General features: G+C 66.1%; 55 protein-coding genes (2 of these 55 running past the window's edge). 25 read left to right on the top strand and 30 right to left on the bottom strand.

Annotated elements, in window-relative coordinates; genetic code table 11:
• Positions 1-876 carry the 3' portion of an HWE histidine kinase domain-containing protein gene (locus tag ACQR1F_RS27540; RefSeq protein ID WP_434914197.1) on the top strand. It extends 642 nt beyond the left edge of the window, so 876 of the gene's 1,518 nt are visible here — the last part of the coding sequence; its start codon lies off the left edge, out of view; its stop codon occupies positions 874-876.
• Between the two features lie 6 nt (positions 877-882).
• On the opposite strand, the gene ACQR1F_RS27535 is transcribed toward ACQR1F_RS27540, so the two are convergent.
• Positions 883-1,617, bottom strand: a complete 735-nt coding sequence (locus ACQR1F_RS27535) for a cytochrome c biogenesis CcdA family protein (protein WP_315802516.1) — start codon at positions 1,615-1,617, stop codon at positions 883-885.
• Between the two features lie 302 nt (positions 1,618-1,919).
• Positions 1,920-2,165, bottom strand: a complete 246-nt coding sequence (locus tag ACQR1F_RS27530; RefSeq protein WP_315802553.1) for a hypothetical protein — start codon at positions 2,163-2,165, stop codon at positions 1,920-1,922.
• A 512-nt stretch (positions 2,166-2,677) separates the two neighbouring features.
• On the opposite strand from ACQR1F_RS27530, the gene ACQR1F_RS27525 reads away from it, so the two are divergent.
• The 3 genes from ACQR1F_RS27525 (at position 2,678) to ACQR1F_RS27515 (ending at position 5,562) form a co-directional block, all read left to right on the top strand.
• Entirely contained in the window at positions 2,678-3,898 is a 1,221-nt protein-coding gene (locus ACQR1F_RS27525; protein WP_315802515.1) for a LysR family transcriptional regulator, read from the top strand.
• 7 nt (positions 3,899-3,905) lie between these two features.
• A complete protein-coding gene (locus ACQR1F_RS27520) occupies positions 3,906-4,301 on the top strand; it encodes a helix-turn-helix domain-containing protein (protein ID WP_015668220.1) in 396 nt (131 codons plus the stop codon).
• Positions 4,302-4,740: 439 nt separating this feature from the next.
• A complete protein-coding gene (locus ACQR1F_RS27515) occupies positions 4,741-5,562 on the top strand; it encodes an enoyl-CoA hydratase (protein WP_434914196.1) in 822 nt (273 codons plus the stop codon).
• Here ACQR1F_RS27515 and ACQR1F_RS27510 read toward each other — a convergent pair.
• The 3 genes from ACQR1F_RS27510 to ACQR1F_RS27500 all read right to left on the bottom strand — a co-directional run bounded on the left by ACQR1F_RS27510 (position 5,559) and on the right by ACQR1F_RS27500 (position 9,145).
• The gene (locus ACQR1F_RS27510; RefSeq protein ID WP_316218375.1) at positions 5,559-6,638 is read right to left on the bottom strand and encodes an isocitrate/isopropylmalate dehydrogenase family protein; all 1,080 of its coding nucleotides are present in this window, start codon (positions 6,636-6,638) and stop codon (positions 5,559-5,561) included. The two genes, ACQR1F_RS27515 and ACQR1F_RS27510, sit on opposite strands and share 4 nt — an antisense overlap.
• A gap of 140 nt (positions 6,639-6,778) precedes the next feature.
• Positions 6,779-7,846 carry an alcohol dehydrogenase gene (locus ACQR1F_RS27505; protein WP_434873673.1) on the bottom strand — a complete coding sequence of 356 codons (1,068 nt, stop codon included), beginning with the start codon at positions 7,844-7,846 and terminating at the stop codon, positions 6,779-6,781.
• Positions 7,847-8,068: 222 nt separating this feature from the next.
• Positions 8,069-9,145, bottom strand: a complete 1,077-nt coding sequence (locus ACQR1F_RS27500) for a CaiB/BaiF CoA transferase family protein (protein WP_434914205.1) — start codon at positions 9,143-9,145, stop codon at positions 8,069-8,071.
• Positions 9,146-9,484: 339 nt separating this feature from the next.
• Here ACQR1F_RS27500 and glgA point away from each other — a divergent pair, with 339 nt between their 5' ends.
• Positions 9,485-10,900, top strand: a complete 1,416-nt coding sequence (gene glgA / locus ACQR1F_RS27495) for a glycogen synthase GlgA (protein WP_434884491.1) — start codon at positions 9,485-9,487, stop codon at positions 10,898-10,900.
• 164 nt (positions 10,901-11,064) lie between these two features.
• On the opposite strand, the gene ACQR1F_RS27490 is transcribed toward glgA, so the two are convergent.
• The 3 genes from ACQR1F_RS27490 to ACQR1F_RS27480 all read right to left on the bottom strand — a co-directional run bounded on the left by ACQR1F_RS27490 (position 11,065) and on the right by ACQR1F_RS27480 (position 15,462).
• Complete coding sequence (locus ACQR1F_RS27490; RefSeq protein ID WP_434914195.1) at positions 11,065-13,188, bottom strand: methyl-accepting chemotaxis protein; 2,124 nt, start codon at positions 13,186-13,188, stop codon at positions 11,065-11,067.
• A 236-nt stretch (positions 13,189-13,424) separates the two neighbouring features.
• Positions 13,425-14,579, bottom strand: coding sequence for a patatin-like phospholipase family protein (locus ACQR1F_RS27485; protein WP_434914194.1), 1,155 nt, complete (start codon positions 14,577-14,579; stop codon positions 13,425-13,427).
• A gap of 61 nt (positions 14,580-14,640) precedes the next feature.
• Positions 14,641-15,462 carry a 3-hydroxybutyrate dehydrogenase gene (locus ACQR1F_RS27480; RefSeq protein ID WP_434896009.1) on the bottom strand — a complete coding sequence of 274 codons (822 nt, stop codon included), beginning with the start codon at positions 15,460-15,462 and terminating at the stop codon, positions 14,641-14,643.
• Positions 15,463-15,652: 190 nt separating this feature from the next.
• Between ACQR1F_RS27480 and ACQR1F_RS27475 the strand changes: the two genes are divergently transcribed.
• Positions 15,653-16,543, top strand: coding sequence for a LysR substrate-binding domain-containing protein (locus ACQR1F_RS27475; RefSeq protein ID WP_434914204.1), 891 nt, complete (start codon positions 15,653-15,655; stop codon positions 16,541-16,543).
• On the opposite strand, the gene ACQR1F_RS27470 is transcribed toward ACQR1F_RS27475, so the two are convergent.
• Positions 16,531-17,250: a peroxiredoxin-like family protein gene (locus tag ACQR1F_RS27470; RefSeq protein ID WP_315802506.1), complete on the bottom strand. Its 720-nt coding sequence runs from the start codon at positions 17,248-17,250 to the stop codon at positions 16,531-16,533. The two genes, ACQR1F_RS27475 and ACQR1F_RS27470, sit on opposite strands and share 13 nt — an antisense overlap.
• A gap of 85 nt (positions 17,251-17,335) precedes the next feature.
• A complete protein-coding gene (locus tag ACQR1F_RS27465) occupies positions 17,336-17,617 on the bottom strand; it encodes a hypothetical protein (protein ID WP_434873666.1) in 282 nt (93 codons plus the stop codon).
• Positions 17,618-17,855: 238 nt separating this feature from the next.
• Between ACQR1F_RS27465 and ACQR1F_RS27460 the strand changes: the two genes are divergently transcribed.
• Together ACQR1F_RS27460 and ACQR1F_RS27455 are read left to right on the top strand one after the other, a co-directional pair.
• Positions 17,856-18,347: a cupin domain-containing protein gene (locus tag ACQR1F_RS27460; protein WP_434914193.1), complete on the top strand. Its 492-nt coding sequence runs from the start codon at positions 17,856-17,858 to the stop codon at positions 18,345-18,347.
• Positions 18,348-18,439: 92 nt separating this feature from the next.
• Positions 18,440-19,669, top strand: coding sequence for an MFS transporter (locus tag ACQR1F_RS27455; RefSeq protein ID WP_434914192.1), 1,230 nt, complete (start codon positions 18,440-18,442; stop codon positions 19,667-19,669).
• Here ACQR1F_RS27455 and ccoS read toward each other — a convergent pair.
• From ccoS to ACQR1F_RS27405, 10 genes are all read right to left on the bottom strand, one after another.
• Entirely contained in the window at positions 19,639-19,824 is a 186-nt protein-coding gene (ccoS, locus tag ACQR1F_RS27450) for a cbb3-type cytochrome oxidase assembly protein CcoS (protein ID WP_315802502.1), read from the bottom strand. The genes ACQR1F_RS27455 and ccoS overlap by 31 nt on opposite strands.
• Positions 19,815-22,016, bottom strand: coding sequence for a cation-translocating P-type ATPase (locus ACQR1F_RS27445; RefSeq protein WP_434914191.1), 2,202 nt, complete (start codon positions 22,014-22,016; stop codon positions 19,815-19,817). Before ACQR1F_RS27445 ends, ccoS begins: the two co-directional genes overlap by 10 nt.
• Positions 22,017-22,029: 13 nt before the next feature.
• Positions 22,030-22,530, bottom strand: a complete 501-nt coding sequence (locus ACQR1F_RS27440) for a FixH family protein (RefSeq protein ID WP_434914190.1) — start codon at positions 22,528-22,530, stop codon at positions 22,030-22,032.
• Positions 22,531-22,547: 17 nt separating this feature from the next.
• Complete coding sequence (gene ccoG / locus ACQR1F_RS27435; RefSeq protein WP_316183543.1) at positions 22,548-24,029, bottom strand: cytochrome c oxidase accessory protein CcoG; 1,482 nt, start codon at positions 24,027-24,029, stop codon at positions 22,548-22,550.
• Between the two features lie 111 nt (positions 24,030-24,140).
• The gene (ccoP, locus tag ACQR1F_RS27430; protein ID WP_434914189.1) at positions 24,141-25,013 is read right to left on the bottom strand and encodes a cytochrome-c oxidase, cbb3-type subunit III; all 873 of its coding nucleotides are present in this window, start codon (positions 25,011-25,013) and stop codon (positions 24,141-24,143) included.
• A 6-nt stretch (positions 25,014-25,019) separates the two neighbouring features.
• Complete coding sequence (locus ACQR1F_RS27425; protein WP_315802497.1) at positions 25,020-25,184, bottom strand: cbb3-type cytochrome oxidase subunit 3; 165 nt, start codon at positions 25,182-25,184, stop codon at positions 25,020-25,022.
• An 18-nt stretch (positions 25,185-25,202) separates the two neighbouring features.
• Positions 25,203-25,937 carry a cytochrome-c oxidase, cbb3-type subunit II gene (gene ccoO / locus ACQR1F_RS27420; RefSeq protein WP_315802496.1) on the bottom strand — a complete coding sequence of 245 codons (735 nt, stop codon included), beginning with the start codon at positions 25,935-25,937 and terminating at the stop codon, positions 25,203-25,205.
• A gap of 11 nt (positions 25,938-25,948) precedes the next feature.
• Positions 25,949-27,595, bottom strand: a complete 1,647-nt coding sequence (ccoN, locus tag ACQR1F_RS27415) for a cytochrome-c oxidase, cbb3-type subunit I (RefSeq protein WP_315802495.1) — start codon at positions 27,593-27,595, stop codon at positions 25,949-25,951.
• Between the two features lie 271 nt (positions 27,596-27,866).
• Entirely contained in the window at positions 27,867-28,292 is a 426-nt protein-coding gene (locus ACQR1F_RS27410) for a CBS domain-containing protein (protein WP_315802494.1), read from the bottom strand.
• 37 nt (positions 28,293-28,329) lie between these two features.
• On the bottom strand, positions 28,330-29,163 hold the full coding sequence (locus tag ACQR1F_RS27405) for a universal stress protein (RefSeq protein WP_434914188.1): 834 nt from the start codon (positions 29,161-29,163) through the stop codon (positions 28,330-28,332).
• Between the two features lie 271 nt (positions 29,164-29,434).
• Between ACQR1F_RS27405 and fixL the strand changes: the two genes are divergently transcribed.
• From fixL to ACQR1F_RS27385, 4 genes are all read left to right on the top strand, one after another.
• A complete protein-coding gene (gene fixL / locus ACQR1F_RS27400; protein WP_434914187.1) occupies positions 29,435-30,958 on the top strand; it encodes a sensor protein FixL in 1,524 nt (507 codons plus the stop codon).
• The gene (gene fixJ, locus ACQR1F_RS27395) at positions 30,951-31,568 is read left to right on the top strand and encodes a response regulator FixJ (RefSeq protein ID WP_315802492.1); all 618 of its coding nucleotides are present in this window, start codon (positions 30,951-30,953) and stop codon (positions 31,566-31,568) included. The genes fixL and fixJ overlap by 8 nt, the downstream gene beginning before the upstream one ends.
• 77 nt (positions 31,569-31,645) lie before the next feature.
• Positions 31,646-32,050, top strand: a complete 405-nt coding sequence (locus ACQR1F_RS27390) for a response regulator (protein WP_316183541.1) — start codon at positions 31,646-31,648, stop codon at positions 32,048-32,050.
• Between the two features lie 112 nt (positions 32,051-32,162).
• Positions 32,163-32,870, top strand: a complete 708-nt coding sequence (locus ACQR1F_RS27385; RefSeq protein ID WP_315802551.1) for a helix-turn-helix domain-containing protein — start codon at positions 32,163-32,165, stop codon at positions 32,868-32,870.
• A gap of 14 nt (positions 32,871-32,884) precedes the next feature.
• Here the strand turns inward: ACQR1F_RS27385 and ACQR1F_RS27380 are convergent, their stop codons facing one another.
• From ACQR1F_RS27380 to ACQR1F_RS27365, 4 genes are all read right to left on the bottom strand, one after another.
• On the bottom strand, positions 32,885-34,210 hold the full coding sequence (locus ACQR1F_RS27380) for an MFS transporter (RefSeq protein ID WP_434846982.1): 1,326 nt from the start codon (positions 34,208-34,210) through the stop codon (positions 32,885-32,887).
• A gap of 97 nt (positions 34,211-34,307) precedes the next feature.
• On the bottom strand, positions 34,308-34,766 hold the full coding sequence (locus ACQR1F_RS27375) for a PRC-barrel domain-containing protein (RefSeq protein ID WP_434914186.1): 459 nt from the start codon (positions 34,764-34,766) through the stop codon (positions 34,308-34,310).
• Positions 34,767-34,813: 47 nt separating this feature from the next.
• Positions 34,814-37,015 carry an amylo-alpha-1,6-glucosidase gene (locus tag ACQR1F_RS27370; protein ID WP_316183538.1) on the bottom strand — a complete coding sequence of 734 codons (2,202 nt, stop codon included), beginning with the start codon at positions 37,013-37,015 and terminating at the stop codon, positions 34,814-34,816.
• A gap of 72 nt (positions 37,016-37,087) precedes the next feature.
• On the bottom strand, positions 37,088-38,851 hold the full coding sequence (locus ACQR1F_RS27365) for an ABC transporter ATP-binding protein (RefSeq protein ID WP_434896004.1): 1,764 nt from the start codon (positions 38,849-38,851) through the stop codon (positions 37,088-37,090).
• A 292-nt stretch (positions 38,852-39,143) separates the two neighbouring features.
• Here ACQR1F_RS27365 and ACQR1F_RS27360 point away from each other — a divergent pair, with 292 nt between their 5' ends.
• The gene (locus ACQR1F_RS27360) at positions 39,144-40,214 is read left to right on the top strand and encodes a glycosyltransferase family 4 protein (RefSeq protein WP_434914185.1); all 1,071 of its coding nucleotides are present in this window, start codon (positions 39,144-39,146) and stop codon (positions 40,212-40,214) included.
• A 107-nt stretch (positions 40,215-40,321) separates the two neighbouring features.
• Here ACQR1F_RS27360 and ACQR1F_RS27355 read toward each other — a convergent pair whose 3' ends face one another.
• From ACQR1F_RS27355 to bioB, 4 genes are all read right to left on the bottom strand, one after another.
• Positions 40,322-41,587, bottom strand: a complete 1,266-nt coding sequence (locus tag ACQR1F_RS27355) for an adenosylmethionine--8-amino-7-oxononanoate transaminase (protein WP_434914184.1) — start codon at positions 41,585-41,587, stop codon at positions 40,322-40,324.
• Positions 41,584-42,216 (bottom strand): dethiobiotin synthase, encoded by a 633-nt coding sequence (bioD, locus tag ACQR1F_RS27350; protein WP_316183534.1) that lies wholly within the window; start codon positions 42,214-42,216, stop codon positions 41,584-41,586. The genes ACQR1F_RS27355 and bioD overlap by 4 nt, the downstream gene beginning before the upstream one ends.
• Entirely contained in the window at positions 42,213-43,358 is a 1,146-nt protein-coding gene (locus tag ACQR1F_RS27345; protein WP_434887010.1) for an 8-amino-7-oxononanoate synthase, read from the bottom strand. The genes bioD and ACQR1F_RS27345 overlap by 4 nt, the downstream gene beginning before the upstream one ends.
• Before the next feature lie 100 nt (positions 43,359-43,458).
• Positions 43,459-44,508 carry a biotin synthase BioB gene (gene bioB / locus ACQR1F_RS27340; protein ID WP_434914183.1) on the bottom strand — a complete coding sequence of 350 codons (1,050 nt, stop codon included), beginning with the start codon at positions 44,506-44,508 and terminating at the stop codon, positions 43,459-43,461.
• Between the two features lie 120 nt (positions 44,509-44,628).
• On the opposite strand from bioB, the gene ACQR1F_RS27335 reads away from it, so the two are divergent.
• The 9 genes from ACQR1F_RS27335 to soxA all read left to right on the top strand — a co-directional run bounded on the left by ACQR1F_RS27335 (position 44,629) and on the right by soxA (position 52,925).
• A complete protein-coding gene (locus ACQR1F_RS27335) occupies positions 44,629-45,261 on the top strand; it encodes a GntR family transcriptional regulator (protein WP_315802482.1) in 633 nt (210 codons plus the stop codon).
• A 129-nt stretch (positions 45,262-45,390) separates the two neighbouring features.
• Positions 45,391-46,791, top strand: coding sequence for an MFS transporter (locus ACQR1F_RS27330; protein ID WP_434914182.1), 1,401 nt, complete (start codon positions 45,391-45,393; stop codon positions 46,789-46,791).
• Between the two features lie 136 nt (positions 46,792-46,927).
• Entirely contained in the window at positions 46,928-47,377 is a 450-nt protein-coding gene (locus ACQR1F_RS27325) for a (2Fe-2S)-binding protein (protein ID WP_315802480.1), read from the top strand.
• Positions 47,378-47,387: 10 nt separating this feature from the next.
• Positions 47,388-49,571 carry a molybdopterin cofactor-binding domain-containing protein gene (locus ACQR1F_RS27320; RefSeq protein WP_434914181.1) on the top strand — a complete coding sequence of 728 codons (2,184 nt, stop codon included), beginning with the start codon at positions 47,388-47,390 and terminating at the stop codon, positions 49,569-49,571.
• Between the two features lie 55 nt (positions 49,572-49,626).
• Positions 49,627-50,904 (top strand): FCSD flavin-binding domain-containing protein, encoded by a 1,278-nt coding sequence (locus ACQR1F_RS27315; RefSeq protein WP_434914180.1) that lies wholly within the window; start codon positions 49,627-49,629, stop codon positions 50,902-50,904.
• Entirely contained in the window at positions 50,888-51,334 is a 447-nt protein-coding gene (gene soxX / locus ACQR1F_RS27310; RefSeq protein ID WP_316218351.1) for a sulfur oxidation c-type cytochrome SoxX, read from the top strand. The genes ACQR1F_RS27315 and soxX overlap by 17 nt, the downstream gene beginning before the upstream one ends.
• 6 nt (positions 51,335-51,340) lie before the next feature.
• Complete coding sequence (locus ACQR1F_RS27305) at positions 51,341-51,829, top strand: SoxY-related AACIE arm protein (RefSeq protein WP_316239015.1); 489 nt, start codon at positions 51,341-51,343, stop codon at positions 51,827-51,829.
• Positions 51,829-52,149: a thiosulfate oxidation carrier complex protein SoxZ gene (gene soxZ / locus ACQR1F_RS27300; protein WP_434864237.1), complete on the top strand. Its 321-nt coding sequence runs from the start codon at positions 51,829-51,831 to the stop codon at positions 52,147-52,149. The genes ACQR1F_RS27305 and soxZ overlap by 1 nt, the downstream gene beginning before the upstream one ends.
• 23 nt (positions 52,150-52,172) lie before the next feature.
• A complete protein-coding gene (soxA, locus tag ACQR1F_RS27295) occupies positions 52,173-52,925 on the top strand; it encodes a sulfur oxidation c-type cytochrome SoxA (protein WP_410051458.1) in 753 nt (250 codons plus the stop codon).
• Positions 52,926-53,257: 332 nt separating this feature from the next.
• Here the strand turns inward: soxA and ACQR1F_RS27290 are convergent, their stop codons facing one another.
• A complete protein-coding gene (locus ACQR1F_RS27290; RefSeq protein ID WP_315802473.1) occupies positions 53,258-54,217 on the bottom strand; it encodes a LysR family transcriptional regulator in 960 nt (319 codons plus the stop codon).
• Between the two features lie 109 nt (positions 54,218-54,326).
• Here ACQR1F_RS27290 and ACQR1F_RS27285 point away from each other — a divergent pair, with 109 nt between their 5' ends.
• From ACQR1F_RS27285 to ACQR1F_RS27275, 3 genes are all read left to right on the top strand, one after another.
• Entirely contained in the window at positions 54,327-54,764 is a 438-nt protein-coding gene (locus ACQR1F_RS27285; RefSeq protein ID WP_434914203.1) for a DoxX family protein, read from the top strand.
• 64 nt (positions 54,765-54,828) lie between these two features.
• Complete coding sequence (locus ACQR1F_RS27280; RefSeq protein WP_315802472.1) at positions 54,829-55,293, top strand: DsrE family protein; 465 nt, start codon at positions 54,829-54,831, stop codon at positions 55,291-55,293.
• A gap of 112 nt (positions 55,294-55,405) precedes the next feature.
• Positions 55,406-55,897, top strand: coding sequence for a TlpA family protein disulfide reductase (locus tag ACQR1F_RS27275; protein WP_316183546.1), 492 nt, complete (start codon positions 55,406-55,408; stop codon positions 55,895-55,897).
• 244 nt (positions 55,898-56,141) lie between these two features.
• On the opposite strand, the gene ACQR1F_RS27270 is transcribed toward ACQR1F_RS27275, so the two are convergent.
• Positions 56,142-56,291, bottom strand: partial view of a regulator gene (locus ACQR1F_RS27270; RefSeq protein ID WP_315802471.1) — the final stretch only. Its footprint extends 1,506 nt past the window's final position; 150 of the gene's 1,656 nt are visible here — the last part of the coding sequence; the start codon falls outside the window, past its right edge; the stop codon is at positions 56,142-56,144.

The raw sequence follows: 56,291 nt of genomic DNA, 5'->3' as shown, positions 1-56,291 counted from the left end.
ATCGGCAAGCAGGCCTCGCCCTCGGTCTTCGATCGCATGCGCAGCGAGCAGGAGGCGACGCTGTCGAGCGTATCGCTCGAGGGTGTGCCGCTGCTGTCGAGCTTCACCCATTCCACCCTGACCGGATGGACCATCGGCGCCGGCATCGCCGAGGATTCGCTGGTGGCGCCGCTGTGGCGCAACCTCGCCGTTGCCAGCCTGCTCGGCGGCATCATGCTGGCGATCGGCCTGGCCTTCGCGGTGCGGATGGCGACGACGATCGCGCGCGCAGAGATGCTGCACGATCTGCTGATCGAGGAGCTCAATCACCGGGTCAAGAACACGCTGGCGATCCTGCAGGCGATCGCGGTGCAGACCTTCCGCAGCGCCAGCCGCCATGAGCGCGAGAAGTTCGAGGGCCGGCTCGGCGCGCTCGCCGAGGCGCATAATCTGCTCAGCAAGGAGAAATGGCAGGGCTCCGAGCTGCAGGACGTGATCGAGCGCGTGCTCAAGCCCTATCGCCTCAACACGCCCGACCGCATCAGGATCTCCGGCCCGAAGGTGGCGCTGTCGCCGCGGCTCGCGGTCGTGCTGTCGATGATCGTGCACGAGATCGCAACCAACGCCGCCAAATATGGCGCGCTCTCGAACGACACCGGCACGGTCGATCTGTCCTGGGAGCTGACGAGCGCGGCCGACGCCGCGAAGAAGCTGCCGGCACGGCTGCGGCTGGTGTGGCAGGAGACCGGCGGCCCGGTGGTCTCGGCGCCGATCCAGCGCGGCTTCGGCTCCCGCCTGATCGAGCGCAGCGCGCGCGATCAGCTCGGCGGCGAGGCCACGGTCGACTTCCTGCCGCCGGGTGTGGTCTACACCATCACCTGCAAGCTCGACGATTGAGCCGCGTCAGCCGAACCTCTGCAGCGCCGGGAACGTCTCGAGCAGCCAGATGCTGAAGGTCGAGACCGCGCCGGTAAGAAAGCCGATGCCGGTGGCGATCATCAGCACGCCCATCGCGCGCTCGATGTTCACGAGATGGCCACGCATGCGCATGAACAGCGCCGAGAACTGCTCGATCATGAACGCCGCGACCAGGAACGGAATGCCGAGGCCGGCGGAATAGACGGCAAGGAGCCCGGCGCCCTTGGCGACCGTCGTCTCCGCGGCTGCGATCGAGAGGATTGCAGCCAGGATCGGCCCGATGCACGGGGTCCAGCCGAAGGCGAAGGCGAGCCCCATGACATAGGCGCCCCACAGGCCGACCGGCTTGGGGATCGGCAGCCGCCCTTCGCGCATCAGGAACGCGATCCGGGTCAGGCCGAGGAAGTGCAGGCCCATCACGATGATGACGATGCCGGCGAGAATGGACAACTGCTCCGACCAGGCCCGGATCAGGCCGCCGATCAGCGAGGCGCTCGCCCCCAGCATGACGAACACGGTGGAGAAGCCCAGCACGAACAGTGCGGCCGAGATCATCACCGCGCGGCGCGACGCGGCCGGAGGCTCCTCGCTCTCGATGTGCTCGATCGTGGCGCCGGTGAGATAGACCAGATACGGAGGAACCAGCGGCAGCACGCAGGGCGAAAGAAAACTGACCAGGCCAGCAATGAACGCGGCCGGAATCGATACGTTCTGGATCATGCGAGTCCCGCGATACGCCCCTCCAGGCGCAAGCCGGGGCACGACGCTTCTTGCCGCCGATACGGGGAATACGCAACAGACGTGCCGAAGTTACGGCGCTCAACGATGATCACCGCCTGCAGGCCTTCGCGAGGATTGAGCCCGACGTCCCCGGATCGGAGCCTCGTCGGCAAAGTCCCGCCCGGATGCGGCACGTCCACCCGTTCCAACCGGCTCGTCCGCGAGCCGCTGCGCGCATCACCGCGGGATCACGACATATCACAAATGCGCTAAATGCACCTTTGTGCACACATCGAACTGTGCTATTTCACCACTCGAAGCAAAGGCTGCCTGCGCTGACCCGGCTGCAGCTTCGGATCGCGCAGCTTGTCGGGATTGTCAGCTTGAACCATCTCATCGCAGAGCGATCTCAGATCGTCCTCGCTCAGACGGTTCAGCTTCATACGCAGGTCGAGGATGGCAACCGAGACCAAATGTGCCGATTCGCGATTGCCCGTCGCCGCGAGCGTGGCGCGGCACTGCTCCAGGGATGCAAGCACTGCAAGCATTTGTTCGTCTGAATTGGCCACAGGCGTCGTTTCCGTTCTAGCGTGCGACGAGATGGAGCCGAGCAACTCCCGACTCGCGGATGGCTTCCAAATACGTCATGTCGTTGCTCCCCTGCGCTTTGCCCATGCGGCTCATCCGAGCCGCGCGCCCACCCCCTGGGACGGCACGACGACGTCCTGGCATGGCGCATGGTGAAGACACATCACCGCTCCCCGGCATTCGATGAGTTAGCGCCACGATCCGTTCATCAAGATAGCATGACAACGGACCATCTTCGAATACCATTTCATTGCAGTCGAGGCAAAAACCGTCGATCTTAGGTTCGACTCGCGCTAAGCGTGTCTCTGTCCTACATGATGTGTCAGACCGCGCGTCTGCTGGCGGTAAGACCATGCTGCAGAGAACTGAACGTGGCAGACTCATCGACCCTCGATCGCTCAACCAAATCATGGCACGAACGTGCCCTGCCCGTAATTTATCGGAATCACTCTAGCAGGCGGAGAGAGCTTGTATGCGCGTTGCGGCGGAACGGGGCGTTCCTCAGAAGGAACGCCAGGACCTAGCCGAGACCCCTGCGACGCTGGCGCCAGGGGAGCACGGCGACTCGTCTGCTGCGGCAGGATCGAGCATTGAACTGAGCCGAGAGAGTGGCGGCGCCAAGGGCGCAACGGCGAGCAAGCCGGCAAAAACTGCGACGGGCCGGGCCGCCCCGGCCAAGTCGACCGTGAGCAAATCGGCGCTGGCAAGCCTCACCGACTGGGATGCAGCGCGGATCTTCCTCGAGGTTGTCAGGGCCGGCAGCTTCCGCTCCGCGGCAGAGCGGCTGACGCTCTCGATCAATGCCGTACGGCGACGCATCGATGATTTCGAGCGGCAGATCGGCGCGACGCTGTTCACACGCGACGTCCACGGCGCTCGGCTGACCGACGAAGGCGCACTGGTGGTCTCTGCCGTCGAACGCATGGAGGCCGCGTCATTCGAGCTGCTGCGCGCGGGCGATGGTCTCGCCGGCGCTGCGTCGGGCGAGGTCCGGGTCGCGGTGACCGAGGGGCTCGGCACGTTCTGGCTGGCGCCGCGGCTGGTCGAATTTCAGCAGAGCTTTCCCAACGTCATGGTCGACCTCTATTGCGCGATGCGCTCGGCCGACGTGTCACGCCACGAGGCCGACGTGGCCATCCATCTCTCCCGGCCGGCGGCGCTCGACGTCAAGCTGGTCCGGCTCGGCCGCATGCACCTGATGTGCTTTGCGAGCGAGAAATATTTGGAGATATTTGGCATCCCAAAGACGATTGACGATCTCGTCAAACATCGCTTGGTTCTGCAGGTGGCGGACGAAGCCGCCGCCAACGCCGCCTTCGCCACCATCTTTCCCGGTTTCGAGCAGCGGGACCTGATCGCGATGACCACCAATGTCTCGAGCGCCAATTACTGGGCCGTGGCGCACGGCGCCGGCATCGGGGTCTTCCCAACCTATGCGAGTGCCCTGGGCGGGAAGATCATACCACTTGAGGTTGACCTCAAGTGGTCCTACGACATCTGGCTGTCCTACCATGCCACCACCGGACGCATCCCTAGGGTGCGTCACATGATCGACTGGCTGGTCGAGGCCTTTAACCCTGGCAAATACCCGTGGTTTAAAGACGAATTCATTCATCCACAGCAACTTAAAACAGTATATATGGGTGAACCCCTGACCCATCTATTCGGGGGCTTTCCGATGGAAGGACGGTAAAATCAGTATGAACAAATCAGCGGCAAAGAAAATGAAGCAGCGCAGTGCGGGCAAGCCCGACATCGAGCTCGGCAAGCGGATTCGCCTCCGGCGTGTAGAGCAGAAGATCTCGCAGGCTGAACTCGGCGAGAAGCTCGGCGTGAGCTTCCAGCAGGTCCAGAAGTACGAGAAGGGCGTCAACCGGGTCGGCGCTGCGCGTCTGCAGCAGATCGCCACCGCGCTCGACGTGCCCGTGACGTTCTTCTACGACGGCGACAGCAAGGCGCGCGAGGTCGAGAGCCTCCTGTTCCTGGACTCAGCCTTCAGCCTGCGGTTGCTGCGCGCCTACAGCAAGATCAAGGACCAGACCGTACAACGTCAGCTGGTATCCTTGATGGAATCGATCGCAGCGAACGAAGAATAGGCAAGGCTGTCTGATCCGTCAGACAGATCTGCCCGTGATGGATATGGACCATCTTCGCTCGAGGGCGCAACTTGGGGGCGCCAGGCTTTGCCAGCTCGGGCGAGTTCACTGCCTCGGCTCGAGGCCGAGTGATCGGCGCGGCCGGCACACCGGCCCTTCTCGTCCGCCCAGCGATCGCTGCGCGGTCTGAGGCTCCGTCGCCCTTGTATTCTCGTGCTCTCTGCCGTCATAGGAAGTGGCGGCATGGCGGCGTTTCGGTCCCGTCGGCCGACGCTGATCATGAACGCTGCGCGTCCTCTCCTGGGCCACCCGTGCACAGGTCGAGAGCATCGGCTCCGACGTCCTCTTGCCTGCCCATCGTGGCCTGAACTCACATTGACGCCGTCACCGGCGCGGTGAACGATGCCGGCCGCCTTGCCCTCCCTGCCGACGGACCCTCATGCCGACCATCTCCGAGCTCCCCACCACCTTCGCCGAGGGCAAGATCCTCATGACCAGAGCGAGCGACGGCGTCGGCATCATCACCTTCAACAACCCGGATAAGCGCAATGCGATGTCGCTGGAGATGTGGGAGGGGCTCGGCCAGGCCCTGGTCGCGCTGCGCGACGATGACGCGATCCGGGTCGTGGTGCTGACCGGCGCCGGCGGCAAGGCCTTCGCGTCCGGTGCCGACATCAGCCAGTTCGAGCAGAGCCGCCACAACGCCGCGGCCTCGGAGGCCTATGCCGAGCGCAGCGCCGCCCAGCGGGCGCTGCTCGCCGGCTACCCTAAGCCGACGATCGCCTGCGTCAGCGGCTTCTGCCTCGGCGGCGGCCTGCAGATCGCGATGCTGACCGACATGCGCTTTGCCGCCGCGGACAGCCAGTTCGGCATCCCCGCCGCCAGGCTCGGCATCGCCTATGGCTATGACGGCCTGCGCAACCTGGTGTCACTGGTCGGCCCGTCGCAGGCGCGGCTGCTGCTCTATACGGGCCTGCGGATCGATGCCGCGGAGGCGCTGCGCATCGGCCTCATCGATCGGATGATCCCCAACGACGAGCTGCTGCCGGCGACGCTGGAGATCGCCCGCACCATCGCCGGCAATGCGCCGCTGGCGGTCAAGGCCGCCAAGATCACCATCGCCGAAGTGCTGAAGGACGAAAGCCGGCGCGACATGGAAGCCATCAAGCGGATCGGCGACGCCTGCATGGATTCAGAGGATTTCCGCGAGGGCCGCCGCGCCTTCATGGAGAAGCGCAAGCCGGCCTTCAAGGGACGCTAGAGCGCCTCCAGCACCGCCTTGGTCACGTCGATCGTGCCGGCCTTGCCGCCGAACTCGAACGGCTTGAGGCCGGAGGCATAGACCCGGTCGACGGCCAGCTCGATCCGCTGCGCCGCTTCGGCTGCGCCCTCGATGCCATGCGTGTCCGCCAGCCAGTCCAGCATCATCGCGGCCGAGAGGATCATCGCGGTCGGATTGGCCTTGCCCTGCCCCATGATGTCGGGCGCGGTGCCGTGGCAGGGCTGGAACACGGCGTGGCGGTCGCCGATGTCGGCCGACGGCGCCATGCCCATGCCGCCGACGAGACCGGCGGCGAGATCGGACAGGATGTCGCCGAACATGTTCTCGGTGACCAGGACGTCGAAATCCCACGGGCGCTTCACCAGCATGAGCGCGCAGGCATCGATGTAGAGGCGATCCGTCTTCACGTCCGGATGAAGTTGAGCGACCTCGTCGAAGATCTTACGAAAGTAGGCGAAGGCCTTGAAGACGTTGGCCTTGTCGACGCAGGCCAAAGTTCCCGAGCGGCCGCGCGCGCGGCGCCGGGCGGCGAGCTTGAAGGAGAAGTTGAACAGCCGCTCGGATGTCTTGCGGGTAATGACGAGGGTCTCGCGCGCCTCCTCATGTGTCACCACACCTTTGCCCATCGAGGCGAACAGGCCTTCGGTGGACTCGCGGATGACGACGAAGTCGATCCCGTGCTCGGCGGCACCAACGATCGGACTCGGCACGCCCGGGATCAGCCGCGCCGGCCGCACGCCAGCATAGAGGTCGAAATGGAAGCGCAGCTCGATCTGCGGCGCGATCTCGGTGTTGTCGGGATAGCGCACCGAGGGCAGCCCGCAGGCGCCGAGCAGGATCGCGTCCGCCTCTTCGCACAGCCGGATCGTGCTGTCGGCGATCGAGACGCCGGTTGCGAGATAGTTGTTGGCGCCGGCCTGGGCCTCGGTGAAGCGGAACGACAGGCCGGCCTTGGCCTCGACCTTGCGCAGCACCTCGAGCGCGGGCGCCATGACTTCAGGACCGATGCCGTCGCCGGGGAGGACTGCGATGTGGAGTGAATTGGTCGAGGGCATGGGCGACGCTTTCGAGGACGACATCAATGAGCCGTCATGCCCGGGCTTGACCCGGGCATCCACGACTTTCTAACGCCGCGGCGCCAAAGACGTGGATGGCCGGGTCAAGCCCGGCCATGACGAGCGGACGGAGTTGCGATTTACGGCGTCAGCACCGCACGGCCGACCAGCTGACCCTTTTGCAGATCGTGCAAGGCATCGTTGGCCTTGGACAACGGCATCGGCGTCACCGGGATCGGGGCGATGTGCTTGGCGCGGACGAGATCGAGCAGCTCCTTGGTCTCGCGGAGATTGCCGACATAGCTGCCCTGGATGGTGACCGCCTTGATCGGAATGAGTGGCAGCGCCCACGGCGCGCCGCCGCCGAACAGGCCGACGATGACGAGCTTGCCGCCCTTGGTCAGGCAATCGAAGCCGAGCTGCGCGGTGGCGGCATTGCCGACCAGGTCGATGACGGCGCGGATCGGCTCGCCTGCGGCCTTGTTCAGTTGCTCCAGCGCATCCGGCGCCTTGCCGTCGACCGCCGCCAGCGCCCCGGCCGCCAGCGCCGCCTCGCGCTTGCGCGCGTCGATGTCGACCACGATCGCGCCCTTGCCGCCCATGGCCTTCAACAGCGACAGCGCCATCAGCCCGAGGCCGCCGGCGCCGAAGATCACGATCGGCGTGTCGAAGTCCTTCTCGACCTTCTTGAGCGCGCTGTAGGTCGTGACGCCCGAGCAGGCGTAGGGCGCGGTCGTCACCGGATCGAGGCCCTTGAGGTCGATCAGATGGCGCGGATGCGGCACCGTCATGTGGTCCGCATAGCCGCCGTCGCAATAGACGCCGAGCGAGGCCGGCTTCAGGCACATGTTCTCGTCACCGGCGAGACAGGTGGCGCACTTGCCGCAGCCGATCCAGGGATAGACCAGCACGACGTCGCCGGTCTTCAGCCCGCCCTTCTCCGCCTCGGTGATATCAGGCCCGAACGCCACGATCTCGCCGGCGCTCTCATGGCCCATGGTCCGCGGCAGCGACACGCCGCGATCCTTGAGGGACAGCGGCTTGCGGCCGTGCCCGAGGTCGTAGCCGCCCTCCCAGATGTGCAGGTCGCTGTGGCAGACGCCGGCTGCCTTCACCTTGATCAGCACCTGCTTGCCGAACGGCTGCGGCGTCGGCTCGTCGACCTCGGTCAGCGGCGCATTGAAATCGGTGACCTTGAAGCTCTTCATGCTTTCACTCCCGTCGTCCGGCGCGGCCAGGACCGGACGGCGCATCGACGGGACGAGCGGCGCGGCTGCGCGCGGCAACGGCGCCTTTCGACCTCCTCCCGGCATGAGCGCGTCCGGCTGGTCCGGACTGTTCTTGCGATGTCGCGACATTGGCTGGAAACGCGTGGAGCGGCAAGGCTGCGCGCAGCATGTGCGGTCATGGCAGCCCTGCAGCGTTTTGCCTCAGCGAGCTGAAGGTTTTGCAGCGTCGCTGAAGCCAGCCTCGCGCAGGATGTCCTCGGTGTGCTCTCCGAGGCTCGCGGCCCGGGGGCCGGCCGCAACTTTCGCCTCCGACATCCGAAACGGCAGGTTGACGACCTTGAAGTTGCCGGCTGCATCCTCCACATCGGCCAGCGCGCCGCGATGCGCGATCTGCGGATCAGCCAGCGCATCGGCCACGCTGCGGTAGGCCGAGCTGGGTACGCCGCCCGCGTTCAAGGCCTCCAGGCATTGGGCGACGTCGAGCCGGCGCGACCAGGCCTCGACGCCATCCATCAGCGCCCCCCAGTTTGCCCGCCGGTCGGAATATTTTGCGAATCTGGGATCATCGACCCAGTCCGGATGGCCGATCACGGTCATCAGGTTCTGGAAGGTCTTCTCGCTGGCGATGGCGATCATCACATAGCCGTCGCGACACTCCGCCGGGCCGAAGGTCGGCCGCGACGGCTGCGCGACGGGAAATTGCGACCATTGGATCTCGTTGAGCGTCAAGCTCAGCATCGATTCCAGCATCGAGCAGTCGATGTGCTGGCCGCGCCCGCTGCGCTCGCGCTGATACAGAGCGGAGGCGATGGCGCCGAACGCGTAGGTCCCGGTGACGACGTCGGCATGATAGATGCCGCAATAATCGGGCCGGCTGCGCCCCGGCTGGTAGGCGAGATGCGCCATGTCGTAGCCCGAAGCCGCATGGATCACCGGGGCATAGGCCGGGAGTTCCGCCGATGGGCCGGTCTGGCCGTAACCCGAGATCGAGCAGTAGATCAGCCGCGGGTTCAGCGCGCTCAAGGCCGCGTAGTCGAGCCCGAGCCGCTGCATCACGCCCGGGCGGAAGTTCTCGACCAGGATATCGGCCTCGGCGACCAGCCGACACACCGCGGCGACACCGTCGCGCGACTTGAGATCGAGCACCACGCTCTTCTTGCCGACGTTGAGCTGACCGAAAGCGGTAGAGCAGCCATGACGCATCGGAGGCCGGGTGCGCATGGTTTCACCTTCGACTGACTCGATCTTGATCACCTCCGCTCCCATATCGGCAAGCATGCGGGCACAGTGCGGGCCGGCGATGGTGGTCGAGAAGTCGAGGACACGCAGTCCCTCGAAACATCCTGTCAAACGGCTCTCATCGTTTCCCACTAGACTCACCCTGGCAGCTCCCTGGTTTGAACTCTTCTCGCTTGGCACCAAGGCCGAAGCTCCGCTTTGCCGTCGCTGATTCACGAAGCGTAAGCCATCGGTCGTCGTGCAGGTCGTTTCTAGATCGAACCATTCGATGTCGAAAGCGTTTGGCCTTTCGCCGCAATGCGGCAACGCTTTTCTTCATGACTGAATTTGGACCTTTTCTTGCATAGGACGAACATGGGGCTTGATCGAGGACATCTCTTGCGGGTTCTGTTCGTTACGACCGAAATGGACGATTTCGTCCGGGTGGGCGGACTGGCTGCCGTTTCGGCGGCACTTCCCCGGGCACTACGCTCACATACCGACGTCAGGATCATGCTGCCCGGCTACCGGGACGTGATCGAGCAACTCACTTACATCGAGATCGTCGGCCAATGTGCGCCTTTGGCAGAGATGCCAGGCTGCGCACTGGGACGGTCGTCGACCCGCGATGGCCTGCCGGTCTACGTCCTGCTCTGCGACGAGCTTTATGACCGGCCGGGCAACCCCTACGGCGACGAGAACGGGCAGGACTGGGCGGACAACGACATCCGTTTCGGCCGTCTCGCCGCCGCCGCCGCCGAGCTCGCGGCGGGCACGCTGGACAAGAACTGGGCAGCCGATCTGGTCCACGCCAATGATTGGCAGGCCGCATTGGTGCCGGCCTATCTGGCGTGGCGCGGTGTCGAGGTTCCCTCGATCCTGACGATCCACAACCTCGCCTATCAGGGCCTGTTCCCACGCGAGTCGCTGCGCCGGATCGGCGCTCCCGAATCCTCGTTCCACATCGACGGTCTGGAGTTCTACGACAAGCTGTCCTTTCTCAAGGGCGGTCTGGTCTATGCGTCGCATCTCACCACGGTCAGCTCGACCTATGCCCAGGAGATCACGACGCCCGAGCTCGGCTGCGGACTGGAGGGCCTGCTCCGGCAGCGCTCCAATGCCCATGAGCTGACCGGCATTCTCAACGGCATCGACGAGAGCTGGGATCCCCGCTACTGCCAGAAGCTGGCGCAGCCCTTCGCCGCGGGCGACTGGAAGGGCAAGAAGGCCAACGCCGACTACGTCCGCAAGCAGTTCGGCCTCGCCGTGTCGCGTGGTCCGATGTTCGGCATCGTCGCGCGCCTCGTGCATCAGAAGGGCATCGACCTGGTGCTGGAAGCCGCCGATGAGATCGTCGGCGCCGGGGGCCAGATCGTGGTCACCGGCACCGGCGAGCCGGCCATCGAGCGCGCGCTGATGGAGGCCCACCGCCGCCGGCCGGACGCGATCGGGGTCGCCATCGGATTCAACGATGCGCAGGCGCGGCGCATCTTCGCCGGCAGCGACTTCACCCTGATGCCGTCGCGCTTCGAGCCCTGCGGCCTGAGCCAGATGTATGCCCAGCGCTTCGGCTCGCTGCCGATCGGGCACCAGACCGGCGGCCTCGCCGAGACCATCACAGATGGCGAGACCGGATTCCTGTTCGAGAAGCCGTCGGCGGAATCCTTCCTCGGCGGGGTGAAGCGCGCGTTTTCGGCGTTCACCAGCACCGAACGGCTGAACGAGATGCGGCTTTCGGCGATGGCCCGCTCGTTCAGTTGGGACCTGTCGGCAGCCTGCTACAATGCGCTGTACCGGAAGATGCTGGCGTCTTAAGCCGGGACCGGCTGTCGTAGCCCACATGAGCGGAGCGACATGCGGGACGATTTCAACGTTCGGAGCAGACCCCGGATATCGCTGCGCTCATCCGGGCTACGGCCAAATAACAAAAGCCCGGACATCGTCCGGGCTTTTTCTTGGGCGCTTGAAAGGCTGGCTTCTTACGCCGCGCGGACCGCTTCCAGGAAGCTGCCGACCTCTCGCTTGAGGCGGTTGGAATCTCCAGCCAGTGACTTGGCCGACGACAGCACCTCGGCGGAGGCCGAGCCGGTCTGCGAGGCGCCACGCTGCACGTCCGTGATGTTGGACGAGACCTGCTGGGTGCCGTGGGCGGCCTGCTGCACGTTGCGCGAGATTTCCTGCGTTGCCGCGCCCTGCTCTTCGACCGCTGCCGCAATGGCGGCTCCGATCTCGGCGAGCCGCTCGATCGTCGAGCTGATCGCCTGGATCGAATTCACCGATTCCTGCGTGGCGGCCTGCACGCCTGAGATCTGCTGTGAGATCTCCTCGGTCGCCTTCGCTGTCTGCTCTGCCAGCGCCTTCACCTCGGTTGCGACCACCGCGAAACCGCGGCCGGCGTCGCCAGCCCGCGCCGCCTCGATGGTGGCGTTGAGTGCGAGGAGATTGGTCTGTCCGGCAATGCTGTTGATGAGCTCGACGACGTCGCCGATGCGGGCTGCGGCCTGCGACAAATCGGCGACGCGCCCATTGGTCTGGCGCACCTGCTGCACGGCGTCGCCGGCCATGCGCGCCGACGCCTGGACCTGACGGCTGATCTCGGTCACCGACGAGGACAGCTCCTCGGTGGCGGAGGCGACCGACTGGACGTTGGCGGACGCTTCCTCCGACGCAGCCGCCACCACCGTGCTGAGCTCCTGCGATCGGTTCGCCGTGTTGGTCAGCGTATCCGCCGAGGTTTCGAGCCCCGAGGCCGCCGACGACACGGTGTTGACGATGTCGGCAATCGTCGACTCGAAGTTGCGCGTCAGCGCATCCAGCCGCCGGGCCCGATCGATCTGCGCCTGCGCATCGCGCTGCGCGGCCTCGTCCGAATCCTTCTTGGCGATCAGCGCGTCCTTGAAGATCTTCAGCGCGCGCGCCATCGCGCCGATCTCGTCCTTGCGGGACTCGTTCGGAATGTCGGCGCTCAGCTCGCCATTGGCGAGGCGCAGGGTCACGCCGGTCAGCCCGACCAGCGGGCCGATGACGCCACGGACGACGCCGAGCACCACCGCCACCGACACCAGCGCGACAACGAGCAGGATTCCGAGAGCGGTGAACAGGCGCAGCCGCGCGGCCTCGATCGACTGATCGATGGCCTGGTGCGCCGACGTCAGCGCCGCATCGCGCAGCACGATCACATTGTTCAGCATCGGCGTGGTCCAGCGGCCCCACTCCTCGGAGGTGACCGGCGAAGGTTGACCGTCGCGCGCAGCGGTGACGATCTGACGATAACGGCGCTCGCCGTCGCCCATCAGCGTCGAGCGGACATGTTCGAGCGCAGAGCTGACGTCCGGATTGTCGCGCACGCTGCGGGCCGCGAGCTCCATCTGCTGCCACAACAGGGTCACCTGCCCGCTCTGTTCGGTGACCTCGGCGAGGCGTGCCGGCGTCCAGTTCAGGCTCTGGATGAAGAAGCGAAGAACCGCGGAGCGCGCACCATTCACCGTCCGCATCGATTGCGACAATTGTGCGAGTTGTCCCGACGGCAGCAGGTTCTCGACGTCGCCGCCGACGCGCGACAGCTCGATTGCGGTCGCGTCGATCGCGGCATTCAATGACTCGGCGGCGCGGCCGAGGCCATCGATCGTTGCCGCCTGGATGTTGGCCGGACGCTGCGCAAAGGGCAGCCCCACGGCACCGCGAGCCGCCGACCGGATACCGCGAAGGGTCTGCTCGGCGGCGTCGATGCTGCTGGTCGCCAACCCCGCCGCCTTGGCGGATGACTTGGCCTGGTTGAGCAGATCGTCGGTGCTCGCGATGGTCTTGTCGAGCTTGGCAGCATCGTCGGCCGAAGCGGGCGCCGGAGCAGCCAGCAGATTCCAGATATTCCGTTCGAGCGGGATCTGGGCGTTCACCTTCATCGCCAGCTCGAAAGCGTCAAGGACGCGTCGCGCCTGCTCGCGCTTGACTAGATCTCCCCACCCGCTCCATGCGAGCACGAATGCAAAGGCCATGGCGAAGAAACCGGTCAGCAGATTGCCGGCCAAGATCTTCCATTTGAGACTGATCGCCCCGGTCTCCGGCTTGATCGTCTCATTGTGCAGCATCGCGCGCTCGGACATTGCCTATTCCCAATCAAATACCGTTGCCCGGCCGGTCGCGCGCGTATCGGCTGATGCGCGCTTGCGCAGCGGCCCTTCGGCGACGTTCCCGCACGGTCGGCAGACAAGATTGCGGCGACTGCCGCGCCACAATGATTAAGAACGAATGACGACTAATCCCTTAAAACAAGTTGATCCATGCGGTATCGGAATGCCGAAATGCTGCACCATTAGGATCGGGTCAGCGCATTGGCCTGCTACTCGGCTGCCGCTGCAAGCTTGATCGAGGGATCGTGCAACACCACGCCGGCGAGCGGATCGTGCTCGCCCGACCAGGGCATGCGCTCCAGGACCGACTGCGTGTGCTGATAGCCCGCAGTCCAGCGTGCGATGATGCCCCGCTCGGTGAAATCGATATCCTTGGTATGGCTCTCGCGATCAAGCTGCGGAGCCAGCAGCCGGACGACATGCATCCGCGTCTGGCAGCCGTGACTGATGAGATCGCGGACCGCCGGATCGTTGCGGGTCGACTCGGGCAAATGGACCGCAAGCTGATTGATGATATGGCGCAGCCGATGCGTCTGCTGCTGGCGCGCGATATGGCTGGAGATCCGGCTCGAATACTGCACGTCTTTGTGGCGGTTGAACACCTCCGCCATGGTCGTCGGCTCGGCGCCTTCGGGATTCCACAGATGCACCGCGAAGATCAGCGAGTTCTTTCGCGGATTGTCGTCGAACACCACCTCGGTCGGCGTGTTCGACAGGATGCCGCCGTCCCAATACAGTTCGCCGTCGATGCGAACGGCCGGAAACGCCGGCGGCAGCGCGCCGGATGCCAGGATGTGGCGGACATCCAGAGCGTCGTCGCGGCTGTCGAAATAGCGCATCCGGCTCGTCCTGACGTGCGCCGCCCCGACGGTGAGGCGCACATCGCCATTGTTGAGACGATCGAAGTCGACGAGCTCCTGCAGCGTTTCGCGCAGCGGGGCGGTCGAGTAGTAGCCGGCCTGCTCGGCCCCGAGCGGATAGGCCTCCCCGGCATGCGCCAGGGCGTTGGGACGGAAGAAGCCCGGAATCCCGTGCGTCACGGTCGTCCAATAGGACAGCCGCTCGTTGAAATCCGGAAAGGCCGTGCGTACCGTCCAGGCCGGCCGCCGGTGCATCCGCTTCCAGAACTCCCGCAGCCGCGTCATGCGGTCCTGCACGGGGCTGCCGGCGATGAGCGCGGCATTGATGGCGCCGATCGAGGTGCCGATCACCCAGTCCGGCTCCAGGCCGGCCTCGTGCAGCGCCTGATAGACGCCGGCCTGATAAGAGCCGAGCGCGCCCCCGCCCTGCAGCACGAGAACCACCTGCCCGGGCAGCTTGCCGCGATCGATCATCGCGCGCATCGTGTCGTCGATCTCGGCCATGTTTCCCTCCTGATACATTGTCCTGTTCGCAGTTTTCACGTCGCTGTTACATCGCCAACCGTCAATGTGCGGTCCAACCACCATCGACCGGCAGGGCGACACCGGTGATCGATGCGGCGGCATCGCTGGCGAGAAAGACGGCAAGCGCACCGATCTCTTCCACCGTTGCGAAGCGCTTGTTCGGCTGTTGCGCCAGCAGGACATCGCGGATGACCTGATCGCGGGAGATGCCGTGCGACCTCGCCTGCCCGTCGATCTGCGCCTCGACCAGCGGCGTGTAGACGTAGCCGGGACAGATCGCATTGCAGGTGATGCCGATCTCGGCCGCCTCCAGCGCCGCGACCTTGGTGAGGCCGATGATGCCGTGCTTGGCAGCAACATAGGCCGATTTGAACGGCGACGCGACGAGGCCATGCGCCGAGGCGACGTTGACGATGCGGCCGAAGCCGTTCCGCCGCATCGACGGCAGCGCCAGCCGGATCGTGTGGAACGTCGACGAGAGGTTGATCGCGACGATGGCATTCCACTTGTCGACCGGAAACTCCTCCAATGGCGCGACGTGCTGAATGCCGGCGTTGTTGACCAGTACGTCGATACGACCGAACTCATGCAGGGCATCGTTGATCATTTGCTCGATTGCCGCGGGCTGCATCATGTCGGCAGCGGCATAGCCGGTCCGCACACCGAACTCGGCTGCAATATCCGACCGCATCCGATCGATGTCCTGCGGCGCGCCAAAGCCGTTCAGCACCACATGTGCTCCCGCGCCGGCGAGCGCCCGCGCGATGCCAAGGCCGATGCCGCTGGTCGAACCCGTGATCACCGCCACCTTGCCGGACAACGGACGTAACGAGGGCGGGGTCGTCATCGTATCTGCAGCCATGGCCGTTCCTTCATCCATTTCGGAGATTGCTCGATGCGAGAACAAACTGCCGGACTGTCGCGACGAATGGAAATGCCGTTTGGCTCGCCCCACGATAGGGTTTCGCTATCGCGATCGTTGATGCGATGCGCGGTCTGCTAGGATATTGCATCCGGGACGTCGGCCCGGTCGAACGGAGCTCTCCATGGAAATGCATCAGGTTCGGTATTTTCTTGCCGTTGCCCGGCTGCTGCACTTCACGCGCGCGGCCGAGGAATGCAACGTGACGCAGCCGTCGCTGACCCGTGCGATCAAGCAGCTCGAAGCCGAGCTCGGCGGCGATTTGTTCCGGCGTGAGCGGCCGGCCGCACAACTCACCGAGCTCGGCCAGCGCATGCATCCACTGCTGAAGCAATGCTACGAGGCTGCCGTCGGCGCGCGAACCCTGGCCTCGTCCTTCAAGAGCGGAGAGCTCGGCACGCTCCGGATCGCGCTCGCCGACTCGGTCGACCTTGCGCTGCTGATCCCGCTGCTCGATCAGCTGCAGCGCCAGTTCAACCAGCTCGAGCTCAGGTTTCTGCGCGGCAGCAGCCGCATGATCGCGGAGCATCTGAAGAACGGCGAAGCAGAGCTCGGCATCGCCTCGGAGATCGACGAGACCTGGGATCGGCTGGATGTCTGGCCTCTCTTCACGGAGGACTTCGCGCTCGCCGTGAGCAGCCGGCACCGGCTGGCGGGGCAGGACGCGATCACGATCGATGATCTCAGTGGCGACGCGCTGCTCTGCCGCAACTACTGCGAACATGCGGACAGGTTGCGCACGCTGCTCCGCGAGCGCGGCGTCGACCTCGGACGAACTCATGACGTCCACTCCGAACGCGACCTGATCGCGCTGATGGAAGCCGGAGTCGGCATCGGTGTGGTGCCGCAAACGACCGCGCTGCCGGAGACCCTGCATCGGGCCACCGTCGACGGACTCGACGTGCGGCGCACCGTGCATCTCTACGGCGTTGCCGGACGTGAACGCACAGCGGTTGCCTCGACCGTGATGCGCATGCTGCGCGGCAGGAACTGGCAGGAATGGCTCGGTCAGCTGTCCTGAGCTGCGGCCTGGCGAAGCGCTTCGACCAGATCGTCGATCTCCATCCGCTTGCGGAAATCAGGATCGACGAAGCGCGCCTTCACGAGGCCGTCACGCCCGACCACGAAGGCAGCCGGGATGGGCAACACCCAGCCGTCATTGCCGTGGAAGCTCGCCAGGTCCTGGTGCGCCAGCAGTTGCTGGATCTCACGACCAAGCCAGATCGCGAGGTTGAGCGACAAAGCATAGCCGTTGTCGAGATCCGTCAACACCGGGAAGGTGGCGCCGGCGTCCGACTTGAACTGCTGCGTGAACGCCTGGAGCTCCGGCATGATCGCGACGATCGCGCCGCCCGCGGCGTCGATGCGCTGCTGCGCCTTGATCACCGCGCGAACGTTGAGCCGGCAATAGGGACACCAATGGCCGCGGAAGAACATCACGGCGACCGGCCCCCGGACGAGGCAGGATTGCAGGCTCACCAGGCGGCCAGCCTCATCTGGCAGGACGAAGGGCGGCATCGTCTCACCGGGCCGCGGCGCAGTCTCGCCGCCACCGTTTTCTCCGAGCCGCGCCACCAGGCGGTCGACGGCGGACGCATAGGCCGGAAAGATCTCGCGACCCGCAGCGGCATAGGCCTCGAGTTGCTGCCGCAGGGTGCCCTGTATCTCCCTGCATTGCAGGAAGGCCTGTCTGAGCCGCTCGGCATCCGCGGGTGAAAGCACTGTCATGAGCTGCTCCGGCACGTTCAGGACCCCAACCATGATAGTTTCCCGGGCAAGCCGACCACAAGGGCGGCCTGCCCGGCTGCCGCGCTCAGGGCCGGTAGAAATTGCCGGTGGGATCGAGCATGCCGGACGTCGAATAGAGCTGCCCGTCGCTCATGAAGAAGACGGTGTTGTTCGGCACCTTCCTGGCGTGGCGCATCATGGCCCGATGATTGGCGTCGCCGGTGGCCATCGTCATCATGCTGGTCTTGCCGGCGCTGTAGACATAGGCCATGCCGGGCGCGAGATCGAGGCCGCCTTGCGCGATGGCTGCGGTGGCAGAGACCGCGACCACGGCCGCGGCAATCAAGGTCTTGGACAGGCGGGTCATGGATATCTCCTCCTCATGAATGCTGTCGCCCGTCATCGGGCGCTCGCATTACAAGCGCGGCCTGCCCTGCTTGAGAAATGCCGTTGTCCAATCGCGAGGATAGCGCCCGCCTATCGATAGCGGCGGTCTATCGGCTCCAGAGAAAGGATGCATTTCCATCACGTGCTCTGCTCCCCGATGGTGCGCCTCGCGATGCCCGCTCGGCGCGGGCCGCTGTTCCATCAGAGGAGACCATGACATGTTGATGCAGATCGCAGCTATACGCACGCGCCGCCTGAGCGCTGCCTTCGTCCTGGCCGTTGCCACGACGGTGATCGCGGCGTCCGGCGCCCGCGCCGGCGAGTGTCCGGCTGACAAGATCAAGGCCGGCGTGCGCGAGAAAACCGACGTCAAGGCGGTCGGCGTGACCGACGTCACCCTTGGCGCGATCGATCTCGCCAAGCAGCCCGCCAATCTCAAGGACCGCGAGTTGCGCTTCCGCAAGCTGACCATCGCGCCGGGCGGCATCGTGCCGTGGCACAGCCATGACGATCGCCCGGCGCTGATCTTCGTTCAGCAGGGCGAGATCGTCGAATATGCCAGCAACTGCGCCGAGCCGATCCTGCACAAGGCCGGAGATCTGAGAGCCGAGGTGTTCGGCACGTCGCATTGGTGGAAGAACGACGGCAAGGAGACGGTCATCCTCTATGTCGGCGACGTTCGCAAGGATCCGCACGACCATAACATGTAGATCGCGTACCTCCGCCAGCCGCCTTCGGATCGCCCCTTCGGGCAGGCGATCCGGATACGGCCGCGTTGCGCTGTCGAGCCGAGGAGATTGCGATGACGGATATGTCCGCACGGTTGCCGATTGGAGCCGGCCATGTGAATGCACGAACGGCGGCGCGGCGCGCGGTCCTGGTCGGCCTGCTCGCCTTTTTCAGCCTCGTCGATCTGTTCGCGGCGCAGGCGATGCTGCCGGTCCTCACACGCTACTATCAGGTCAGCGCGGCCGAGATGGGGCTCGCCGTCAACGCCTGCACGCTGGGAATGGCGATCGCGAGCCTGGTCATCGGCCTGCTCAGCCCGCTGATCGATCGCCGGATCGGCATCGTTGCCAGCCTTGCCCTGCTCGCCGGCTTCACCGCACTGCTCGGCAGCGCGCCGGACCTCTCCATCTTCGCAGGCTTGCGCATCCTGCAGGGCCTTTGCATGGCCTCGGCGTTCGCCCTCACCCTGGCCTATCTCGGCGAGCAGTGCAGCGCCGGCGAAGCCGGCAGCGCCTTCGCGGCCTATATCACCGGCAACGTCGCCAGCAATCTGGTGGGGCGGCTGCTCTCGGCCGGTCTGACCGGGGCCCTCGGCCTCAAGCCGACCTTCTACGTCTTCGCCGCGCTCAATGTCTGCGGCGCCCTGCTCGCCGCATTCGCGGTCGGAGGCACGGCCATGCGTGCGGAGGGAGCGATGCGGCTGCGCGGCGGGGCCATCGCCGATCACCTGCGCGACCGCCGCCTGCGCGCGGCCTTCGGCGTCGGCTTCTGCGTCCTGTTCGCCTTCATCGGCGCCTTCACCTTCGTGAACTTCGTGCTGGTGCGGCCGCCGCTGTCACTCGGCATGATGGAGGTCGGACTGGTGTATTTCGTCTTCCTGCCGTCGATCGCCACCACGCTGCTGGCGGGCCGGATGGTCGCAAGGATTGGCACACAGGGCGCGATCTGGGGCGCACTCGCGACCGCAGGCCTCGGCCTCGTCCTGATGCTGTCGTCACGGCTCGGGGCGGTGCTGGCCGGCATGGTGCTGGTCGGCGCCGGCACGTTCTTCGCCCAGGCGGTGACCACAGGCTTCGTCGGAAAGGCCGCAATGCACGATCAGGGTGTCGCCAGCGGACTCTACCTCGCCAGCTATTTCGCCGGCGGCATCGTCGGCACGGCCGTGCTCGGGCAGTTGTTCGACCGGTTCGGCTGGACGGCCTGCGTCGCAGGCATCGCCGCCGCGCTGGGGATCGCGGGATACCTGGCGCGCTGGTTGACGCCGCCGGACGCTCAGGACCGGCTCGGCGCCGGCTCGGGCTGAGACGGCGGGGCCTGCTCATCGTCGTCGGCGATGGCGCGCCAGGCCGCCCCTTCGAGATCCTCATACTGGCCGCTCTTCAGCGACCAGAGAAAGCCGACCAGGCCGGCCAGGCCGAGCGCCAGAGCGAGCGGGACGAGAATGATCATCACTTCCATGACGCGGCCTCCCCGGCCACCTTGCGGGCACGTAGCGCATTCAGCATGACGATGATCGAGGAGCCGGACATCGCGGCTGCCGCGATCAGCGGGGTGACGACGCCGCTGATCGCAAGCGGCACCGCCAGGACGTTGTAGCCGACTGCGAGCCATAGATTCTGCCGCATCAGATGCAGCGCCTTGCGCGCGTAGTCGATCGCGGCCAGCACCGGCGCCAGGGGACGACCGAGGAAGACGAGATCGGCGGTGGCCTGGCTCAGATGCGCGGCCGAGATCGGCGACATCGAGACGTGCGCGGCGGCGAGCGACGGCGCGTCGTTCATGCCGTCGCCGACCATCATGACCTTGACGCCCGCGCGCTTCAGCTCCTCGATAACAGCGATCTTGTCGGCCGGCGTGACGCCCGCGCGCCACGCGCCGATGCCGAGCGCCTTGGCGGCCGCGGCCACCGCCGCCTCGCGATCGCCCGAGAGGATCTCGACCTTGATGCCGCGCCGCTGCAGGCCGGCGACGATCTTGGCGGCGTCATGGCGCAGGCCCTGGCGCACCGAGAACAGGTACCTGCTATCGCCGCGGCTGAAGGCCACCACCGAGGCCTCGGGATCGACGCCCTTGGTCTGCGCAACCAGCGCCTCGGCGCCACAGAAGGCCGGACGTCCCAGCCTGATCTCGACGCCGTCGACGACGGCGCGGACACCCTGGCCCGGCTCCTCGACCGCGCCCATCAGCGGCGACCGCGCATTGGCGGCCTGGGCCACCGCCGCGGCCACCGGATGATGGCTCGACAGCGCGAGCTGGCCGGCCAGCGCGAACACATCTGCAGGAATGTCGGCGGCGTTGACGACCTCGAGGTCCGGCAGCGTCAAGGTGCCGGTCTTGTCGAAGATGACGTGATCGGCCTCGGCGAGGCGCTCGATCGCATCGCCCGCATTGAGCAGCACGCCGGACTTGAACATCGCGCCCGACGCCACCGTCTGCACGGTGGGAATCGCAAGCCCGAGGGCGCAGGGACAGGTGATGATCAGCACCGCGATGCCGGTGACGATGGCATCGTGCCAGCTCGCGCCCATCAGCACCCAGCCGAGCACGGTGAGCGCCGCCGTCGCGTGCACGACCGGCGCATAGAGCCGCGAGGCGCGGTCGGCGAGGCGCATGTAGCGCGAGCGCGCCTGCAGCGCGTTGTCGAGCAGGCGCGTGATCTCGGCGAGCAAGGTGCCCTCGGCGGCGGCGGAAACCCGGACACGCAGCGTGCCGGAAATGTTGAGCGAACCGGCATAGACGGCGGTCCCCTGCTCGGCCGGTACGTACAGCGTCTCGCCGGTGATCAGGCTCTGGTCGATCTCGGAGCGGCCCTCGACCACGACACCGTCGACGGCGCAGCGCTCGCCGGGCCGCAGCAGCACCAGATCGCCGGCGCGGACGGCGGCGACCGGCACCTCCGAAATCTCGTCGGGACCGATGAACTTGGTCGCGGTCTCCGCCTTCAGCGCGGCGAGATTGCCGGCGACCGCGCGGGTCCTCCGCCGCATGCTCTGGTCGAGATAGCGGCCGACCAGCAGAAAGGTCAGCAGCATGATCGCGGCGTCGAAATAGGCGTGCTCGGCGTGATGAAACGTCTCGACGATCGACATGCCCAAGGCCAGGATCACGCCGATGCAGATCGGCACATCCATGTTGACGTTGCCGGTCTTCAAGGCGCGCCACGCCGAGCGGAAAAACGGCTGGCCGGCATAGGCCGCGGCCGGCAGCGCGATCACGGCCGACAGCCAGTGGAAGAAGTCGCGCTGCTCGGGCAGCATGTCGCTGCCGTTGCCCGACCACACCGGGATCGACAGCATCATCACGTTCATGGTCGCGAACGCGGCGACGCCGAGGCAGCGCAGCAGGAAGCGCGATTCCTCCGCCTCGGTGGCCTCGGCGCTCGCCTTCTCGAACGGATAGGCCTTGTAGCCGAGCTCGGCGAGGCGGTCGATGAACCTGGCTGGATCGAGGGTGCCCTGCTTCCATTCCAGCGCGACGCGGCGGTCGGTGAGATTGACGCGCGCAAGCGTCACGTCGGGCAGCGCGGAGAGGCCGCGCTCGATCTTGGCCATGCAGCCGGCGCAGCTGACACCCTCGACCGCGAGGTCGATGTGCTTCAGGCCGGCGCCGAGATCCTTGACGTAATGGGAGAAGTCACGCGTCACATGCATGATCGGACGTCCTTCAGTTCAGCAGCACGCGGTTCTTCGACAGGAACAGGCGGCGGCCGCTGGAATCGCCTTCGAGCACGAGGTCCCACTGGCCCGGCGCGATCGCCTCCGCGGTGCCTCGATAGATGCCGCCGCCGATCTCGGCCAGCGCGACCTCCTGGTCGGCGCGCTTGTCGGCCGGACGCTCGAGCCGGCCCTGGAAGGTCAGGCCAGACAGCGGATTGCCGCTCGCATCGCGTGCGTTGACCTGCACCACCGCCGCGCCGCCTGCGCCGCGCTCGATATGCGCCTCGACCTGCCAGCGCCGCGCCTCCTGGGCGCGCGCCGCCGCGATCTCGTTCTCGTAGCCGAGGCTGGCGCTGTAGGCGCTGTCGACCTCGGTGCCTGGCAGGGTCGAGATCGCCGCCGTCATCATGTAGACGTTGACGCCGATCACCGTCCCGAAGAAGGCGAGAAACATCGCGAGCACCATGCCTCCGGTCAGCTGGAAGGAAGGATTGGAACGGCTGGCCATTGACGGGCTCCCTTGCTCTACGGGCTGACGAAATTGTCGGTGGCGGAGGCGACGACGCCGAGACCGATATCCGTCACATGGAACTTCACCGGAATCGACTTCTCGGGATTGCTCTCTTCGGGCGCGGTCACCAGCAGGCGCAGCTCCTCGGTCTGGTCGCGTCCGATCACGATCATCGGCCGGTCCGGGGTCACGGAATCGGCGCCGACGACGTGGACGGCGGCGTTGGCCGGCCCTTCGATGTCGATGGCGATGACGCGATCGAAGCCGTGCTTGTTGAGGACGCGCACCGTATAGGCATTGCGGATCGAGCCGTCGGACAGCTTGATCGCGATCGGGTTGCGATCGTGAAGCACGTTCACCTCGAGCAGCGACCGGGTCGCGAGCTTGTAGACCATGGCACCGCCGACCACGGCGATGATCGCGGCATAGACAATGGTCCGCGGGCGCACGAGCTTGTAGATCGGCGGCTTGCCTTCCTGTCGGCGATGAATGTTGATGTCGTTGTCATAGCCGATCAGCCGCGTCGGGCGGCCGATCTTGGTCATGACGGTATCGCAGGCGTCGATGCAGAGGCCGCACTGGATGCAGTCCATCTGGGCGCCGTCGCGGATGTCGATGCCGGTCGGGCACACCGCCACGCATTGCTTGCAATCGATGCAATCGCCGGCAGGCTGGCCGAGCGCGCGCAATTCGGCGGCCTTCTTGACCGACATGCGGCTCTCGCCGCGGTCATAGCGGTAGGTGACGTTGAGCGCCCATTCATCGGTCAGCGCCGCCTGGATGCGCGGCCACGGGCACATATAAACGCAGACCTGCTCGCGCATGAAGCCGGCGAGCGTGTAGGTCGTCGCGGTCAGGATCGCGATCCAGACATAGGCCAGCATCGGCCCCTGGAAGGTGACGAGATCCTTCACGAGCGTCGGCGCATCGCTGAAATACAGCACCCAGGCGCCGCCGGTCCACCACGCGATCATCAGCCAGATCGAATGCTTGAGCACGAGCTCCGAAATCCGCTCCAGCTTCATCGGGTCGCCGGAGGCATCCTTCTTCATGCGCTCCCGGCGGTCGCCCTCGATCAGGCGCTCGACGGCATAGAACAGGTCGGTCCACACTGTCTGCGGGCACAGATAGCCGCACCAGATGCGGCCGCCGATCGCGTTCATCAGGAACAGGCCGATGGCGGCGATGATCAGGAGGCCGGTGAAGTAGTACACCTCCTGCGGCCACAGCTCGATGAAGAAGAAATAGAAGCGGTGGTTCGGGAAGTCGATCAGCACCGCCTGGTCGGGCGCGCCGAGACCGCGATTCCAGCGCACGAACGGCAGGAAATAATAGACGCCGAGACAGAAGCCCATCAGGCCCCATTTGATCCGGCGGAAAGTGCCCGAGACGCTCTGCGGATAGACCTTCTTGTGCGCAGCATAGAGCGGACCGTAATCGTCCACCTGTTGCAGATCTTGGGGCTGCAGGTCGTCCGGTTTTACCGTCTGGTTCATGGCTGGCGGATCATGGCTGGGGTCTTCTCGCAGTTGCGGCCGAAGGTATGTCCACCTCCGGCCGCTCAGTTGATCCAGCTCAATTGAAGGGAAAGTTCCGTTGGATTTCCGTTACTTTCCGCCGCCCAGCGAGTGGACATAGACCGCCATCGCCTTGATCGTGGTCGGGTCGAGACGGCCCTCCCAGGCCGGCATGACACCGGCGCGACCGTTGGTGATGGTCTCGATCAAGGTCGCCTCGTCGGAGCCGTACAGCCAGATCTTGTCCGTGAGGTTCGGCGCGCCGAGCTCCGGATTGCCCTTGGCGTTGTCGCCATGGCAGGCCGCGCAGTTCTCGGCGAAGATCTTGGCGCCGGCCTTGGCGTCATAGCCCGGCCGGGTCGGCAGGCCCGCCAGCTCGCGGACGTAGTTGGCGACCGTGATGATTTCCGCCGGCTTCAGGACACCGTCCTTGCCGAAGGCGAGCATCTGGCCCTCGCGGGTCTTCGGGTGCCCCGAGCGCACGCCGTACAGCAGGGTCTGCTGGATCTGCTCCAGCGAGCCGCCCCACAGCCAGTCGTCGTCGTTCAGGTTCGGGAAGCCCTTCGCACCGGTCGCGCCGGTACCGTGGCAGGCGGCGCAGTTGTCGCCGAACACGGTCTTGCCCTTGGCACGCGCCAGGGCAAGCATCGCCGGATCCTTCTCGATGTCGGCGAGCGAGGCCGTCGCGAGCGCGGCCATCTTGGCGCCGCGGATCTTCTCGAGATTGGCAAGCTCGACCGCCACGTCCGCACGGGACGAGTAGCCGAACATGCCTTGCGTGTTGCTGGAGATCAGCGGCCAGGCCGGATACACGATCCAGTAGCCGATCGCCCAGACGATGGTGATGTAGAAGGTGATCACCCACCACCGCGGCAGCGGGGTGTTGAGCTCCTTGATGCCGTCCCAGACGTGGCCGGTCGTGGCCGTGCCCGTGACGCTGTCAACTTCGTTGTGGTCAGCCATGATGAATTACTCCTCCCGCAACGGCATGCTCGCCGCCTCGTCGAAAGCGGCCTTGTTGCGAGGCCAGAGGGCATAGGTCACGATCGCGAGGAAAATCGCGACGAAGATCGGGGTCCACAGCGTCGTCACGAGTGACGACGCGATGTTTTCCACTGCAATGATGGGCTTCATGATGCTCGCCTCTCGATCTCAGCGCAGATTGGCTTTTTCGTTGTAGATCTTGAAGTCCACCAGCGTGCCGAGCATCTGCAAGTAGGCCACCAGCGCATCCATTTCAGTCGGCGCACCCGCCTTGCCGTCGAAGTTGCGCACCACCGCCTTCGGATAGCGCTTGACCAGCGCCTCCGCGCCGGCACCGTCCGGATCGACCTGCGCCTTGAGGTCGGCGGCGGCGTTGGCGATCTGGTCGTCGGTGTAGGGCACCCCAACCATCCGCAGCGTCTTCAGATGGTCGGCGATGTTGTCCGCGTCGAGCTCGGTCTCCTTCAGGAAGGGATAGCCGGGCATGATCGACTGCGGAACGATGGCGCGCGGGTTGGTCAGATGGGTGACATGCCAATCGTCGGAGTACTTGTTGCCGACGCGGGCGAGGTCAGGCCCCGTGCGCTTGGAGCCCCACTGGAACGGGTGGTCGTACATGCTCTCCGCGGCGAGCGAGAAGTGGCCGTAACGCTCCACTTCGTCGCGCAGCGGACGAATCATCTGCGAGTGGCAGAGATAGCACCCCTCGCGGACATAGATGTTGCGGCCGGCCAGCTCGAGCGGCGTGTAGGGCCTGACGCCGTCGACCGCCTCGATCGTGCTCTTCAAGTAGAAGAGCGGAGTGATCTCGACGAGGCCGCCGATCGCGACCACCAGCAGGATGCCGATGACCAGGATGATCGAGTTCTTCTCGAAGACTTGGTGTCGTTGCCAGAAAGACATGATTGGTTACCTCACTCCGCCGGCTGAAGGGCGACGGGCGACTGAACTTCTTCCTCACCGACACGGACCGTCATCCAGAGATTGTAGGCCATGATCAGCGAGCCGATGACGAACAGTGCACCGCCGGCTGCGCGGATGATGTAGAAGGGATGCATCGCCTCGACGGTCTCGATGAACGAGTACTCGAGGAAGCCGAGCGCCGTGTAGGACCGCCACATCAGACCCTGCAGGATGCCCGAGACCCACATCGCGGAGATGTAGAGCACGATGCCGAGCGTGGCCGTCCAGAAGTGCCAGTTCACGAGCTTGAGGCTGTAGAGACCCTTGCGGTTCCAGATCCACGGCACCATGCAGTACAATGCGCCGAAGGACACGAAGCCGACCCAGCCGAGCGCACCGGAGTGCACGTGACCGATGGTCCAGTCGGTGTAGTGGCTGAGCGAGTTGACAACCTTGATCGACATCATCGGACCTTCGAAGGTCGACATGCCGTAGAAGGCGACCGACACGACCAGCATGCGCAGCACGGGGTCAGTCCGCAGCTTGTCCCATGCGCCCGACAGCGTCATCAGGCCGTTGATCATGCCGCCCCAGGAGGGCATCCACAGCATGATCGAGAAGGTCATGCCGAGGGTCTGCGTCCAGTCCGGCAGCGCCGTGTAGTGCAGGTGGTGCGGGCCGGCCCAGATATAGAGGAAGATCAGCGCCCAGAAGTGGATGATCGACAGCCGGTAGGAATAGACCGGACGCTCCGCCCGCTTCGGGATGAAGTAGTACATGATGGCGAGGAAGCCGGCGGTCAGGAAGAAGCCGACCGCGTTGTGGCCGTACCACCACTGGAACATCGCATCCTGTATGCCGCCCCAGGCGATGTAGGACTTGGAGCCGAACAGCGACACCGGCAGCGACGGATTGTTGCCGAGATGCAGCATCGCGATCGTGACGATGAAGGCAAGGTAGAACCAGTTCGCCACGTAGATGTGCGGCTCCTTGCGCTTGATGACCGTCACCAGGAACACCAGAAGATAGACCACCCAGACGATGGTGAGCCACAGGTCGGAGTACCACTCCGGCTCGGCATATTCCTTCGACTGCGTAACGCCGAGCAGATAGCCCGTGCCGGCGATCACGATGAAGAAGTTGTAGCCCAGCACCACGAACCACGGCGCGAGGTCGCCGGCCAGACGGGTCCGACAGGTCCGCTGCACGACGTAGAACGAGGTCGCGATCAGCACGTTGCCGCCGAAGGCGAAGATGACCGCCGAGGTGTGCAGCGGGCGCAGGCGACCGAAGCTGATCCATTGCAGATCGAAGTTCAGCGCCGGCCATGCCAATTGCGAGGCAATGATGAGACCGACGGTGAAGCCGGCAATGCCCCAGAACATCGCCATGATCGCGCCGAGCTTGATCGGACCGAGATTGTAGTTCGGTCGGCCATTGATCTCCTGCGGCGGCAGCTCGCCGCGCTCGAAGTAGCGGTTGAGGATGAAGAAGACGGACGCCGCGCTGGCGGCAGCCGCGAGCGAGGCGTGGAACGCGAAGGCCGTATCCAGTGCCTTCGCCGCAGCAAAGACGCACAGGAAGGCGGTGACGGCAAAAGTGAGCGACAAGCCACTTTCGCCGATGGTCATGGATTTTGTGGATGAGGACGCGCTCATGCGGAATCTCGCTGAAAGAACACGAGCCCAGCAACCACAATCGTTCACACGTGGAATTGATCGAAATCAACTTTGCGACCGGCTCGCCGTAAAGACTGGGAATGTTGCAGAACCAGCCGGAGGGAACCAGGACCGCGGCAGAGTACGATCCCGGCGATGCATGATCCGATGCACAGAGCCAGAGAGGCCCGCACGCGGCACACGTGCGGGCCTCATCTCCCAGACGTTGGCACAAGGCCTGAGATCAGGTCTTCAGATCAGGTCCTCGCGATCATTCCTTGGCGGCGGCGGCCAGAGCCCTGACGATATCCTCGCGGGCGACGATCCCGACGACCCTGTTGTCGCCGTCGGTCACGGGCAGGCTGCGGATACGATGCTCGACCATCAGTTGCAGCACGCGCGTCAGCTTCGTATCCGGCCGGACATAGATGAACTCGGATGTCATCACGTCGGCGACCGTCCGGTTCATCAGGTCCGTATAGCGCGGCAGCATCTGATTTGGCGTGAAGGCAAAGCATTTCAGCACGTCGAACTTGGTGACGATGCCGATCACCTCGTCATTCTCGACGACGGGGTAGGTGTTGAAATCGTCGCGGTCGAACATCTCGCCGAGCTCGCGGATCGTCGTCTCCCGGGTCACGGTCGTGACGTTCCGCGTCATGTAGTTGCCGGCGGTTTCCTCGAGAAATCTGTACAAGGCGGCAATCCTGTTCTCGAATGGAGCGGGTCGAATTTCAGTGCGACAGCAGAACGCAACGCTCGCTGCGCGTCATCAGATGTTCGGTGACCCCGCCGAGCACGAGCTCGCGGAATCGGGAATGGCCATAGGCGCCCGCCACGACGAGACCGGCCGAAACATCGGCGGCGACGGCGTCGAGCGTAGCCGCAACGTTGCGCCCCGGCCCCGGTTCCGCGATGCGCGCCGATGCGACGATCTTGTGACGGCCGAGCCATGCGACAACGTCCGCAAGACGCGCCTCGCAGGCGTCATATTCCGAGGTGTTCTCCGGGATCTCGGCGACCACGACGCCGCTCGCCCTGGCGAGCAGCGGCAGGGCATCGGCCAAGGCGCGGCGCGCCTCCGGTGTCTCCTTCCAGGCCACCAGCACGGTCCCGAGATCGAGGCTGCTGACGCTGTCCGGCACCACGAGCAGCGGGCGCCCGGCCTGCATGACAAGATCCTTGGGATTGGCCACCGCGAACGCATCGGACACCCCGGGTGGCACGCCGCCGGTGACGAGAATGTCGGCGGCACGGGCCTGCGCCAGCACGTAGCGCGCGGGGAAATCCACGGCGCTGCGCCAGCTCAACGACGCAGCCCGGTCACCCACTGCGGTGCGGAACTCCTGCTCGAGCTCGGCCAGTCGATTCCGCAGCGCGGCCTCACCCTGCTCGATCAGATCCTGCGCCTGCTCGCCGGTCGTGAAGTACAGCGGCGGCGCGAATTCCGCGGCCGCAACGCCGATGACAGCTGCGTCAAAGCGCGCCGCCAGGTCGGCCGCGACCCGAAGGCGGGCCTCATTCGGCTGACTGAGCGCAAGGCTCACCATGACAGTCGCGAACGTCATCCCGCCTCTCCAAACATTGCTTCCATGCAACTCTTAGAGGTGAAATCGCCTGCCGTGATGAGATAGATCAAGGTGCGGCGCGGGAGCATGGACGGCAGGACACCGTTGCAACCCGACCCAGGATCGGAGAAAGCCTTGAATTGTCGAACCAAAGTTTAAGTCGGCCCGGGTTGCAACGGCGCAATCTGGTATAGGATACCGCGGTGGTCGGCCTCCCGGCTGCGGCGGTAACGGCGAATCGGATAACGGCGAATCGATCAAAGGCTTCGAATTGCGCGACTTCACCCACCCCTTCCCGGATGCATCCGCCAGGCCCGAGGACGCTCCCGAGGACGCTCGGAGGCTGGGCTTCGGCGCGTGGGATCTCGATCTGGCCTCGGGCGAGTTCTACTGGTCGGTGACGACGCGGAAGCTGTTCGGCGTGGCGGCCGATCAGCCGGTGACCTACGGCTCCTTCCTGGCGCTGCTCGCGCCCGAGGATCGCGCGCCGGTCGAGGCGGCGATCGAGGATTCGCGCCATCGGAGCACCGGATTCGACATGTCGTTCAAGGTGTCCGGCGGCGGGCACTGGATTCGCGTGCTTGCCGGCGTGGTGTCCGACGAGGCCGGCACGCCGCATCATCTGCGCGGCATCGCCCTCGACATCGACCAGGAGAAGCGGCTGGAGGAGACGCTGCGGCTGCGCGAACAGCATTTCCGCTCGATCCTGGACACCGTGCCGGACGCGATGATCGTGATCGACGGCAGCGGCACGATCCAGTTCTTCAGCTCCGCGGCGGAGCGGATGTTCGGCCTCACCGAGGCAGAAGCGGTCGGCCTTGACGTCAGCGAATTGATGCCCGAGCCGGACCGCTCGCGCCATGCCGGCTACCTCACCCGCTACCATGCCAGCCGCGAGCGCCGCATCATCGGCATCGGCCGCATCGTGACGGGCCGCCGCCGCGACGGGTCGACATTCCCGATGCACCTGTCGATCGGCGAGATGCAGTCCGGCGGCAAGCCCTATTTCACCGGCTTCGCCCATGATCTCACCGAGCATCAGCAGACGCAGGCACGGCTGCGCGAACTGCAGTCGGAGCTGGTCCACGTGTCGCGTCTCAGCGCCATGGGCGAGATGGCCTCGGCGCTGGCGCATGAGCTGAACCAGCCGCTCGCGGCGATCAGCAATTACATGAAAGGCTCGCGCCGGCTGCTGGCCGGCAGCAGCGATCCGAACACACCCAAGATCGAGAGCGCGATGGAGCGCGCCGCCGAGCAGGCGATTCGCGCCGGCCAGATCATCCGCCGTCTGCGCGACTTCGTCTCGCGCGGCGAATCGGAGAAGCGGGTCGAGAGCCTGTCGAAGCTGATCGAGGAAGCCGGCGCGCTCGGCCTTTCCGGCGCCCGCGAGCAGAACGTCCAGCTGCGCTTCCAACTCAATCCGGATGCCGATCTCGTGCTCGCCGACCGGGTCCAGATCCAGCAGGTCCTGGTCAATCTGTTCCGCAATGGGCTTGAGGCGATGTCTCATTCCGCACGCCGCGAGCTCAGTGCGACGAATCGCAAGATCAGCGACGACTTGATCGAGGTTGCGGTGTCCGATACCGGAACGGGATTCCACGACGACGTCATGCCCAACCTCTTCAAGACCTTCTTCACCACCAAGGACACCGGAATGGGAGTCGGCCTCTCGATCAGCCGGTCCATCATCGAGGCCCATGGCGGGCGCATGTGGGCCGAGAACAACGAAGCGGGCGGCGCGACGTTCCGCTTCACCCTGCCGGCTGCCCCAACCAAGGTTGAGCACGATGGCTGAACAGGCCAAGGTCTATGTGATCGACGACGACGAGGCGATGCGGGACTCGCTGAACTTCCTGCTCGATTCATCAGGCTTTGACGTCACGCTGTTCGAGAACGCGGAGGTCTTCCTCGGCCGACTGCCGATGCTCCCTTTCGGCTGCGTCGTCTCGGACGTGCGGATGCCCGGCATCGATGGCATCGAGCTGCTCAAGCGCATGAAGGCCGCCGGCAGCAGCTTTCCGATCCTGGTGATGACCGGCCATGGCGATGTGCCGCTCGCGGTCGAAGCGATGAAGCTCGGCGCGATCGATTTTCTGGAGAAGCCGTTCGAGGACGAGCGACTGGTCGCCATGATCGAAACGGCAATCCAGCAGGCCGAGCCGGCCGCGAAGAACGAATCGGTCACGCAGGACATCCTGGCGCGCGTCGCCAGCCTGAGCCCCCGGGAGCGCCAGGTGATGGATGGGCTGATGGCCGGCCTCTCCAACAAGCTGATCGCGCGCGAATACGACATCAGCCCGCGCACCATCGAGGTCTACAGGGCCAACGTGATGACCAAGATGGGAGCGAACAGCCTCTCTGAGCTGGTGCGTCTGGCGATGCGCGCAGGCGCGCTGAAGGATTGAGCTAGATCAAGCTACCTTGACAGAATCGAGTGTTATGTTGTGCCTCGGTTCAACATCACATTCTCGCGGCACGTGCGATGTCGGCTCACACAAAACTCACGGTCTACGTGGCCGACGACGATGCTGATGTCCTCGGCTCGCTGCGCTTTCTGCTGGAGGCCGACGGCTTCGACGTGCGCACGTTTCGCAGCGGCACCGCGCTGCTCAAGGCGTCCGATCATGCGACCGTCGACTGCTTCGTGGTCGACTACAAGATGCCGGAGATCAACGGGGTCGAGCTCGCCGAACGGTTGCGTCAGCAGGGAGCCACCGCTCCGGTGGTGCTGATCACCGGCCATTACGATGACCGGCTTGCGGCGCGTGCGGCGGCCGTCGGAATCCAGGATTTCCTGCTCAAGCCGCTGCTCGACGACAATCTGGTGAAGCGGATCCGCAAGGCGATCGCCAACGACCATTCGGGTACCGCCCAGCGCGTCGTCTGACCCGGCCGGCCTACGTACATCTACGTAAGGGACCCCCCTTAAGATAACGGCCGAAATGTCCTTAACGGGAGCCGCAATGTACCACATCGCCATCCGCCGCAAGGAGATGGTCATGCTCAATCAGTCGATTACCCACCCGGTCGTCACCACCAACGCCCCCCACGCCGTCCCCTCTGCTGTCGTCCCTTCTCCTGCCGCCAATCCCTTTGCCGAGATCACCGGTCATGCCGGGCTGATCGCCAGCGAGTTCTCCTACAAGAAGGACGAGGAGATCTATGGCGAGGACGAGCCGGCCGAGTACGTCTACCAGGTGATCTCCGGCGCCGTTCGCAGCTACAAGCTGCTCTCCGACGGCCGCCGCCAGATCGGCGCCTTCCATCTTCCCGGTGACGTTTTCGGCCTCGAATTCGGCTCGATGCACCGTCTCGCCGCCGAAGCCATCATCGACACCACCGTGCGCCTGGTGAAGCGCCGCAGCCTCGAACAGGCCGCAGGTGTCGACGTCGCGGTCGCCCGCAAGCTCTGGACCATGACGGCCGGCGATCTCCGCCATGCCGAGGACCACATGCTGCTGCTGGGCCGCAAGACCGCGATGGAGCGCGTCGCGACCTTCCTGCTCGAGATGGACCGCCGCCTCGCCGTCGCCGGCATGATGGCGCTGCCGATGTGCCGCCGCGATATCGGCGACTATCTCGGCCTGACCCTGGAGACCGTGTCGCGCGCGCTGTCGCAGTTGCACAGCCAGGGCGTTCTCGGTTTCTCCGGTGCCCGCCAGATCGTGCTGCGCAACCGCCAGCGCCTGCGCAGCATGGACGCCTGAGGCGCCCTGCCCGTTCATGCCCTGCGCTCGCGCTGCCCGGTCTCCGGCATCAAGAGCGCGATCAAGAGAAGACCTGTCAGCGCCACGCCTGACAGACCCATGAATGCAGTGGCGCTGCCGTAGCGGTCGCTGGCGAAGCCGGCGACCACGGTGGACAGCGATCCGCCGATCCCGGATGCCGTCCCGACAATTCCCTGCGCCAGATTGAAATGTCCGCTGCCGAAGGCGACGTCGGCCACCGTCAGCGGAATCATGACGGCGAACACGGCCGCCGTGACACCGTCGAAGATCTGCACCGCCACCAGCACGTAGGGATCGTGCACGACCGCGAACAGCGCGCCGCGCGTCGCGAGCGCGGCAAACCCCAGCATCAGCAGCGGCCTGCGGCCCCATTGCTGCGCGACCGCGCCGACCGAAGGCGAGGTCAGCGCCACGATCGCCTGCGGCACCACGATGCAGAACGCGATCAGCATCGGCGCCCACTCGCTCGATTTCGTCGTCACCACGCCGGCCATCAGCGGCAGCATCGCCGCATTGGCGAGCTGCAGCAGGAACACGCCGAGCGCGAAGACGAGCAGCGCGCGCTGGCGCAGCAGGCCGAGCAGGTTCGACAGCCGCGCGACCTCCTTGTCCTCGTGATCGGCCTGGCCGTGCGCCCGCGCGACGTCGATCTCGCGCTCGCGGATGCGCGACAGCGCGATCAGCGTCGGAAAGGCGAGAATGAAGGTGACCAGGAACACGGCGCGGCTGGACAGCAGATAGCCGCAGGTGCCCATCACGGCCGCAGCCACGCCGTTGCCGAGCGACGCGAACCGCGCATTGCGGCCGAGCCGCTCCGCCATGCCGCGCGGCCCGACCAGGCCGAGGCTGATCGCCGCGATCGCAGGTCCGAGCACGCAGCTCGCCGCCGCATGCAGCGTCGCGGCACCCGCGACCACGGGAAAGATCGGCCAAGCGGCATAGGCGAGCGCGCAGCAGCCGATGGTCGCGATGGCCAGACCGGCGACGCGGCGCTCGGACCGGGCCGCATCGATGATCGCGCCGCCCGGCATCTGCCCGATCAGCCCGACGATGCCGCCGATCGACAGCACCAGGCCGATCTGGGCCTGCGTCCATTTCTGCGTCGTCAGATAGACCGCGATGAAGGGACCGAAGCCGGTCTGCACATCGGCCAGGAAGAAGATGAACCAGTCCAGCCCGCGCAGGCTCTGCCGCGACGGCGCAGGTCTCGCAATCGTCGGGCCATGATCCTGCCCTGCATCCGGACGCGCGCCCGCCTCTGCCGCGCCGTCAGGCTCGGGCTCCCGGTCAGGTGATCTCGACGGCCGTGCAATCGGCATGGCTTTCTATTCTCAACTCATGAGGCTGACGGGACAGAACATCCCCCACCGTGTTCCGCTGCACGCGCAGGCCGGACCGGCAATCTCACGCATCAACTCAATGATCGAAATCCCAGGGTGACAGCTTGCCGGACGCGCCGAGCACGACGACGGGCTTGTCCTCCTTGTATTCGGGCGCGGCCTTCACCTGCTCCTTGGTAAGGTCGAGCGTGACCTGGTCGCTCTTCTCCGCGATGTGCTTGAAGTCGAGCGCGGTCCAGTCGACCACGATCTTGCGGCTGCCGACGCCGAGGAAGCCGCCGAAATCGATCACCGCGGCGCGCACCGTCCCGGTGGGATCGACGATGACATCGACGATGTGGCCCATGTCCTCGCCGGTCGAGCTGCGCACGTCGCGGCCGAGCACGCCATGCGCATCGCGCGCGCCGAGGATCGTGACCGAGGGCGGCGGTGCCGGCTCCTTTGCGGGCGCCGCTGCGTCCCTGGCAGGCGGTGTCGGCGACGGCTGCTGCGCGTGCCCATGGGTCGCATGCAGACCGATCAGCAGCGGCAGCATGACGAGGCAACTGCGAGCAGCCCGGCGAAGAGTGTGTTTCAGCGCCATCATTGCGCCAGCACCAGCGAGACCTGGATCTGACCGCGCCGCCGCAGCACCTCCATCGAGATATCCTCGCCGTGGCGGCGAATGCGCAGGTCGATCGTCGAGCTGCCGAGCCGGAGATCGCGCAGCACAACCCAGTCGAGGAAAGGCGGCAGCCGCGGATTGCGCAGACGGATCTGGCCGCGCTCGGCGTCGAACTCGAGTCCGAGGGCCGCTTCGAGCAAGGTGAACGGCGTCGCGCTGGCCCAGGCCTGCGGCGCGCAGGCCACCGGATAGAGCGTCGGGCCGCGATGCTTCTCCCGCCGGAAGCCGCAGAACAGCTCCGGCAGCCGGCGCAGATCCATGTAGGACGCCGCTTCGAACAGGCCGCCGAACACCTGCTCAACCGCATGCTTGAGGCCATAGCGCGACAGGCCGAGCGCAATCAGCGCGTTGTCATGCGGCCAGATCGATCCATCGTGATAGGACATCGGATTGTAGCGCGCTTCGCCGCAGGCCACGGTGCGGATGCCCCAGCCCGAGAAGAAATGCGGCCGCAGCAGGTCAGCGGCGAGCTTGCGGGCGCGGTCCTCGCGCACCATGCCGCTGAACAGGAGCTGCCCCGCGTTGGACGTCCGCACCCGGCACGGCTGCTTGTGGCCGTCGAGCGCCAGCGCATAGGTGTTCAGATCCTCGCACCAGAAGGCGTCCTCGAACCGTTCCGCGAGACGGGCGGCCTCGGCCTGGAGCCGGTCCGCCATCTCGGCCTTGCCGAGCCGACGGGCGCAACGCGCCGCCAGCTGCTTGCCGGCAAAGACATAGCCCTGCACCTCCGCAAGCGCGATGTAACCTTCCGCGAGGCGGCCGTCGGCATGGAACACCGCGTCGTAGGAATCCTTCCAGCCCTGGTTGGCGAGGCCCTGCTCGGAGGCGCGCTGATATTCGACGAAGCCGTCGCGATCGGGATCGCCGGGTCCGTCGATCCAGCGCAACGCCAGCTCGATCGCCGGCCAAAGCTCGCGCAGGGTGTCGATGTCGCCGGTGCGCTCGATGTAGAGGCCGGCGAGCAGCACGAACAGCGGGGTGGAGTCGACGCTGCCGTAGTAGCAGGCGAACGGCACCTCGCGCAGCGCCGCCATCTCGCCGCCGCGCATCTCGTGCAGGATCTTGCCGGGCTCGGCATCGGCCAGCGGATCGGTCGTGCGCGCCTGATGCACCGCGAGCCGGCGCAGCACGCCGCGGGCGATGCGCGGATCGACCCACAGCATCTGCATCGCCGTGATCAGCCCGTCGCGGCCGAACGTCGTCGAGTACCAGGGAATGCCGGCATAAGGATAACGTCCTTCCGGCGTGTCGGTCATCAGGATGTTGAGGTCGGCCGCCGCCTGGCACAGCACCTCGTTGAGGATGTCGTTGGAGGTCTCGATGGTGGTGGCGCCGTGCGTGCAGCGGCGCATCTCGCGCCGATGGGCGAGCAGGCTGCGGAAGAAGCGCCCCGGCCGCTCGCCGGCCTTGGCGTTGCACATCACGGCCACGAACAGGGACGCAGATTCCTGCGGCGCAAGATCGAAATGATAGGTCGCGACATTGGTGGTGAGACTGGTCGGACGCGGATCAAAGCTCATATCCGTGGTGCGTGTGACATTGTCCAGCCCACGATAGTGAAGCACGACCTCGCCTGGATCGACCAGCCGGCTCGAGCCGACCCCGCGGCGGGGCCGCACCGAGCCCCGCACCTCGAACAGGTCGGCAAAATCGTTGTCGAACGTGAGCTTGAGATCGAAGCTGGCGTGGCGATCACCATGGTTCTGCAGCCCGATGCGCTGATAGGCCGTGCCGTGCCAGAGAAAGATCGTCCGCACGATGTGCAGCATGTCCTTCGGCAGCACCAGGCGGCCCTGGCTGTAGATGTCGGGATTGGTGAGATCGACGGTCAGCGCGGAGTTGTCGTCACGCAGGCTCGAGCCGAGCAGCAGGGGCTGAACGTCGTCCAGCGTCAATTCGAGGCGCGCGAGATAGCGCGTATCGGCGTTGAAGAGACCGTCCGGTCCGCCGGCCGAGGCGCCGATGTCGCCATGGCCGTCGAGGACGATGAACGTATCGTCATGCTTGAGCGAGCGCCGCGGCCGTGCCGCCGGCCCCGTCATGGGAATGTAGAACGGCTGCTCGGCAGGCTCGTCCGTCCGGGTGATCAACGACAGTGTGCTTGCGACTTCGGCGGACATGTTGGCCTCATGCGATATTGAAGTGCCCGGACAACCGAGAGTGCACGTTCTCGACGCGATCCGACGCAACGATCAGGCGGCGAACTTGGCGAGCCGGTTCATCTCCTGGGTCACGAGGTCCCGATACGGGCCCTCGTCCTGCATCAGCCGGTCGGGCGCGCCGTCCTCGATGATCCTGCCCGATTTCAGCACCACCACGCGGTCAAAATTCCGCAAGGTCGCGAGGCGGTGCGCGATCGCGATGACGGTGCGGCCGCGCATCAGGCGGCTCAACGCCTCACGGATGGCCTCCTCGGACTCGCTGTCGAGCGCTGCCGTCGCCTCGTCGAGCAGCAGGATCGGCGCATCCTTGAGGAAGGCCCGCGCGATCGCGATGCGCTGGCGCTGCCCGCCCGACAGCTTGACGCCGCGATCGCCGACCATCGTCTGCAACCCTTCCGGCAGCGTCTCGACGAAGTCGCAGCGCGCCGCGATCGCCGCCCGCAGCACCTCGTCGTCGGTCGCACTCGGACGTCCGTAGCGGATGTTCTCCAGGATGGAGCGATGGAACAGCGAGATGTCCTGCGGCACCACCGAGATCGCCTCGCGCAGGCTCTGCTGGGTGACCTTGGCGATGTCCTGGCCGTCGATCGTGATGTGACCGGCTTGCGGATCATAGAACCGTTGCAGCAGCGTGAACAGGCTCGACTTGCCGCCGCCGGACTGACCGACCAGGCCGACGCGCTGGCCGGGCTGCAGCCGCAGCGTGAAATTCTCGAACAGCTTGTGGCCGCCCGGATAGTGGAAGGTGATGTTGTCGAACGCGATCGCCGCGCCGCTCCTGACCAGCGGCTCGGCCTCGGGGTGATCGCGCAGCTCGTGCGGCTGCAACAGGGTCGCGATCGCCTCGCTCATGCGCGCCACATGCTGGGTGACGTCGACCAGCGCGACCGCGAGATCGCGCGTCGCGTTGAGAATGCAAAGGCCGAGCGTGCAGACCAGCACGACGTCGCCGGTCGTCGCCCCGCCCCGCTGCCACAGCGAAATCGCCCAGGCCATGAGCGCGACCGTCAGCACGATCGTCACCGTGGCGTGCAGAATGCGCAGCTTCTCGAGGTAGCGGAGACTGCGCCCCCGCGCCTCGAGCTCCCTGTCGATGGTCGCGTCGAACCGGTCGTGCTCGTGGCGCAGGCCGCAGAAGGCGCGCACCAGCGGCATGTTCGAGATCACGTCGACCATCTCGCCGTCGACCATGGCCGCCTTGTCGGCGAAATCGTCATGCAGCGGCTTGCCGGCGGCGGCCAGACGGAACATCGCCACCACCATCATGGCCGCGATCAGCAGCAGGCCGATCGCCATCGGACCGCTCACGGTTCCGATCAGGCAGATGGCCGCGACCGTGGCGAGGCATGGCGGCAGCACGTTCCACATGAACATGTTCTCGACGGTGAACACCGCGTTCGACGTGGCCGTGATCCGGCTCGACAACATTCCCGGCAGGCGATCGCCGAAATAGCTCGGCGCATGCCCGGTGAGATGACGGAAGATGTCGCGCCGTAGATCTCCGGTCACGCGCACGAAGGTAAAGCTCGCGATCCAGCTCGCGACGCGCCAGAGAATGTTGTCGGTCGCAATCAGCGCCATCAGCAGCACGAACGCGGCCCAGACATTGCTGTCACGCGACGGCCCGGAGGAGAGAGCGTCGACGAGCGACTTCACACCATATTGCGTGCCCACCGAGCAGGCAACTGCACCGACGACGGACAGCACAATGATGAGATGCGCTGCAGGGCGCCTCATGAGATAGCGCAACACGAACGGAAACGGCCGGTGCGCGTAGCCTGAAAGCTGATCCATGATCTTCCCATTGAGATGAGCGCGTCGTTGCGACACCTGTTGCGGCGAGTTGAACGATGAACAGTTTGTCCGGTTCCTTGCGCTGCCGCGCTGCAACCCTGCCCTTCGACAATGACGGCAGCAGCGTTGAGGATCAGGGATGGCATCAATGAGACGCCGAGGAACACGTTGTGTCGAAGAAAGAGTGATCAGGGCAAGGGAACTTCGCACATGCGACAACGTTCCCGCTTCGGCAGTGCCGGTGCCATTCGGTAGGGGGCTTCATCCATGATCACGAATAGGAGACGACGAGATGCGCATTGCGCAGGTAGCTCCATTGACGGAGGCTGTGCCTCCGAAGCTCTACGGCGGCACTGAGCGGGTCGTTCATTGGTTGACCGAGGAGCTCGTGGCCCTCGGACACGACGTCACCCTGTTCGCCAGCGGCGATTCGCAGACGTCGGCGAAACTCTCTCCGACATGGCCGAAGGCTCTGCGCCTCGACGGCTCGGTAAGGGATCCGAACGCGCTTCACATGGTGATGCTCGAAAACGTACGGCAGCAATGCGACGACGAACAGTTCGACATCCTGCACTTCCATCTCGATTACTACCCGTTCTCCCTGTTCCACCGGCAACCCACCCCCTTCCTCACAACCCTGCACGGCCGGCTCGACCTGCCGGAGCATCAGCCGGTATTTTCGGTCTTCAAGGATGTTCCCGTCGTCTCGATCTCGGACTCGCAGCGCCGACCGGTGCCGAATGCGAACTGGGTGCGCACCGTGCTGCATGGGCTTCCCGAACGGCTGCTGATGCCCAAGCCTGTGACGCCGAGCTATCTGGCCGTGCTCGGACGCATCGCCCCGGAAAAGGGAGTCGACCGCGCCATCAAGATCGCGATGCGCTGTGGGATTCCGCTGAAGATCGCCGCCAAGGTCGACCGCGCCGACCAGGATTACCACGACGAGCTGATCCATCCCCTGATCAAGGACAATCCCTTGGTCGACTATATCGGCGAGATCGGCGACCACGAGAAACCGGAATTCCTGTCCGGTGCGCTCGGCCTGTTGCTGCCGATCGATTGGCCGGAGCCGTTCGGCCTGGTGATGATCGAATCGATGGCCTGCGGCACGCCCGTGATCGCCTACAATCGCGGCTCGGTTCCCGAGGTGATCGACGACGGCGTGACCGGCTTCGTCGTCGAGGACGAGCTTAGCGCGGTCGCAGCGGTCAATCGCCTGTCCGGCCTGAGCCGCGCCCGCGTGCGCGAGCAGTTCGAACGCCGCTTCACCGCACGCCGCATGGCGCTCGACTATCTCGCGGCGTATCGCAGCCTGATCGAGATGGCGGAGCCGCGCATCCGTCTCGTCAGCAGCGCTGAATAAGTAGATCGAATCCGAGACCGGGCACTGAGCTGCCCGGCCTCCTGATCATCTCAGCTGACAGCAGCCTACTCCGGCGAACATGCGCTGGAACTCGTCCATCGGCGACATCAGAGCACGTGGTCGACCGCCTCGTCGATCGCGGTATACACCGCCTCGAGGTCGCCAGAGGTGACGCAGTATGGCGGCATGACGTAGATGGTATGGCCGAGCGGACGCAGCAGCACGTCGCTGTCGCGGAAAAACGCCAGCAGCCTGGGACCAACCTCGGCAAGGTAGCCCGGCTCGTCGGCATGGAGATCGAGCGCCGTGATAGTGCCGCAACGCCGCAGCGCGGAAAATCGCTCGTCGTAACGCAAGCGGTCGAGACAGCGCTGCTGCGCGGCCGCGACGGCGGCGATCCGGGCCCGCGTCTGCGGCTGCCGCCATAGCTCGAGATTGGCGCTGGCCGCCGCGCAGGCGATGGGATTGGCCGTGTAGGAGCTGGAGTGAAAGAACGTGCGGGCGCGGTCGGTCGAATAGTGCGCCTCGTAGATCGCCGGACTGCACAGCGTCACCGCAAGCGGCACCGCGCCTCCGGTCAGCCCCTTGGCGTAGCAGGCGATGTCGGGCGCGATGTCCGCCTGCTCGCACGCGAACAACGTGCCGGTGCGGCCCCAGCCGGTCATGACCTCGTCGGCGATGAACAGCACGCCGAACGCCTTGCAGATCCGGTGCATCTCGCGCAGCACCGCCGCCGGATACATCAGCATGCCGCCGGCGCCGAGCACCAGCGGCTCGACGATGAAGGCGGCCGGCCGGTCGCTCTCACACAGCGCAGCGAGCGCGTCCAAAGTTGCCTGTTCTCTGCCCGGCGACGGAAACGGGATGACGGCAACGTCGAACAGCAGCGGCTCATAGGCGGCGTTGAACACGCCACGCGCGCCGACCGACATCGCACCGATGGTGTCGCCGTGATAGGAATGCTGCATCACCACGATGCGCGAGCGCGGCTCGCCGATGTTCCTGAAATAGCCGAGCGCCATCTTCAGCGCGACCTCGACGCTGGTGGCGCCACTGTCGGAGAAGAACACGTGCGCAAGGCTCGGCGGCACCAGCGCGAGCAGCCCCGCGGCAACCTGCTCGGCCGGCTCATGGCTGTGACCGGCGAAGATCACCTGATCCAGCCGCTCGGCCTGGTCCTGGATCGCGCGCACGATAGGCGGATGGCAATGGCCGTGCGTGACCACCCACCACGACGCGATCGCATCGATGATCCGCCGGCCGTCGGCGGTGAAGAGATAGGCGCCCTCGCCGCGCGCGACCGGCGTCATCTCGGGCTGGAGCGCATGCTGCGTGAAGGGATGCCAGATCGGCGAGGTTGCCTTGCGCATCATGGTTCGAAATCCCTGCGCTGGAATTGCGTGGCGAACACGTTCTGCAGCGATCGCGCCGTCAGCGGCGTGATCCAGGGCAGCCGGCCCAGGCGCTTCACCCCGCCGAGCCGGCAGATGGTCTCCTCGTTGTCGGCATGGCCGTCGCCGATGAAGGCGATGCCGAGCACGTCGATGCGGCGGCTGCGCAGCGCCGCCAGCGACAGCAGCGAGTGATTGATGGTGCCGAGGCTGGTGCGCGCGCAGAGCACGACCGGCAATTGCCATCGCGCGAAGACATCGAGATAGAGCGTCTGGGAATCGAGCGGCACCATGACGCCGCCGGCCCCCTCGATCACGACAGGCCGGCCGACGGACTGCGGAGGATGCAGGCTGAGCGGATCGATGCTGATGCCTGCGAGGCGGGCCGCGCGATCCGGCGAGGCCGGCTCCGGCAAACGATAGGCTTCGGGCAGAACGCGATCGTCGGCGAGTTCGGCGAGCCGCTGGACACGGCAGGCGTCCGTCTCCTCGGCAAGGCCGGCCTGGACCGGTTTCCAATAGCAGGCCCCCAACAGCGCCGTGAGGCCGGCCGCGAACACCGTCTTGCCGATCCCGGTATCGGTGCCGGTGACCACGATGCGTGGCGTCATGCCCGCGGCCTCCCGATCTCGTCGGCGAGCGCATCGAGCAGCGCCATGATGGCCGCCTCGTCGACGTTCAAGGTCAGCGACAGCCGGAGCCGCGCCGTGCCAGGCGGCACCGTCGGCGGCCTGATGCCGCGGACGTCGAAGCCTCGCGCCTGCAGCGCGGCAGCCAGGCTCATCGCACGCGCATTGTCGCCGACCACGCAGGGAATGATCTGCGACGGCGACCAGCTTTCACCGAAGCGCGCGGCGATCCCACGATGGGCGAAGCCAACGAGCTGCGCCAGCCGCTGCTGCCGCTCCGGCTCGTCGCGCAGGATCGCAAGCGCCTCCAGCACCGCCACCGCCATCAGCGGCGACGGCGCCGTGCTGAAGACGAAAGGCCGGCAGCGATTGATCAGCGTGTCGCACAGCACGCCGCTTGCGGTGACCAATGCGCCGGCCGCGCCCAACGCCTTGCCGCAGGTGTGAACGGTGACGACGCTCTCGCGTCCCTCATAGGCTGCGGCAAGACCGCGGCCCTGCGCGCCGTGGACCCCGGTCGCATGGGCCTCGTCGATCAGCAGAAAGGCGTCGTGGCGCTCGGCGATCGCCATCAAATCCGCCAGCGGCGCGAGATCGCCGTCCATGCTGTAGAGGCTTTCGACGACGATCCAGGGCCGGCCGACACCGCCGTCCCTGCGCCAGGTCAGGATCGCGTCCTCGGCCGACTGCGCGTTGTTGTGGATGAATTGGCACGTTTCGGCGCGACCGGCACGCGCGCCCTCATGGGTGCTCGCATGAACGAGCGCATCGAGCACCAGCAGGTCGTCGCGTTGCGGCAATGTGGTGAGCACGGCGAAATTCGCCATGTAGCCGGAGCCGAAGAACAGCGCGCGCTCGGCACCGAAGAAGCGCGCGGCCTGCGCCTCGAGCCGTTCGTGCTCGTCGCAATTGCCGCGCAGCAGGCGCGAGCCGCCGGCGCCGACCGGCGTGCCGGCCTCCATGGCCGCGGCGACGGCGCGCTTGATGCGCGGCGCCTGCGCCAGTCCGAGATAGTCGTTGGAGGAGAAATCGAGACCGGCCGGTGGACTGAGCTGCCGCAACCGGTCATCGGCCGCGAGCCTCTGCAGGCCGTCGGAATAGATCGCCAACCTGTCGGACAGCATGGACATGGCTCCGCTCTGTTTCGGTCAGCCGCGGGCGTGGACCGGCACGACCAGGCAGTTGCGTGGGCGCGGTCGCGCCGAACTCGCGATGAGGTTCGAATCAGGCCGGAGACGACGCGTCTGCGCTTTCGCTGGCGGCGGCCGGTGCGACCGGACGCGCCGACAGCGACGAGGTCATGCCGAGCCGCGCGAGCAGATCAGCGTCGCGCTGTGCCTGGGGATTGGCCGTGGTCAGCAGCACGTCACCGATGAAGATCGAATTGGCGCCGGCCAGCAGGCACAGGCTCTGCAGCTCGTCGCTCATGTATTGCCGGCCCGCCGACAGCCGCACCACGCTCCGGGGCATCAGGATGCGCGCCACCGCGATCAATCGCACCAGCGCAATCGGATCGGGCCGCGTGGCCGTGTCGTGGACCGGCACGCCCCTCACCTCGTTCCACATGTTGATCGGCACGCTGTCGGGGTGCTCCGCGAGGTTGGCGAGCAGCACCAGCATGCCGAGCCGGTCGTCGATCTCCTCGCCCATGCCGATGATGCCGCCGCAGCACACCTTGATGCCGGCCTCGCGCACATGCGCGAGCGTATCGATGCGGTCCTGCAGCGTGCGCGTGGTGATGATGCGGTCGTAGAACTCGGGCGAGGTGTCGACATTGTGGTTGTAGAAGTCGAGCCCGGCCTCTCTCAGCCGCTGCGCCTGCGGCGGCGTCAGCATGCCCAGAGTCACGCATGTCTCCATGCCCAGATCCTTCACCGCGCTGACCATGTCGCAGACCTGATCGAGGTCGCGGTCCTTGGGACTGCGCCAGGCGGCGGCCATGCAGAAGCGCTCGGCTCCCGCTGCCTTCGCGCGCCGCGCGGTGGCGACCACCACATCGCGGTCCATCAGCTTCGTCGCCTTGAGACCGGTGTCGTAATGCGCGCTCTGCGAGCAGTAGCCGCAATCCTCCGGGCAGCCGCCGGTCTTGATGCTGAGCAGGCTCGCGGTCTGCACGCGGGTGGGATCGAACTGCCGGCGATGCGCCGACTGCGCCAGGAACATCAGATCCGGAAATGGCAGGCCGTAGAGCGCCTCGGCCTCGTCCCGGGTCCAGTTGTGACGGACGGCAGCGTCGTTGTCGGGGCGATCGGACAAGCTGCTTGGAACGGGCATTTCGACACCTCACGCAGATTATAGATTTTCAAAGATATTATCTATGAAAATCCGTATTAAAGCACCGTAGGGCACAGCGGCTTTCCTCGCATCGGTTTTTTCGATAGATAATCTATCGCCATGCAGGACGAGAATCTCACCACGGCCCACCGCATCGCCGAGGCCATCACCGAACGGATCGTCAGTGGCGCGCTCCCTCCGGATGCGCCGCTGCGGCAGGACCACGTCGCGCGCGAGTTCAAATCCAGCCACGTGCCGGTGCGCGAGGCATTTCGGCAGCTCGAGGCGCTATATCTCGTGGTCGCGGCACCGCGGCGCGGCGTGCGGGTGGCGCCGCTCGATGCGAAGTCGACCAGGGAGATCGTCGAGATGCGCGTCGCGCTCGAGGTGATCGCGCTGCGCAATGCCGCGCCGCGCTACACGCCGACGCATCTCGCCGCGATCGAGCTCGCGCTGATCGAGGCCGACAATGCCGAGACCATCCAGGAATTCGAGACCGCGAACCGCGCCTTCCACCGCGCGCTGGTCGCGCCCTGCGCGATGCCGCGGCTGCTGGCGAGCCTCGACGGATTGCGCCTGGCGAATTCACGGCTGGTGCTGGCGATGGCCCGCAATGCCGGCTGGCGTCCGCGCACCAACCAGGATCACCGGCTGATCCTGCAGGCCCTGCGCGCCCGCCAGATCGGCCACGCCTGCGAGCTCCTGACGCGGCACAACCAGACGATCGAACGGCTGGCAAGGCCGGGCGTGTAGCCGGCTTCGACCCGTTCCTTGCGACCGGGCGCATACCGCCATGCGCCCGCGACGGCTGGGGCGCTCGCCTGCTCCCGTGTACATGCTGATCCGGACGCGCCCCGCGAACCGAAGGTCTCCAAAGGTCTCATGTCCGACCGCCACCACGCTTCGAAGCTCGCCGGCGACGGCACCACCGATGGCCTGCCGCCCGGCAAGCGGCCCTGGGCCATCGCCGCGATCTTCACGGCGCTGTCGATGGCCTCGCTCGACGTCGCCATCGCCAACATCGCGCTGCCGTCGATCTCGGCCGATCTCCACGTCTCCCCGGCCGAGGTGGTCTGGGTGGTCAACATCTATCAGATCGCACTGGTCGCGACGCTGCTGCCGCTCGGCGCGCTCGGCGAGATCGTCGGCCATCAGCGCATCTATCTCGGCGGCCTCCTGCTGTTCACGCTGGCCTCGATCGGCTGCGCGCTGGCGTGGTCGCTGCCGACGCTGGTGATCGCCCGCGCGCTGCAGGGCCTCGGCGCCAGCGGCATCATGAGCGTCAACACCGCGCTGGTGCGCTACGTCTATCCCGGCAAGATGCTGGGACGCGGCCTCGGCCACAATGCGCTGGTGGTCGGCATTTCCTTCACCTTCGGCCCGACGATCGCGTCCGCCATTCTCTCGCTCGGCTCCTGGCCGTGGCTGTTTGCGATCAACCTGCCGTTCGGCCTGATCGCGATCGCGATCGGCATGAGGATGCTGCCACGGACGCCGCGCGCCGAGCACGGCTTCGACTTTCTCGGCGCCGCCCTCGCTGCGCTCTGCCTCGGCCTGTTCATCACCGGCATCGGCAGCGCCGCGCACGGCGCGACGCCGGCCATGGTGGTCGCCGAACTGGTCGCAGCGCTCGTGCTCGGCGTCATCCTGGCCCGCCGCCAGGCCGACCACCCGGCGCCGATGCTGCCGATCGACCTGTTCCGCCGCGGGATGTTCGCGCTGTCGGCGGCGACCGCAGTGTGCTCGTTCTCGGTGCAGGGCCTCGGCTTCGTGTCGCTGCCGTTCTATTTCGAGGACATTCTCCAGCGCTCGCAGGTCGAGACCGGGTTCTTCATGACGCCCTGGCCGCTCGCAGTCACGATCATGGCGCCGATCGCCGGCCGGCTGTCGGACCGTTTTCCCGCCGGCCTGCTCGGCGGCATCGGCCTGGTGATGCTCGGCTCCGGCATGGCGCTGCTCGCCATGTTGCCGGAGAACCCGAGCATCGCGAACATCGTCTGGCGCATGCTGATCTGCGGCATCGGGTTCGGCTTCTTCCAGGCGCCGAATATGAAGGCCATCATGTCAAGCGCCCCGCCGCACCGCAGCGGCGGCGCCAGCGGCATCGTCGCCACGGCCCGGTTGACCGGCCAGACCACCGGCGCGGCGCTCGCCGCCTTGTGCTTCAGCCTTGCGGGGCACCAAGGAGCCACCCTTGCCTTGGCCCTCGGCGCCGGTTTCGCCGCGCTCGGCAGCGTGATGAGCTTCCTGCGGCTTGCCGTCGCTCCGCCGCGCGGCCCATGAGCCGACGCAACTACAAGCCGGGCCCATCACAAATCCTGCGCGCGGCAAACGCATATTCTTGATTTGAAGGATGCAAACGTTCGCGCCACAGTGCCGCCCTCTGTTCAACTGGCGCGTTGAACGAAAGGGATCTGCGATGGCAAACCTCACGATCAACGGACAATCCTATACTCTGGACGTCGAGCCCGACACGCCGCTGCTGTGGGCGATCCGCGAGAACGCCGGACTGACCGGCACCAAATATGGCTGCGGCATTGCACAATGCGGCGCCTGCACCGTGCATCTCGACGGCGCGGCCGTGCGCTCCTGTGGCGTCACCGTCTCCGAGGCCCTGGGCAAGCAGATCACCACCATCGAGGGGCTCGCGAGCGACACCGGCCTGCACAAGGTGCAGCAGGCCTGGGTGGAGAACGACGTTCCGCAATGCGGCTACTGCCAGAGCGGCATGATCATGGCCGTCGCGGCACTGCTCAAGGACAATCCGAAGCCGAGCGATCAGGACATCAACGACGCCATCACCAACATCTGCCGTTGTGGAACCTTCGCGCAGGTGCGCGAGGCGATCCACGCCGCCGCCAACGCCTGAGGAGGACGGCATGAACCAGCATGTGACGCCGCGCCTCGACCGCCGGTCCTTCGTCATCGGCACCGCCGCGCTCGGCGGCGGCCTCGCCCTCGGCCTCGACCTTCCCTTCGGCGGGCCGCAGATCGTGCGCGCCGCGGATGGCTCGCCCGAGGTCAACGCCTGGGTCGTGATCCGCCCCGACGACACCGTGGTGATCCGCATCGCCCGCTCGGAAATGGGCCAGGGCTCGCTGACCGGTCTCGCCCAGCTCGTCGCCGAGGAATTGGCTTGCGACTGGAGCAAGGTCACGACCGAATATCCGACGCCGGGCCAGAACGTCGCCCGCAAGCGCGTGTGGGGCGATTTCTCCACCGGCGGCAGCCGCGGCATCCGCGCGTCGCAGGACTACGTCCGCAAGGGCGGCGCCGCCGCGCGGATGATGCTGATCCAGGCCGCCGCCGACGAGTGGAAGGTGCCGGTGGCCGAATGCACGGCTGCGAATAGCGTCATCACCCACAAGGCCTCGGGCCGGACCACGACCTACGGCAAGGTGGCCGAGGCCGCCGCGAAGCTGACGCCGCCAGCCGACGTGAAGCTAAAGGATCCGAAGGACTGGACCCTGATCGGCAAGGGCGTGAGACGGCTCGATACCGCCGACAAGGTCACCGGCGCGATGATCTACGGCGCCGACATGAAGCTGCCGAACATGCTCAACGCCGCGATCAAGGACTGTCCGGTCACCGGCGGCAAGCTGAAGAGCTATGACGAGGCCAAGATCGCCGGCATGAAGGGTGTCAAGAAGGTGGTCGCGATCGACGGCACCGCCGTGGCCGTGGTCGCCGACACCTGGTGGCACGCCAAGACCGCGCTCGATGCGCTGCCGATCGTGTGGGACGAAGGCGAGAACGCCAAGGTCTCCTCGGCCTCGATCGCCAAATGGCTCGCGGAAGGATTGGAGTCCGGCCCCGCCTTCGTCGGCAACGAGAACGGCGACGCCAAGGCGGCGCTGGCGAGCGCGGCGAAGAAGGTCGAGGCTACCTACAACTATCCCTATCAGAACCACGCCACCATGGAGCCGATGAACGCCACCGCGCTCTACACGCCCGAGCGATGCGAGGTGTGGTGCGGCACGCAGAACGGCGAGGCGGCGTTCGCCGCGGTGCTGGAAGCCTCGGGGCTGCCGGCCGACAAATGCGAGGTGCACAAGCTGATCCTCGGCGGCGGCTTCGGCCGGCGCGGCCAGACCGACTATGTCCGCCAGGCGGTGAAGATCGCCAAGGAGATGCCGGGCACCCCGATCAAGCTGTTGTGGTCGCGCGAGGAGGACATGACGCATGGCCGCTATCACCCGATCACGCAGTGCAAGCTGACCGGCGGCTTCGACGCCGACAACAATCTGACGGCGCTGCACATGCGCATCTCCGGCCAGTCGATCCTGTTCAGCCTGCGGCCCGACGCGCTGGTCAACGGCAAGGATCCCGCGACCTTCCAGGGGCTGGCGCCATCGGGCGAGGCGACGATCGGCTACTCCGTGCCGAACCTGCTGATCGAGCATTCGATGCGCAACCCGCACATCAATCCGGGCTTCTGGCGCGGCGTCAACGTGAACCAGAACGCGATCTATCTCGAATGCTTCATGGACGAGCTCGCCGATGCGGCCGGCCAGGACCCGCTGGAGTTCCGCCGCAAGCTGATGGCCGACCATCCCAAGCATCTCGCGGTGTTGAACGCCGTCGCGGAGAAGATCGGCTGGGGCACCCCGGCGCCGGACGGCGTGTACCGTGGCCTCGCTCAGCTGCACGGCTATGGTAGCTACGTCGCGGGCGCCGCCGAGATCTCGGTGATCGACGGCAGCAAGATCAAGATCCACCGCATCGTCGCCTCGACCGATCCGGGCTATGTCGTCAACCCGGCGCAGGTGGAGCGGCAGATCGCCGGCTCGTTCGTCTACGGCCTGTCGGCGCTGTTCTACGGCGGCTGCACCGTGAAGGACGGACGGATCGTCGAGACCAATTTCGACAGCTACAACTCGATGCGCATCGCCGAGATGCCGAAGGTGGACGCGATCATGATCCCGAGCGGCGGCTTCTGGGGCGGCGTCGGCGAGCCGACCATCGGCGTCGCCGCGCCGGCGGTGCTGAATGCGTATTTTGCCGCCACGGGAAAGCGCATCCGCTCGGTGCCACTGCGCGACCAGAACATCACCTTCGCATGATCCGCTTGGCGGCAGCCGTTGGGAACCATGGCTGCCGCCATGCTATTCTCATCGGATGACAGTGACCCGGCAGCGCACGCGCAGAGAGCTCGGCGGCCTGATCGCGGCGAGCGCAGCCCTGCTCGCCGCGCCGGCCGTGCTGCGCGCGCAAGCGGCGGCGCGCGTGGTCGTGATCGGCGGCGGCTTCGGCGGCGCCAGTTGCGCCCGCGCGCTGCGCAACGCCGATGGCAAGCTCGACGTCATCCTGGTGGAAGCCAACAAGATTTTCACCTCGTGCCCCCTCAGCAACGAGGTCATCGCCGGCCTGCGCGACATCCGCGCGCAGCAATTCGGCTATGACAGGATCGCCGCCGAAGGCGTGCGCGTCATGCTGCAGGCGGCCCTGGCGATCGATGCGCCGGCGCACAAGGTGACGCTCGCCGACGGCGCCACGCTGGCCTATGACCGCCTGGTGCTGGCACCCGGCATCGATCTCGATTTCACGGCCCTGCAAGGCTACGACGAGGCTGCCTCGACGGTCATGCCGCACGCCTACAAGGCCGGCGAACAGACGCTGCTGCTGCGGACGCAGGTCGAGACGATGCCGGATGGCGGCACGGTCGCGATCGCCGTGCCGGCCAATCCGTCGCGCTGTCCGCCAGCGCCTTACGAGCGCGCCAGCCTGATCGCGCATTATCTCAAGGCGCACAAGCCGAAGTCGAAGGTGCTGATCCTCGATGCCAAGGACAGCTTCTCGCAGCAGAAGCTGTTTGAGCAGGCGTGGCAGCAGCTCTACCCCGGCATGATCGAGCGCATTCCGCTGTCGCAGGGCGGCCGCGTCACCGGCGTCGAGATCGCCACGCGCACCGTGGTCACCGAGTTCGGCAACTACAATCCCGATGTGACCAACATCATCCCGCCGCAGAAGGCGGGCCGCATTGCCGCGCTTGCCGGTGCGGCCGACCGCACCGGTTGGTGCCCGATCGATGCCACGACCTTCGCCTCGAAGCTGCTTCCGGATGTCCACGTCATCGGCGACGCGTGCCTCGGCGGCGGCATTCCGAAATCGGCCGGCGCGGCGCGGGCGCAGGGCCAGACGTGCGCGGCGGTGATCGTGCGCGAGCTGACCGGACGGCAGTCCGATACGCCGCCGCTCACCGGCATCTGCTACAGCCTGGTGGCGCCGAACTACGCGTTCTCGCTGGCAGGCGTTTATCAACCCAAGGCGGATCTGTTCGCCGAAGTGGAAGGTGGCAAGACAAGCCCGATCGACGCCCCCCAGGCCACGCGCGCGGCTGAGGCAGAGGCGACAACGGCCTGGTTCAAGGCGCTGACCCATGATGCGTTCGGCTAGCCGGTTCATCGCGATCCTCATCATCGCCCTGCCCGCGACCGCCGCCGCGCAGCAGCTTGCGCCGTATACGATCAGTGGCGACGGCATCGCGCAGTCGCTCACCGGCCAGCCCGGCGACGCCGCGCGCGGCCGTGCGCTCGTTCTCGCACGCAGCTCGACCTGCATCCTCTGCCATTCCGGCCCGTTCCCGGAAGCGCGCTTCCAGGGCGATCTCGCGCCCAGCCTTGCCGGCGCCGGCAGCCGTTCGACGATCCCGCAGCTCCGCTTGCGGCTGGTCGATGCCTCCAGGCTCAATCCGGCAACGATCATGCCGTCCTACTATCGCATTGACGGACTGACCCGCGTCGGTTCCGCCTGGCGCGACAAGCCGATCCTGTCGGCGGAGCAGATCGAAGACATCGTCGCCTATCTCGCGACCTTGCGCGAGTGAGCCCATATGACCGGCATGTTCGAACGATCCCACATCTCGCGTCGCCATTTGCTGCAACTGGCGGGAACGCTCACCGCGGCCAGCGCGCTGCCGCTGATCACGGTCCGGCCGGCGCAGGCGACGCCGGCGATGCTGGCGTCCGCCATCCGCAACCTCGTCGGCGAGGCCAAGGTGACGGTCGGCAAGGTCCGGCTCGACATCCCGCCGCTGGTGGAGAACGGCAACACCGTGCCCATGACGGTCAGCGTCGATCACCCGATGACGCCTGACAATTTCGTCAAGAGCATCCACGTCTTCAACGAGAAGAACCCGCAGCCCAACGTCGCCAGTTTCCACCTGACGGCGAGCGCCGGCCGCGCCCAGGTCACGACGCGCATCCGGCTCGCCGACACCCAGAAGGTCGTGGCGATCGCAAAGCTCTCCGACGACTCGTTCTGGTCGGCGAGCGTCGACGTCATCGTGACCTTGGCCGCCTGCACCGAGGAGATGCCGTGATGCCTGCCGCCCTCGTCAACGTTCCCCCCAAGGCCAGGCGCGGCGCCGTCATCGAGATCAAGACGCTGATGAGCCACGTCATGGAGCCGGGCTATCGCCATACGGCCGCAGGCGAGGCCATCCCGCGTGACATCATCACGAGCTTCACCTGCAGGTTCAATGGCGCCGAGATCTTCCGCGCCGACCTCTATCCGGCCATCGCCGCCAATCCGTTCCTGTCGTTCTTCACCACGGCGACCGAGAGCGGCCGCTTCGCCTTCGAGTGGATCGGCGACAACGGCTTCGTCGCTACCGCCGCGGCGACGATCACGGTCGACTGATGCGGCCGGCGCTTCTCACTGTCATGACGATGATCGCCCTGACCTTGCCTGTGCTGGCCGGCGAGATTGCAGAGTCCGCGCGCCGCTCCGGCTATGACTTCATGTCGTCGGACACCAAGGCGATGCAGGACGACGACACCGCCAATCCAGCAATGCTGTCGGTGCTCGACGGCGAGGCGCTGTGGACGACGAAGGCAGGCACGGCCAACAAGGCGTGCGGCGATTGTCACGGCGCGGTCGATGTCAGCATGAAGGGCGTCGCTGCGCGCTATCCCGCCTTCAATGCCGCGAGCGGTGTGCCGGTCGATCTCGGCCAGCGCGTCAATCTCTGCCGCAGGCAGCATCAGGAGGCCGCGCCGTTCGCAGCAGAGAGCCGCGAGCTGCTGGCGCTGACGGCGCTGATCGCGAAGCAATCGCGCGGGATGCCGATCACCGCCGGTAACGACCCGCGGCTGGCGTCCTCGATCGCACGCGGCCGCGACTTGTTCTTTCAGCGCCAGGGCCAGCTCAATCTCGCCTGCGCCAACTGCCACGACGATAATTGGGACAGGCATCTCGCGGGCTCATCGATCACACAGGGACAGCCGACCGGCTATCCGATCTATCGCCTGGAATGGCAGGGCATGGGCTCGCTGCAGCGCCGCCTCCGCGGCTGCATGACCGGCGTGCGCGCGCAAGCCTTCGACTTCGACGCGCCGGACATGATCGCACTCGAGCTCTATCTGATGTCGCGGGCACGCGGCATGACGATGGACGCGCCGGCCGTGCGACCGTGAACGTGGGGCACCATCGGTGCGCTCCCTCTTCCCATTCGTCACGGGGCCGCAACGAGCTTTGCTCGCGCTGAGAGGGTTGGGGTGAGCAGACGCACGGGAAGTGTTCGTGGAGAGACCTGTCCCCGTCACCCGGATTGCATCTTCGATGCAATCCGACCTCTCCCCGCCCTAGCGAAGCTTCGCTTCGCCCTGGCGGGGCGAGGTGCACCTTCACTGCCGCGAGAGCTCAACAACATCATGCTGCTATACATCGAGTCGAACTTGTAGAAATTGATAGCCAGCGATGAGCACACCCCAGCTCAGATCGCGAGCTGCCAAGCCCGCCACGCGCATCACGCCCCTGTCTTCCGCCGCTTCCGCCCGCGCGCCCTGATCGTATCGATCGCAGGCGGCGGCCCTTCCGAGACCTGCTTCAGGCGTGGATCGGCGGCGATGAAGTCGATGAAGGTGCGGACCTTGGCCGAGAGATATTTGCGGCTCGGATAGACCGCCATCAGCGGCGCCTTGAGCGTCAACGCCTCCGGCAGCACCGTCTCGAGCCGGCCTGTCGCGAGATCATCCATGATCAGCCAGCGCGGCAACACGGCAATGCCCATGCCAGCGACGGCGGCATGGTGAAGCAGCGTTTCGTTGCCGCTGATCAGCACGTCCTTGAAAGCCGGCATGACCTCGCCGTCGGGACCAGGCAGCGTCATCGCGCGCGTGGGGATCAGCGCATATCTCAGGAACGCATGGCCATTGAGATCGGCCAGCGCCGTCGGCCGGCCCGCCGCGGCGAGATAGCGTGGCGCAGCGACGAACTGCATCAGGATCGAGGGTAGCGGACGGGCGATCAGTCCGTCACCGGGCGAGGCCGAGGTGCGGAGCGCGAGATCGAAACCCTCGTCGATGAGATTGACGAGCCGGCCGCTGAGGTCGACATCGAGCACGACCTCCGGATAGCGCGAGCGATAGGCGGCGAGCACGTCGGCGAACAGCGAATTCGCAAACCACACGGAGGCGCTGAGCTTCAACGTGCCGCGCGGCAGCACGGTGGCCTCGCTGACATCAGCCTCGACGTCGTCGAGCTGCTCCAGCAGCTGACGCACCTGCTCGAAATAGACCACACCGGCTTCGGTCAGCCCGACGCGGCGGCTGGTGCGGTTGAGCAGCCGGGTCGACAGCCGCCGCTCCAGCTCCATGACGTGCTTGGAGACCATGGCGGGTGACAGGCTCAGCCGCTCGGCCGCCGCAGCGAAGCTCTTGAGCTCGGCGACCTGGCAGAACACCCGGATGCTGACGAGGGAGTCCATTGATCATCAACCAGCAAGAAATGATTTCTCAACGGGAGGCATAATGATCAATCCAGAAGAAATCATCAACCTGCGCCGACCAGCCCCCACTCGTTTGGAGACTTCCATCGTGTCCACCACTGCATCGACCACCGATCTCACCCCGCTTCGGCCCTCGCTCGCGCTGCGCATCGGCCTGTGGACCGCACAGGCCCTGATCTTCGTGGCCTTTGGCGGAGCCGGCCTGACCAAGCTGTTCACGCCGATCCCGCAGCTTGCGGCGATGATGCCGTGGGCAAGTGAGTATTCCGAGGTTTTCGTGCGCGCGATCGGGCTGGTCGATCTCGCCGGCGCGCTCGGCATCATCCTGCCGTCGCTAACCCGCATCATGCCGCGCCTGACCGTCCTCGCCGCGCTCGGCTGCGCCACGCTCCAGGTGTTCGCCCTCGCCTTTCATCTTTCCCGCGGCGAGGCCGCCGTCACCCCGCTCAATATCCTGCTGCTCGCCTTGTCGCTGTTCGTGCTGTGGGGCCGCAACAACAAGGCGCCGATCCGGCCGCGCAACTGACCCGGCAACCACCGGCCTTGGAATCGCCACGGCCGACGGTTTCCCTTGCGACGAGAAAGCAGCGATGAGCGAACCCGTTCAAGATCTCTCCCGTCGCGGCTTCGTCGCTGGCGCGACGGCCCTCGGCACTCCAACCCCCGCCGTGCCGGCCGTCGCCCAGCATCGCGCCGGCATCGTCATCCTGATCGATCGCAATGATCCGCACGTGATGGGCCACGCCATCAGCTATTCGGGGAATCTCACGCGGCATTTCGCCAGCCTCGGACAGACGCCCATCATCGAGGTCGTCGCCAACGGCAGCGGCATCGATGTCTTCCGCGCCGACAAATCTCCGTTGAAGGAGCCGATCGCCGCACTGCGCCAGATGTATCCGCATATCGGCTTCAGCATGTGCGCCTCGTCGAAGGCGATCGCCGAGAGCAAGGAGAATCTGATGATCGAGCTGATCGAGGGCGCGAAGCTCGTGCCATTCGGCATCGGCCGCGTCGTCGAGTTGCAGCGCAAGGGCTGGGCCTACATCCATGGCTGAGACTGTTTCCTTCAGCGCCCTCACGCGCCGCACAGCGCTGCTGGGAGCCGCCACCGCCCTCCTTGTATCCTCGCCGCGCGTCCGCGCCGCGGCTGATGATCCGAGGCCGCCGCTGTTCCGCAGCGGCCGCAGCCAGTTCATCGTCGAGCGGCCGCGCAATCCGCTGCCGCCGTTGAAGCTGCAGGACTTGAGCGGCAAGGACGTGACGCTCGCGCCGAAGCCAGGCCATGTCACGCTGGTGAACCTGTGGGCGACGTGGTGCGCGGCCTGCAAGACCGACCTGCCGACGCTCGCCGCACTGGACCGCGTCCGGATGCCGGCGCTCGACGTCTGGACCATCTGCACCGACCGCCGCGACATCAAGACCATCCGCCGATACGCGGAAACGGTCGCGATGCCCCGTCTGTCCTTCGCCGACCCGCATGCGCAGGCGACCAATCCAGCCAATGCCGACGCCTCCGTCTTCGCCACGCCGGCGATGCCGATCACCTATCTGATCGGGATGAGCGGCTTGATCGAAGGCGATGTGACCGGTGCGGCAGAGTGGCTGTCCGAGCCCGGTGAGGCGCTGCTGCGCTACTATCTCGATCAGCCGGCCACGTGACGGTCGAAGACAGATCTGGCGGCCGGACTGGTGAGACGGTGCAGGCATTTGCCTCACCACAACGTCATTCCGGGGCAAGGCCGACAGGCCGTGAACCCGGAATCTCGATGTTGTCTTGCGTCGGCTTTCAACAAGCTCGAGATTCCGGGTTCAATCGCCAACCCGCCGCCGCTTCGCGACGTCGAGTTGACGATTGCCCCGGAATGACCGTCTGAACCAACTTGGCTTTCGTGCCGCAGTCGGCCTACTCCGCCGGCGCCGCTTGCATGTCGGCATGCGGCACGTAGCTCTCGGACATGCCGAGCCGTCCCAGCCAGAACAGCCCGCCCGCGACCACGACATAGGCCAGCGCCACCGCCGGCGTCACACCGAAGCCGCCGCCGATGCCGACAGC

Origin of the sequence: Bradyrhizobium sp. HKCCYLS3013 (genome assembly GCF_051167615.1) — a bacterium.
In the GTDB taxonomy this organism is placed as follows: Bacteria; Pseudomonadota; Alphaproteobacteria; order Rhizobiales; family Xanthobacteraceae; genus Bradyrhizobium.
This window is presented reverse-complemented; position numbering and strand designations above follow the sequence as displayed.

Bases quoted from the DNA above. Each gene is read 5' to 3' on its own strand.
- soxZ (WP_434864237.1), top strand. From the start codon at position 51,829: ATGCCTGCCGCCCTCGTCAACGTTCCCCCCAAGGCCAGGCGCGGCGCC.
- ACQR1F_RS27320 (WP_434914181.1), top strand. From the start codon at position 47,388: ATGAACCAGCATGTGACGCCGCGCCTCGACCGCCGGTCCTTCGTCATC.
- ACQR1F_RS27360 (WP_434914185.1), top strand. From the start codon at position 39,144: ATGCGCATTGCGCAGGTAGCTCCATTGACGGAGGCTGTGCCTCCGAAG.
- ACQR1F_RS27520 (WP_015668220.1), top strand. From the start codon at position 3,906: ATGAACAAATCAGCGGCAAAGAAAATGAAGCAGCGCAGTGCGGGCAAG.
- ACQR1F_RS27335 (WP_315802482.1), top strand. From the start codon at position 44,629: ATGCAGGACGAGAATCTCACCACGGCCCACCGCATCGCCGAGGCCATC.
- ACQR1F_RS27385 (WP_315802551.1), top strand. From the start codon at position 32,163: ATGCTCAATCAGTCGATTACCCACCCGGTCGTCACCACCAACGCCCCC.
- ACQR1F_RS27525 (WP_315802515.1), top strand. From the start codon at position 2,678: ATGCGCGTTGCGGCGGAACGGGGCGTTCCTCAGAAGGAACGCCAGGAC.
- ACQR1F_RS27530 (WP_315802553.1), bottom strand. From the start codon at position 2,165: ATGCTTGCAGTGCTTGCATCCCTGGAGCAGTGCCGCGCCACGCTCGCG.
- fixJ (WP_315802492.1), top strand. From the start codon at position 30,951: ATGGCTGAACAGGCCAAGGTCTATGTGATCGACGACGACGAGGCGATG.
- ACQR1F_RS27330 (WP_434914182.1), top strand. From the start codon at position 45,391: ATGTCCGACCGCCACCACGCTTCGAAGCTCGCCGGCGACGGCACCACC.
- ccoG (WP_316183543.1), bottom strand. From the start codon at position 24,029: ATGAACCAGACGGTAAAACCGGACGACCTGCAGCCCCAAGATCTGCAA.
- ACQR1F_RS27425 (WP_315802497.1), bottom strand. From the start codon at position 25,184: ATGAAGCCCATCATTGCAGTGGAAAACATCGCGTCGTCACTCGTGACG.
- ACQR1F_RS27535 (WP_315802516.1), bottom strand. From the start codon at position 1,617: ATGATCCAGAACGTATCGATTCCGGCCGCGTTCATTGCTGGCCTGGTC.
- ccoS (WP_315802502.1), bottom strand. From the start codon at position 19,824: ATGGAAGTGATGATCATTCTCGTCCCGCTCGCTCTGGCGCTCGGCCTG.
- ACQR1F_RS27515 (WP_434914196.1), top strand. From the start codon at position 4,741: ATGCCGACCATCTCCGAGCTCCCCACCACCTTCGCCGAGGGCAAGATC.
- ccoO (WP_315802496.1), bottom strand. From the start codon at position 25,937: ATGTCTTTCTGGCAACGACACCAAGTCTTCGAGAAGAACTCGATCATC.
- bioB (WP_434914183.1), bottom strand. From the start codon at position 44,508: ATGCCCGTTCCAAGCAGCTTGTCCGATCGCCCCGACAACGACGCTGCC.
- ACQR1F_RS27505 (WP_434873673.1), bottom strand. From the start codon at position 7,846: ATGAAGAGCTTCAAGGTCACCGATTTCAATGCGCCGCTGACCGAGGTC.
- ACQR1F_RS27440 (WP_434914190.1), bottom strand. From the start codon at position 22,530: ATGGCCAGCCGTTCCAATCCTTCCTTCCAGCTGACCGGAGGCATGGTG.
- ACQR1F_RS27380 (WP_434846982.1), bottom strand. From the start codon at position 34,210: ATGCCGATTGCACGGCCGTCGAGATCACCTGACCGGGAGCCCGAGCCT.
- soxX (WP_316218351.1), top strand. From the start codon at position 50,888: ATGATGCGTTCGGCTAGCCGGTTCATCGCGATCCTCATCATCGCCCTG.
- soxA (WP_410051458.1), top strand. From the start codon at position 52,173: ATGACGATGATCGCCCTGACCTTGCCTGTGCTGGCCGGCGAGATTGCA.
- bioD (WP_316183534.1), bottom strand. From the start codon at position 42,216: ATGACGCCACGCATCGTGGTCACCGGCACCGATACCGGGATCGGCAAG.
- ACQR1F_RS27470 (WP_315802506.1), bottom strand. From the start codon at position 17,250: ATGACAGTGCTTTCACCCGCGGATGCCGAGCGGCTCAGACAGGCCTTC.
- ACQR1F_RS27490 (WP_434914195.1), bottom strand. From the start codon at position 13,188: ATGTCCGAGCGCGCGATGCTGCACAATGAGACGATCAAGCCGGAGACC.
- ACQR1F_RS27465 (WP_434873666.1), bottom strand. From the start codon at position 17,617: ATGACCCGCCTGTCCAAGACCTTGATTGCCGCGGCCGTGGTCGCGGTC.
- ACQR1F_RS27370 (WP_316183538.1), bottom strand. From the start codon at position 37,015: ATGTCCGCCGAAGTCGCAAGCACACTGTCGTTGATCACCCGGACGGAC.
- ACQR1F_RS27315 (WP_434914180.1), top strand. From the start codon at position 49,627: ATGACAGTGACCCGGCAGCGCACGCGCAGAGAGCTCGGCGGCCTGATC.
- ACQR1F_RS27305 (WP_316239015.1), top strand. From the start codon at position 51,341: ATGACCGGCATGTTCGAACGATCCCACATCTCGCGTCGCCATTTGCTG.
- ACQR1F_RS27325 (WP_315802480.1), top strand. From the start codon at position 46,928: ATGGCAAACCTCACGATCAACGGACAATCCTATACTCTGGACGTCGAG.
- ACQR1F_RS27445 (WP_434914191.1), bottom strand. From the start codon at position 22,016: ATGCATGTGACGCGTGACTTCTCCCATTACGTCAAGGATCTCGGCGCC.
- ACQR1F_RS27375 (WP_434914186.1), bottom strand. From the start codon at position 34,766: ATGCTGCCGCTGCTGATCGGTCTGCATGCGACCCATGGGCACGCGCAG.
- ACQR1F_RS27405 (WP_434914188.1), bottom strand. From the start codon at position 29,163: ATGACGTTCGCGACTGTCATGGTGAGCCTTGCGCTCAGTCAGCCGAAT.
- ccoP (WP_434914189.1), bottom strand. From the start codon at position 25,013: ATGGCTGACCACAACGAAGTTGACAGCGTCACGGGCACGGCCACGACC.
- ACQR1F_RS27480 (WP_434896009.1), bottom strand. From the start codon at position 15,462: ATGGCTGCAGATACGATGACGACCCCGCCCTCGTTACGTCCGTTGTCC.
- ACQR1F_RS27500 (WP_434914205.1), bottom strand. From the start codon at position 9,145: ATGCTTGCCGATATGGGAGCGGAGGTGATCAAGATCGAGTCAGTCGAA.
- ACQR1F_RS27345 (WP_434887010.1), bottom strand. From the start codon at position 43,358: ATGCTGTCCGACAGGTTGGCGATCTATTCCGACGGCCTGCAGAGGCTC.
- ACQR1F_RS27390 (WP_316183541.1), top strand. From the start codon at position 31,646: ATGTCGGCTCACACAAAACTCACGGTCTACGTGGCCGACGACGATGCT.
- ACQR1F_RS27355 (WP_434914184.1), bottom strand. From the start codon at position 41,587: ATGATGCGCAAGGCAACCTCGCCGATCTGGCATCCCTTCACGCAGCAT.
- ACQR1F_RS27460 (WP_434914193.1), top strand. From the start codon at position 17,856: ATGTTGATGCAGATCGCAGCTATACGCACGCGCCGCCTGAGCGCTGCC.
- ACQR1F_RS27365 (WP_434896004.1), bottom strand. From the start codon at position 38,851: ATGGATCAGCTTTCAGGCTACGCGCACCGGCCGTTTCCGTTCGTGTTG.
- ACQR1F_RS27510 (WP_316218375.1), bottom strand. From the start codon at position 6,638: ATGCCCTCGACCAATTCACTCCACATCGCAGTCCTCCCCGGCGACGGC.
- ACQR1F_RS27455 (WP_434914192.1), top strand. From the start codon at position 18,440: ATGACGGATATGTCCGCACGGTTGCCGATTGGAGCCGGCCATGTGAAT.
- ACQR1F_RS27290 (WP_315802473.1), bottom strand. From the start codon at position 54,217: ATGGACTCCCTCGTCAGCATCCGGGTGTTCTGCCAGGTCGCCGAGCTC.
- ACQR1F_RS27280 (WP_315802472.1), top strand. From the start codon at position 54,829: ATGAGCGAACCCGTTCAAGATCTCTCCCGTCGCGGCTTCGTCGCTGGC.
- ccoN (WP_315802495.1), bottom strand. From the start codon at position 27,595: ATGAGCGCGTCCTCATCCACAAAATCCATGACCATCGGCGAAAGTGGC.
- ACQR1F_RS27475 (WP_434914204.1), top strand. From the start codon at position 15,653: ATGCATCAGGTTCGGTATTTTCTTGCCGTTGCCCGGCTGCTGCACTTC.
- ACQR1F_RS27485 (WP_434914194.1), bottom strand. From the start codon at position 14,579: ATGGCCGAGATCGACGACACGATGCGCGCGATGATCGATCGCGGCAAG.